This window comes from Pseudomonas laurentiana (assembly GCF_014648275.1).
Taxonomy (GTDB): domain Bacteria; phylum Pseudomonadota; class Gammaproteobacteria; order Pseudomonadales; family Pseudomonadaceae; genus Aquipseudomonas; species Aquipseudomonas laurentiana.
Map to the genome: position 1 here is coordinate 1 of NZ_BMQU01000020.1, position 57,065 is coordinate 57,065.

At 60.9% G+C, this 57,065-nt stretch carries 52 protein-coding genes and 3 pseudogenes (1 of these 55 running past the window's edge); 25 read left to right on the top strand and 30 right to left on the bottom strand.

The genetic code is table 11. The features are described from left to right. The 12 genes from IE038_RS24535 to IE038_RS18905 all read left to right on the top strand — a co-directional run. Window positions 1-100: hypothetical protein (locus tag IE038_RS24535; RefSeq protein ID WP_229775694.1), on the top strand; the 100-nt coding region annotated here is incomplete at its 5' end. Window positions 101-167: 67 nt separating this feature from the next. After that, window positions 168-1,700, top strand: a complete 1,533-nt coding sequence (hutH, locus tag IE038_RS18855; protein WP_163937646.1) for a histidine ammonia-lyase — start codon at window positions 168-170, stop codon at window positions 1,698-1,700. Window positions 1,701-1,785: 85 nt separating this feature from the next. Beyond that, entirely contained in the window at window positions 1,786-3,189 is a 1,404-nt protein-coding gene (locus IE038_RS18860) for an amino acid permease (RefSeq protein ID WP_189396105.1), read from the top strand. Window positions 3,190-3,204: 15 nt separating this feature from the next. Then, a complete protein-coding gene (gene hutI, locus IE038_RS18865) occupies window positions 3,205-4,410 on the top strand; it encodes an imidazolonepropionase (RefSeq protein WP_189396106.1) in 1,206 nt (401 codons plus the stop codon). A gap of 11 nt (window positions 4,411-4,421) precedes the next feature. After that, window positions 4,422-5,225, top strand: a complete 804-nt coding sequence (gene hutG / locus IE038_RS18870; protein ID WP_163937643.1) for an N-formylglutamate deformylase — start codon at window positions 4,422-4,424, stop codon at window positions 5,223-5,225. Between the two features lie 101 nt (window positions 5,226-5,326). After that, complete coding sequence (pip, locus tag IE038_RS18875) at window positions 5,327-6,298, top strand: prolyl aminopeptidase (protein WP_163937640.1); 972 nt, start codon at window positions 5,327-5,329, stop codon at window positions 6,296-6,298. Beyond that, window positions 6,295-6,732 carry a D-aminoacyl-tRNA deacylase gene (gene dtd / locus IE038_RS18880; protein WP_163937637.1) on the top strand — a complete coding sequence of 146 codons (438 nt, stop codon included), beginning with the start codon at window positions 6,295-6,297 and terminating at the stop codon, window positions 6,730-6,732. The genes pip and dtd overlap by 4 nt, the downstream gene beginning before the upstream one ends. A gap of 263 nt (window positions 6,733-6,995) precedes the next feature. Continuing rightward, on the top strand, window positions 6,996-8,708 hold the full coding sequence (locus tag IE038_RS18885; protein WP_308425300.1) for a glucan biosynthesis protein G: 1,713 nt from the start codon (window positions 6,996-6,998) through the stop codon (window positions 8,706-8,708). After that, window positions 8,701-11,274 (top strand): glucans biosynthesis glucosyltransferase MdoH, encoded by a 2,574-nt coding sequence (mdoH, locus tag IE038_RS18890; protein WP_189396107.1) that lies wholly within the window; start codon window positions 8,701-8,703, stop codon window positions 11,272-11,274. Before IE038_RS18885 ends, mdoH begins: the two co-directional genes overlap by 8 nt. Before the next feature lie 227 nt (window positions 11,275-11,501). Further along, a complete protein-coding gene (locus IE038_RS18895; RefSeq protein ID WP_163938456.1) occupies window positions 11,502-12,299 on the top strand; it encodes a transporter substrate-binding domain-containing protein in 798 nt (265 codons plus the stop codon). 74 nt (window positions 12,300-12,373) lie between these two features. After that, window positions 12,374-13,336, top strand: a complete 963-nt coding sequence (locus IE038_RS18900) for an amino acid ABC transporter permease (RefSeq protein WP_163938454.1) — start codon at window positions 12,374-12,376, stop codon at window positions 13,334-13,336. Further along, complete coding sequence (locus IE038_RS18905) at window positions 13,329-14,063, top strand: amino acid ABC transporter ATP-binding protein (RefSeq protein ID WP_163938451.1); 735 nt, start codon at window positions 13,329-13,331, stop codon at window positions 14,061-14,063. The genes IE038_RS18900 and IE038_RS18905 overlap by 8 nt, the downstream gene beginning before the upstream one ends. A 181-nt stretch (window positions 14,064-14,244) precedes the next feature. On the opposite strand, the pseudogene IE038_RS25375 reads toward IE038_RS18905, so the two are convergent. The 11 genes and pseudogenes from IE038_RS25375 to ubiE all read right to left on the bottom strand — a co-directional run. Continuing rightward, window positions 14,245-14,995, bottom strand: a pseudogene (locus IE038_RS25375) (methyl-accepting chemotaxis protein); the annotation flags it as partial. Further along, window positions 14,978-16,078: pseudogene (locus IE038_RS25380) on the bottom strand (methyl-accepting chemotaxis protein); the annotation flags it as partial. The pseudogenes IE038_RS25375 and IE038_RS25380, both read right to left, overlap by 18 nt. Before the next feature lie 251 nt (window positions 16,079-16,329). Beyond that, window positions 16,330-17,037, bottom strand: coding sequence for a 16S rRNA (uracil(1498)-N(3))-methyltransferase (locus IE038_RS18915; RefSeq protein WP_189396108.1), 708 nt, complete (start codon window positions 17,035-17,037; stop codon window positions 16,330-16,332). Continuing rightward, a complete protein-coding gene (gene tatC / locus IE038_RS18920) occupies window positions 17,034-17,825 on the bottom strand; it encodes a twin-arginine translocase subunit TatC (protein ID WP_163939623.1) in 792 nt (263 codons plus the stop codon). Before tatC ends, IE038_RS18915 begins: the two co-directional genes overlap by 4 nt. Beyond that, entirely contained in the window at window positions 17,822-18,208 is a 387-nt protein-coding gene (gene tatB, locus IE038_RS18925; RefSeq protein ID WP_163939622.1) for a Sec-independent protein translocase protein TatB, read from the bottom strand. Before tatB ends, tatC begins: the two co-directional genes overlap by 4 nt. A 3-nt stretch (window positions 18,209-18,211) precedes the next feature. Further along, complete coding sequence (locus IE038_RS18930) at window positions 18,212-18,469, bottom strand: twin-arginine translocase TatA/TatE family subunit (protein ID WP_163939620.1); 258 nt, start codon at window positions 18,467-18,469, stop codon at window positions 18,212-18,214. 17 nt (window positions 18,470-18,486) lie between these two features. Continuing rightward, the gene (locus IE038_RS18935) at window positions 18,487-18,828 is read right to left on the bottom strand and encodes a phosphoribosyl-ATP diphosphatase (protein ID WP_163939617.1); all 342 of its coding nucleotides are present in this window, start codon (window positions 18,826-18,828) and stop codon (window positions 18,487-18,489) included. Window position 18,829: 1 nt separating this feature from the next. Beyond that, window positions 18,830-19,222 (bottom strand): phosphoribosyl-AMP cyclohydrolase, encoded by a 393-nt coding sequence (gene hisI, locus IE038_RS18940; RefSeq protein ID WP_163939615.1) that lies wholly within the window; start codon window positions 19,220-19,222, stop codon window positions 18,830-18,832. Between the two features lie 72 nt (window positions 19,223-19,294). Further along, window positions 19,295-20,902: a ubiquinone biosynthesis regulatory protein kinase UbiB gene (ubiB, locus tag IE038_RS18945; protein ID WP_189396109.1), complete on the bottom strand. Its 1,608-nt coding sequence runs from the start codon at window positions 20,900-20,902 to the stop codon at window positions 19,295-19,297. Continuing rightward, window positions 20,899-21,522, bottom strand: coding sequence for a ubiquinone biosynthesis accessory factor UbiJ (locus tag IE038_RS18950; RefSeq protein ID WP_163939614.1), 624 nt, complete (start codon window positions 21,520-21,522; stop codon window positions 20,899-20,901). Before IE038_RS18950 ends, ubiB begins: the two co-directional genes overlap by 4 nt. Then, the gene (ubiE, locus tag IE038_RS18955) at window positions 21,522-22,292 is read right to left on the bottom strand and encodes a bifunctional demethylmenaquinone methyltransferase/2-methoxy-6-polyprenyl-1,4-benzoquinol methylase UbiE (RefSeq protein WP_163939612.1); all 771 of its coding nucleotides are present in this window, start codon (window positions 22,290-22,292) and stop codon (window positions 21,522-21,524) included. Before ubiE ends, IE038_RS18950 begins: the two co-directional genes overlap by 1 nt. Before the next feature lie 130 nt (window positions 22,293-22,422). On the opposite strand from ubiE, the gene IE038_RS18960 reads away from it, so the two are divergent. The 3 genes and pseudogenes from IE038_RS18960 to IE038_RS18970 form a co-directional block, all read left to right on the top strand. Further along, on the top strand, window positions 22,423-22,698 hold the full coding sequence (locus IE038_RS18960; protein WP_163939610.1) for a polyhydroxyalkanoic acid system family protein: 276 nt from the start codon (window positions 22,423-22,425) through the stop codon (window positions 22,696-22,698). Window positions 22,699-22,885: 187 nt separating this feature from the next. Then, entirely contained in the window at window positions 22,886-23,308 is a 423-nt protein-coding gene (locus tag IE038_RS18965; RefSeq protein WP_163939608.1) for a phasin family protein, read from the top strand. Window positions 23,309-23,318: 10 nt separating this feature from the next. Next, window positions 23,319-24,038: pseudogene (locus tag IE038_RS18970) on the top strand (phasin family protein); the annotation flags it as partial. An 85-nt stretch (window positions 24,039-24,123) separates the two neighbouring features. Here IE038_RS18970 and IE038_RS18975 read toward each other — a convergent pair. From IE038_RS18975 to gshB, 14 genes are all read right to left on the bottom strand, one after another. Next, window positions 24,124-24,738, bottom strand: coding sequence for a TetR/AcrR family transcriptional regulator (locus tag IE038_RS18975; protein ID WP_163939604.1), 615 nt, complete (start codon window positions 24,736-24,738; stop codon window positions 24,124-24,126). A 13-nt stretch (window positions 24,739-24,751) separates the two neighbouring features. Next, window positions 24,752-26,434 (bottom strand): class II poly(R)-hydroxyalkanoic acid synthase, encoded by a 1,683-nt coding sequence (gene phaC / locus IE038_RS18980; protein WP_163939602.1) that lies wholly within the window; start codon window positions 26,432-26,434, stop codon window positions 24,752-24,754. 121 nt (window positions 26,435-26,555) lie between these two features. Continuing rightward, window positions 26,556-27,407 (bottom strand): poly(3-hydroxyalkanoate) depolymerase, encoded by an 852-nt coding sequence (phaZ, locus tag IE038_RS18985; protein ID WP_163939600.1) that lies wholly within the window; start codon window positions 27,405-27,407, stop codon window positions 26,556-26,558. 61 nt (window positions 27,408-27,468) lie between these two features. Beyond that, window positions 27,469-29,148 carry a class II poly(R)-hydroxyalkanoic acid synthase gene (gene phaC / locus IE038_RS18990; RefSeq protein ID WP_189396110.1) on the bottom strand — a complete coding sequence of 560 codons (1,680 nt, stop codon included), beginning with the start codon at window positions 29,146-29,148 and terminating at the stop codon, window positions 27,469-27,471. A gap of 345 nt (window positions 29,149-29,493) precedes the next feature. Further along, window positions 29,494-29,871, bottom strand: coding sequence for a gamma-butyrobetaine hydroxylase family protein (locus tag IE038_RS18995; RefSeq protein ID WP_163939598.1), 378 nt, complete (start codon window positions 29,869-29,871; stop codon window positions 29,494-29,496). 45 nt (window positions 29,872-29,916) lie between these two features. Beyond that, entirely contained in the window at window positions 29,917-31,254 is a 1,338-nt protein-coding gene (hslU, locus tag IE038_RS19000) for an ATP-dependent protease ATPase subunit HslU (RefSeq protein WP_189396111.1), read from the bottom strand. 77 nt (window positions 31,255-31,331) lie between these two features. Beyond that, window positions 31,332-31,862, bottom strand: coding sequence for an ATP-dependent protease subunit HslV (gene hslV / locus IE038_RS19005; protein ID WP_065761255.1), 531 nt, complete (start codon window positions 31,860-31,862; stop codon window positions 31,332-31,334). 300 nt (window positions 31,863-32,162) lie between these two features. Beyond that, complete coding sequence (locus tag IE038_RS19010) at window positions 32,163-33,434, bottom strand: dihydroorotase (RefSeq protein WP_163935925.1); 1,272 nt, start codon at window positions 33,432-33,434, stop codon at window positions 32,163-32,165. Beyond that, window positions 33,431-34,435, bottom strand: coding sequence for an aspartate carbamoyltransferase catalytic subunit (locus IE038_RS19015; RefSeq protein WP_189396112.1), 1,005 nt, complete (start codon window positions 34,433-34,435; stop codon window positions 33,431-33,433). Before IE038_RS19015 ends, IE038_RS19010 begins: the two co-directional genes overlap by 4 nt. Window positions 34,436-34,447: 12 nt before the next feature. Continuing rightward, complete coding sequence (pyrR, locus tag IE038_RS19020) at window positions 34,448-34,969, bottom strand: bifunctional pyr operon transcriptional regulator/uracil phosphoribosyltransferase PyrR (RefSeq protein WP_065761897.1); 522 nt, start codon at window positions 34,967-34,969, stop codon at window positions 34,448-34,450. Window positions 34,970-35,020: 51 nt separating this feature from the next. Beyond that, complete coding sequence (gene ruvX / locus IE038_RS19025) at window positions 35,021-35,461, bottom strand: Holliday junction resolvase RuvX (protein ID WP_163935928.1); 441 nt, start codon at window positions 35,459-35,461, stop codon at window positions 35,021-35,023. After that, entirely contained in the window at window positions 35,461-36,030 is a 570-nt protein-coding gene (locus IE038_RS19030) for a YqgE/AlgH family protein (RefSeq protein WP_189396113.1), read from the bottom strand. The genes ruvX and IE038_RS19030 overlap by 1 nt, the downstream gene beginning before the upstream one ends. A gap of 52 nt (window positions 36,031-36,082) precedes the next feature. Next, a complete protein-coding gene (locus IE038_RS19035) occupies window positions 36,083-36,988 on the bottom strand; it encodes an energy transducer TonB (protein WP_163939455.1) in 906 nt (301 codons plus the stop codon). Window positions 36,989-37,088: 100 nt separating this feature from the next. Then, on the bottom strand, window positions 37,089-38,042 hold the full coding sequence (gene gshB / locus IE038_RS19040) for a glutathione synthase (RefSeq protein ID WP_163939456.1): 954 nt from the start codon (window positions 38,040-38,042) through the stop codon (window positions 37,089-37,091). 201 nt (window positions 38,043-38,243) lie between these two features. Here gshB and pilG point away from each other — a divergent pair, with 201 nt between their 5' ends. Genes pilG through trhA form a run of 7 tightly spaced genes read left to right on the top strand, consistent with a single transcriptional unit; the run spans window position 38,244 to window position 48,130 of the window. Then, on the top strand, window positions 38,244-38,654 hold the full coding sequence (pilG, locus tag IE038_RS19045) for a twitching motility response regulator PilG (protein WP_163939458.1): 411 nt from the start codon (window positions 38,244-38,246) through the stop codon (window positions 38,652-38,654). Window positions 38,655-38,699: 45 nt separating this feature from the next. Continuing rightward, entirely contained in the window at window positions 38,700-39,065 is a 366-nt protein-coding gene (gene pilH / locus IE038_RS19050; protein ID WP_065761330.1) for a twitching motility response regulator PilH, read from the top strand. After that, window positions 39,062-39,616 carry a chemotaxis protein CheW gene (locus IE038_RS19055; RefSeq protein ID WP_189396114.1) on the top strand — a complete coding sequence of 185 codons (555 nt, stop codon included), beginning with the start codon at window positions 39,062-39,064 and terminating at the stop codon, window positions 39,614-39,616. The genes pilH and IE038_RS19055 overlap by 4 nt, the downstream gene beginning before the upstream one ends. A 15-nt stretch (window positions 39,617-39,631) precedes the next feature. Continuing rightward, a complete protein-coding gene (locus IE038_RS19060; protein ID WP_189396115.1) occupies window positions 39,632-41,665 on the top strand; it encodes a methyl-accepting chemotaxis protein in 2,034 nt (677 codons plus the stop codon). A gap of 20 nt (window positions 41,666-41,685) precedes the next feature. Continuing rightward, complete coding sequence (locus IE038_RS19065) at window positions 41,686-46,998, top strand: hybrid sensor histidine kinase/response regulator (RefSeq protein WP_163939460.1); 5,313 nt, start codon at window positions 41,686-41,688, stop codon at window positions 46,996-46,998. Further along, window positions 46,991-47,458, top strand: coding sequence for a chemotaxis protein CheW (locus IE038_RS19070; RefSeq protein ID WP_163939462.1), 468 nt, complete (start codon window positions 46,991-46,993; stop codon window positions 47,456-47,458). Before IE038_RS19065 ends, IE038_RS19070 begins: the two co-directional genes overlap by 8 nt. Before the next feature lie 54 nt (window positions 47,459-47,512). Beyond that, a complete protein-coding gene (gene trhA, locus IE038_RS19075; protein ID WP_163939470.1) occupies window positions 47,513-48,130 on the top strand; it encodes a PAQR family membrane homeostasis protein TrhA in 618 nt (205 codons plus the stop codon). Here the strand turns inward: trhA and IE038_RS19080 are convergent. Together IE038_RS19080 and IE038_RS19085 are read right to left on the bottom strand one after the other, a co-directional pair. Further along, window positions 48,127-48,846, bottom strand: a complete 720-nt coding sequence (locus tag IE038_RS19080) for a 16S rRNA (uracil(1498)-N(3))-methyltransferase (protein ID WP_163939464.1) — start codon at window positions 48,844-48,846, stop codon at window positions 48,127-48,129. The genes trhA and IE038_RS19080 overlap by 4 nt on opposite strands. Window positions 48,847-48,925: 79 nt before the next feature. Next, window positions 48,926-50,332: an adenosylmethionine--8-amino-7-oxononanoate transaminase gene (locus IE038_RS19085; RefSeq protein ID WP_163939466.1), complete on the bottom strand. Its 1,407-nt coding sequence runs from the start codon at window positions 50,330-50,332 to the stop codon at window positions 48,926-48,928. Window positions 50,333-50,520: 188 nt separating this feature from the next. Here IE038_RS19085 and IE038_RS19090 point away from each other — a divergent pair, with 188 nt between their 5' ends. From IE038_RS19090 to IE038_RS19100, 3 genes are all read left to right on the top strand, one after another. Continuing rightward, window positions 50,521-52,287: a flavin monoamine oxidase family protein gene (locus IE038_RS19090; protein ID WP_189396116.1), complete on the top strand. Its 1,767-nt coding sequence runs from the start codon at window positions 50,521-50,523 to the stop codon at window positions 52,285-52,287. A gap of 261 nt (window positions 52,288-52,548) precedes the next feature. After that, complete coding sequence (locus IE038_RS19095) at window positions 52,549-53,100, top strand: cytochrome b (RefSeq protein ID WP_163939468.1); 552 nt, start codon at window positions 52,549-52,551, stop codon at window positions 53,098-53,100. 34 nt (window positions 53,101-53,134) lie between these two features. Then, window positions 53,135-53,713, top strand: coding sequence for a YceI family protein (locus IE038_RS19100; protein ID WP_099773375.1), 579 nt, complete (start codon window positions 53,135-53,137; stop codon window positions 53,711-53,713). A gap of 61 nt (window positions 53,714-53,774) precedes the next feature. Here the strand turns inward: IE038_RS19100 and rhlE2 are convergent, their stop codons facing one another. From rhlE2 to metF, 3 genes are all read right to left on the bottom strand, one after another. Continuing rightward, a complete protein-coding gene (gene rhlE2 / locus IE038_RS19105) occupies window positions 53,775-55,676 on the bottom strand; it encodes an RNA helicase RhlE2 (protein ID WP_189396117.1) in 1,902 nt (633 codons plus the stop codon). 222 nt (window positions 55,677-55,898) lie between these two features. Continuing rightward, the gene (locus tag IE038_RS19110; protein WP_163932367.1) at window positions 55,899-56,684 is read right to left on the bottom strand and encodes a substrate-binding periplasmic protein; all 786 of its coding nucleotides are present in this window, start codon (window positions 56,682-56,684) and stop codon (window positions 55,899-55,901) included. 90 nt (window positions 56,685-56,774) lie between these two features. Beyond that, window positions 56,775-57,065, bottom strand: the 3' end of a protein-coding gene (metF, locus tag IE038_RS19115; protein WP_163932364.1) for a methylenetetrahydrofolate reductase [NAD(P)H]. 555 nt of this gene lie beyond the right edge of the window; only the last 291 of its 846 coding nucleotides appear in the window; its start codon lies beyond the right edge, outside the window; it ends in the stop codon at window positions 56,775-56,777.

Consider the following 57,065-nt stretch of genomic DNA (forward strand, 5'->3'; position numbering starts at 1 on the left):
CCCGGCGACTGGCGTCATGCGTCATGCCGATGCCGGTTATCAGATCGCCATCGATTGCGCCAAAGAACAAGGCCTGAACCTGCCGATGATTACGCGCTGATTGGCGCGCAATGGTTGATACTGAATTAACGACAGGCGTAATCGCCTCTCTGTAGCGGAGCAACAACGTGACTGAATTGACCCTGAAGCCTGGCACCCTGACCTTGGCTCAGCTGCGTGCCATCTACAAGAACCCGCTGAAACTGAAGCTGGATGCCAGCGCCGACCAGCAGATCGACGACAGCGTTGCCTGCGTCGAGCAGATTCTTGCGGAGAACCGTACCGCCTACGGCATCAACACGGGTTTTGGCTTGTTGGCATCGACCCGTATCGCCAGCCATGACCTGGAAAACCTGCAGCGTTCGCTGGTGCTGTCTCACGCCGCAGGTGTCGGCGAGCCAATCTGCGATGAGCTGGTGCGCCTGATCATGGTGCTCAAGGTCAACAGCCTGAGCCGTGGTTTCTCTGGCATCCGCCGCAAGGTCATCGATGCGCTGATCGCACTGATCAACGCTGAGGTTTACCCGCACATCCCACTCAAGGGGTCGGTGGGTGCATCTGGTGACCTGGCGCCGTTGGCGCACATGTCGCTGGTCCTGCTGGGTGAAGGCAAGGCTCGCTACAAAGGCCAGTGGCTGTCGGCAACCGAGGCACTGGCAGTGGCAGGGCTTGAGCCGCTGACCCTGGCTGCCAAGGAGGGCCTGGCCCTGCTCAACGGCACCCAGGCGTCCACGGCCTACGCGCTGCGTGGCCTGTTCCAGGGTGAAGACTTGTTCGCTGCGGCCATGGCCTGCGGTGGCCTGACCGTCGAAGCTGTACTCGGTTCGCGTTCACCTTTCGATCCGCGGATTCACGCGGCCCGTGGTCAGCGTGGTCAAATCGACGCAGCGGCCTGCTACCGCGACCTGCTGGGTGACGGCAGTGAAGTCTCGGCGTCCCATGAAAATTGCGGCAAGGTCCAGGATCCATACTCGCTGCGTTGCCAGCCCCAGGTCATGGGCGCTTGCCTGACCCAGTTCCGTCAGGCGGCTGAAGTATTGGTGATCGAGGCCAACGCCGTATCGGACAACCCACTGGTATTTGCCAAAGAGGGCGATGTGATCTCCGGCGGCAACTTCCACGCCGAGCCGGTGGCCATGGCTGCCGACAACATGGCCTTGGCCATTGCCGAGATCGGCTCGCTGAGCGAGCGCCGTATCTCGCTGATGATGGACAAGCACATGTCGCAGTTGCCACCGTTCCTGGTGGCCAATGGCGGGGTCAACTCCGGCTTCATGATCGCGCAGGTCACCGCAGCAGCGCTGGCCAGCGAGAACAAGGCCCTGGCCCATCCGCACAGTGTCGACAGCCTGCCGACCTCCGCTAACCAGGAAGACCACGTGTCGATGGCGCCGGCTGCTGGCAAGCGTCTCTGGGAAATGGCCGACAACGTTCGCGGCATCCTTGCGGTGGAATGGCTGGCCGCTTGCCAGGGCCTGGACCTGCGTGAAGGGCTGAAAACCTCGCCGAAGCTGGAAACGGCCCGTCAGTTGTTGCGCAGCAAGGTTGCCTACTACGACAAGGACCGGTTCTTCGCGCCGGACATCGAAGCGGCCAGCGCCTTGCTGGCTGAAGGGCACTTGAACGGTCTGCTGCCTGCCGGCGTTCTGCCGAGCCTCTGACCGGTTCGACTGATCTCGCCTTTGCCGTACGGGCCCGAAAGGGCTCGTACCGCTTTTCGCCTACAAAAATAATCAGGACCGCGAAATGCAATCTCAATCGCAAGGACTCAAACGCGGGCTAACAGCTCGCCATATCCGTTTCATGGCCCTGGGATCGGCCATTGGTACGGGCCTGTTCTACGGCTCTGCTTCGGCGATCCAGATGGCGGGCCCGGCCGTACTGCTGGCGTACCTGATCGGCGGCGCCGCGGTGTTCATGGTCATGCGCGCTCTGGGGGAAATGGCCGTACACAACCCGGTTTCGGGTTCGTTCGGTCAATATGCCTCCACCTACCTGGGGCCGATGGCCGGGTTCGTGCTCGGCTGGACCTACGCCTTTGAAATGGTCATTGTCTGTTTGGCCGACGTAACGGCCTTCGGCATTTACATGGGCTTCTGGTTCCCCGAAGTCGCACGCTGGATCTGGGTGCTGGGTATTGTCTTCCTGATCGGTGGGCTGAACCTGTGCAACGTCAAGGTCTACGGTGAAATGGAGTTCTGGCTGTCGCTGCTCAAGGTCGTTGCGATTGTCGCGATGATCCTGGCCGGCTTCGGCATCATGCTCTTCGGGCTGGGCAGCGCCAACGGCGACACGGTCAGTGGTATCGCCAATCTGACGGCTCACGGCGGCTTCATGCCCAATGGTGTGAGCGGCCTGATTGCCTCGTTTGCCGTGGTGATGTTTGCCTTTGGCGGTATCGAGATCATCGGTATCACCGCAGGCGAAGCGAAAGACCCTCAGCATGTATTGCCTAAGGCGATCAACGCTGTTCCGCTGCGGATTCTGCTGTTCTATGTGCTGACCCTGTTCGTCCTGATGTGCCTCTACCCGTGGCCGCAGATCGGTACCCAAGGCAGCCCGTTCGTGCAGATTTTCAGTAATCTGGGGATCGGTTCGGCTGCGGCTGTGCTGAACATTGTGGTGATCTCGGCGGCGGTATCGGCGATCAACAGCGATATCTTTGCGGCAGGGCGCATGATGTATGGCCTGGCTCAGCAAGGGCAGGCGCCGAAGGGCTTCGCCAAGGTTTCCCGTCAAGGTGTGCCATGGATGACCGTGCTGGTCATGGGTGTGGCACTGCTGAGCGGCGTAGTGCTCAACTACCTGATTCCGGAAAACGTCTTCCTGCTGATTGCTTCCATTGCCACCTTTGCCACGGTATGGGTCTGGTTGATGATTCTGGTGACTCAAGTGGCCATGCGCCGCAGCATGAGCCGTGAGGAAGCCGCGCAATTGAAGTTCCCGGTACCGTTCTGGCCTTATGGCCCTGCGGCGGCGATTGCCTTCATGGTGTTCATTTTCGGCGTACTGGGTTATTTCCCGGATACACAGGCAGCGCTGATCGTCGGTGTGGTCTGGGTCGTGTTCCTGGTCGCCTCTTACCTGCTCTGGTGCAAGCCGCGCGCGGTTGCGGCGTCTGCCCAGGTAATGGCCAACACTCAACGATAGTCACGGAGACTGTGCATGAAAACCCTCTGGCAGCACTGCCATGTGGCAAGCATGGCGCAAGGCGCTTACTCGATTATCGAGGATGCGGCGATACTGACGTCCGGTGAGCGGATCGAGTGGATCGGTCCGCGCCAGTCCCTGCCGGCCACGGCAGATGCCAGGGTGGTCGAGCTAAACGGTGCCTGGGTGACTCCAGGCCTGATCGACTGCCACACCCACACCGTGTTCGGTGGTAACCGCAGTAACGAGTTCGAGCAACGCTTGCAAGGTGCCAGCTATGCCGATATCGCCGCTCAGGGCGGCGGTATCGCCAGCACTGTGCGGGCTACGCGCGCTGCCACGGAAGAGCAGTTGTACGCCAGCGCCCGGCAACGCCTGCAGGCCTTGCTGCGCGATGGCGTGACCACGGTTGAAATCAAGTCCGGGTATGGCCTGGACCTGGCCAGTGAGCGCAAGTTGCTCCGGGTCATTCGTCGGCTGGGCGCTGAATTGCCGGTGACGGTGCGCGGTACCTGCCTGGCGGCGCATGCCATGCCGCCGGAGTTCGCTGGTCGTGCAGACGACTACATCGAACACATCTGCACCGAAATGCTCCCGGCTCTGGCCGGTGAGGGGCTGGTCGACGCCGTGGATGCGTTCTGCGAATACCTGGCGTTTTCCCCGGCTCAGGTCGAGCGGGTGTTTATAAAAGCGCGTGAATTGGGCCTGCCGGTCAAGCTGCATGCCGAGCAACTGTCATCGTTGCACGGTTCCAGCCTGGCGGCGCGCTATCAGGCATTGTCAGCGGATCACCTGGAGTTCATGACCGAAGAGGACGCGATGGCCATGGCGGCTGCCGGTACTGTCGCGGTGTTGTTGCCAGGCGCCTTCTACTTCCTGCGTGAAACCCAGTTGCCACCGATGGACGCCTTGCGCAAGCACGGCGTGAAAATCGCCATTGCCACCGACCTCAACCCAGGCACCTCGCCGGGGCTGTCGTTGCGTTTGATGATGAACATGGCCTGCACGCTGTTCCGCATGACCCCGGAAGAAGCCTTGGCCGGGGTGACCCTGCATGCCGCCAATGCCCTTGGGCTGCAAGGCAGTCACGGGTCGCTGGAAGTGGGCAAAGTTGCCGATTTCATTGCCTGGGACATCGAGCGACCTGCCGACCTTTCTTACTGGTTGGGCGGCGACCTGCCCAAGCGGGTCATTCGCCACGGCCGTGAAACCCATTTTTGAAGAGTGTCTTTATGGATAAGGTTCTGAGCTTTCACCAAGGTACCTTGCCGCTGTTGATCAGCATGCCGCATGCCGGCGTGCGGTTGACGCCGGCAGTCGAAGCCGGCCTGATCGAACCGGCACGCAGTCTGCCGGATACCGATTGGCACATTCCACGGCTGTATGACTTCGCTGTGAGCATGGGTGCCAGCGTCGTTTCTGCCGAATACTCACGGTTTGTCATCGACCTCAATCGTCCAGACGATGACAAGCCGCTGTATGTCGGTGCTACCACCGGGCTGTACCCGGCCACCCTGTTCGACGGTACGCCGTTGTTCAAGGACGGGTTGGTGCCATCGGCACTCGAACGTACTGATTACCTTGAGCGTATCTGGCGGCCGTATCACGACACGTTGCGCCAGGAACTGGCCCGTCTGCGCGAGCAGTTCGGCTATGCACTACTGTGGGATGCTCACTCGATCCGTTCACACGTCCCCCACCTGTTCGACGGTACGCTGCCGGACTTCAATCTGGGTACGTTCAATGGGGCCAGCTGTCATCCGCAGCTCGCCGAGCAGTTGCAGGCAGTGTGCGCTTCAGCCAAGGGTTACAGCCATGTGCTGAACGGACGCTTCAAGGGCGGGCATATCACCCGTCATTATGGTGACCCGGCCAAGCACATTCATGCGGTACAACTGGAGTTGGCGCAGAGTACCTATATGGAAGAGGTCGAGCCGTTCCATTACCGCGAAGACCTGGCGGCGCCAACCCGGCAGGTGCTGGAAAACCTGCTCAACGCAGTAGTGGCCTGGGGCAAGGCGCACTACGCGGTCTAAACGGTTTTATGCGGTGCCAGATGCTGCGGGGGGCATGCTCAAAGCGCAATTCGGGTTTATGATGCCCAACGGCAGAATAATTCCCCCACACGGAGTGCGTAATGCAGACCTTGTACCCGCAGATCAAACCCTACGCCCGACACGATCTGGCCGTGGAGGCGCCGCATGTGCTGTATGTCGACGAGAGCGGTTCGCCCGAGGGGTTGCCGGTGGTGTTTATCCACGGTGGTCCGGGAGCAGGGTGTGATGCACAGAGTCGCTGCTATTTCGACCCTACCCTTTATCGCATCATTACCTTCGATCAGCGCGGCTGCGGGCGCTCGACCCCTCACGCAAGCCTTGAAAACAACACCACCTGGCATTTGGTCGAGGACCTTGAGCGCATTCGCAAGCACTTGGGTATCGACAAGTGGGTGGTCTTCGGGGGCTCCTGGGGATCGACCCTGGCCCTGGCCTACGCCCAGACTCACCCCGAGCGCGTTCACGGTTTGATCCTGCGCGGCATCTTTCTGTGTCGCCCACAGGAAATCGAGTGGTTCTACCAGGCCGGTGCCAGCCGTCTGTTCCCCGACTATTGGCAGGACTATATTGCGCCGATTCCCGTCGAGGAGCGCGGCAACCTGGTCCAGGCCTTCCACAAGCGCCTTACCGGCAACGATCAGATCGCACAGATGCATGCCGCCAAGGCCTGGTCGACCTGGGAAGGGCGTACCGCCACCCTGCGGCCCAACCCGCTGGTGGTCGACCGCTTCTCTGAGCCCCAGCGCGCGCTGTCCATTGCGCGGATCGAATGCCATTATTTTATGAACAATGCATTCCTTAAACCCGACCAACTGATTCGCGACATGCCGAAGATCGCCCACCTGCCAGCGGTGATCGTGCATGGTCGTTATGATGTCATCTGTCCACTGGATAATGCCTGGGAGCTTCATCAGGCCTGGCCAAACAGTGAGCTGAAGGTGATTCGCGATGCGGGACACGCGGCATCTGAGCCGGGCATTACCGATGCACTGGTACGTGCCGCCGACCAGATGGCCCGGCGTTTGCTGGACTTGCCACTGGAAGAAGCGTGAAGGGCTTGTTGCAGCGCGTGCGTAGCGCACGCGTTGAGGTTGGCGCAGAGATTGTCGGGGCGGTCGACCAGGGATTGCTGGTGCTGGTGGCGGTCGAGCCCGGCGATACCCGCGCCCACGCCGACAAGTTGCTGCACAAACTGCTCAATTACCGTGTGTTCAGCGATGAACAGGGCAAGATGAACCTGTCGCTCAAGGACATTCAGGGTGGCCTGCTGCTGGTCTCGCAGTTCACCCTGGCTGCCGACACCCAGAGCGGATTGCGCCCGAGCTTCTCCAGCGCAGCCCCGCCGGCGTTGGGGGCTGAGCTTTTCGAGTACTTGCTGGGACAGGCGAGGGCGTTGCACGCTACAGTTGAAAGCGGGCGTTTCGGTGCTGATATGCAGGTGCACCTGGTCAATGATGGCCCCGTAACATTTATGTTACAAATATAAGGCTGAAAACCTCCTTTTTTGCAGGAAAAAAGGAGGGTTCTAGCATAAATAGTTGTGTTGCCCTGATGCGTTGTAGCGCGGCCTGCTAGATAATCGCGCGCTACCAAGATCGGCGTTCGCCGATTAGTTTTACTTTAACTTGAGAACTGTCTGACGCCGCTTAGGGAATCATTACGCCCTTTCGGAGTCCGAACAGTGCTCGCCAACCCGGCAAACGATGGCTGGCCGTTGGTTCTTTGATCTGTTTTCGGCGAGGGTTGCTCGTGATTGTAAGTCCCTGTAATGCACCAAGAACTCCTGGCAATCGGCTGCGCAAGGCTCTGGCAGCCGGCTCGGCACTCGTCTGCCTGCTCGGCGCAGGCCAGCTCTGGGCGTTCAACCTTGACGATGTAGCGGCCAAGGCGAAGGATCTTGCCGGGCAGAAGTACGAAGCGCCGAAAAGCAACCTGCCAGCGGTGTTCCGCGACATGAAGTTCGCGGACTATCAGAAAATCCGCTTCCGTGAAGACAAGGCCGAATGGGCCAAGGCCAAGACGCCTTTCAAGCTGTCCTTCTATCACCAGGGCATGCACTTCGACACGCCTGTGACGATCAACGAAGTCGTTGGCAGCAAAGTCCACGAGATCAAGTACGACGCCAGTCGCTTTGACTTCGGTGACCTGAGCTTTGACAGCAAGGCCACTGAGAAGCTCGGCTACGCCGGTTTCCGCGTGTTGTACCCGATCAACAAGGCGGATAAGCAAGACGAGATCATGACCTTGCTGGGCGCCAGCTATTTCCGCGTCGTCGGCAAGGGCCAATCCTATGGCCTGTCTGCCCGTGGCCTGGCTATCGACACCGCGCTGCCGTCCGGTGAAGAGTTCCCGCGGTTTACCGAGTTCTGGGTCGAGCGTCCAAAGGCGACCGACAAGCAGTTGGTCATCTATGCGTTGCTCGACTCGCCGCGTTCCACCGGTGCCTACCGTCTGACCCTGCGTCCGGGCAGCGACACCATTGTCGACGTCAAGTCCAAGGTGTTCTTGCGTGACCATGTCAGCCGTCTGGGCATTGCCCCGCTGACCAGCATGTTCCTGTTCGGTGGCAACCAGCCATCGAAGGTGCTCAATTACCGTCCGGCCCTGCACGACTCTGAAGGCCTGTCGATTCATGCCGGCAACGGTGAGTGGCTGTGGCGCCCACTGAACAACCCGAAACACCTGGCCGTCAGCAACTTCAGCGTGGAGAACCCACGTGGTTTCGGCCTGCTGCAGCGCCAGCGTGAGTTCAGTCAGTTCGAGGACCTGGACGACAACTACCAGAAGCGTCCAAGCGCCTGGATCGAGCCTGTTGGCGATTGGGGCAAGGGCACTGTCGACCTGGTGGAGATTCCTACCGCCGACGAAACCAACGACAACATTGTTGCGTTCTGGAGTCCGGAAAAATTGCCTGAGCCTGGCACTGCTGCCGAGTTCGAGTATCGCCTGCATTGGACTATAGATGAGTCTGAACTGCATTCGCCGAAGCTGGGTTGGGTCAAGCAGACCCTGCGTTCGACCGGTGACGTCAAGCAATCCAACCTGATTCGTCAGCCTGATGGTAGCGTGGCCTTCCTGGTCGATTTCGAAGGCCCGGTGCTCAAGGCACTGCCGGCAGACACCGCTGTACGTAGCCAGGTCAGCCTTGGCGACAACGGTGAGCTGGTTGAGAACAACCTGCGCTACAACCCGGAAATCCAGGGCTGGCGCCTGACCTTGCGGTTCAAGGTCAAGGACCCGAACAAGTCCACCGAAATGCGTGCTGCGCTGGTACGTGACGTTCCTGTAGAGCCGGCCAAGCCGACCAAGCAGGAAAAAGCCGCTGCCAAGCAGGCCAAAGACAAGGCCGAGAAAGCGGCCGCACAGCCAGCCGCCGACGCGGCATCCACCACCACGGCGCCGGCCACGACCGAACAAGTCCTGACCGAAACCTGGAGCTATCAGTTGCCTGCCGATGAGTAAACACTCTGCACAACCAGGGTCGCTGAGCGAATACCTGGAACACCTGCCACTGAGCGACGAGCAGCGGGCCGAACTGGCCAGCTGCACCTCGTTCAGCGAGCTGCATCAACGCTTGTCCGCACAACCGTCTGCCGGGGAGGCCGAGGCCGCCCAGGCGTCGGTTGCCGGTCGCTTGACCCTGGGTACGGCTGAGGAACTGGAAGAGGCCGAAATGCTCGGCCTCGATGCCAGCGGTCGGTTGTGCCTGAAAGCTACTCCACCGATTCGCCGCACACGGGTGGTTCCTGAGCCGTGGCGGACTAACATCCTGATCCGCGCCTGGCGCCGTTTGACCGGCCGGACAAACGCCCCCGCACCTGAAAAACGCGATCTACCGGCAGCGCGCTGGCGGTGGGTCGGTTCGTTGCGCCGCTATATCCTGCTAACGCTGATGCTGGGGCAGACCATCGTCGCCGGTTGGTACATGAAGGGCATCCTGCCTTACCAGGGCTGGTCGTTCGTCGAACTGGACGAGGTCTTGAACCAGCCGCTGCTGACCACTGTCCAGCAGGTTTGGCCGTATGCGCTGCAGACCAGCATCCTGATTTTGTTCGGTATCCTCTTCTGCTGGGTATCCGCGGGTTTCTGGACCGCCTTGATGGGCTTCCTGGAACTGCTGACCGGGCGCGACAAGTACCGTATCTCCGGCAGCAGTGCCGGTAACGAGCCGATTGCGCCCCAGGCGCGTACGGCGATCGTCATGCCGATCTGTAACGAAGACGTTCCGCGTGTGTTTGCCGGGCTGCGGGCGACCTTCGAGTCGGTGGCCGCGACGGGCGATCTCGACCGTTTCGATTTCTTTGTGCTCAGTGATACCAACGACACCGACATTGCCGTGGCCGAGCAACAGGCCTGGCTGGAGGTTTGCCGCGAGGCCAAAGGCTTTGGGCGAATCTTCTACCGCCGTCGCCGTCGCCGAGTGAAGCGCAAGAGCGGCAACCTTGACGACTTCTGCCGTCGTTGGGGTGGGGACTACCGTTACATGGTCGTACTCGATGCCGACAGCGTAATGAGTGGCGAATGCCTCACCAGCCTGGTGCGGTTGATGGAAGCCAATCCGGACGCCGGTATCATCCAGACTGCGCCAAAAGCCTCGGGCATGGACACTCTGTATGCGCGCATGCAGCAGTTCGCTACCCGCGTCTATGGCCCGCTGTTCACTGCCGGCCTGCACTTCTGGCAGCTCGGTGAGTCGCATTACTGGGGACACAACGCAATCATCCGGATGAAGCCATTCATCGAGCACTGCGCCCTGGCGCCGTTGCCGGGTAAAGGTGCCTTCGCCGGTGCGATCCTCTCCCACGACTTCGTTGAAGCGGCGTTGATGCGCCGTGCGGGTTGGGGCGTGTGGATCGCCTACGATCTGCCGGGCAGCTACGAAGAATTGCCGCCAAACCTGCTCGACGAGCTCAAGCGCGACCGGCGCTGGTGCCACGGCAACCTGATGAACTTCCGCCTGTTCCTGGTCAAGGGTATGCACCCTGTGCACCGTGCCGTGTTCCTCACAGGGGTGATGTCCTACCTGTCGGCACCGCTGTGGTTCTTCTTCCTGGTGCTGTCGACTGCGCTGTTGGCGACCAACACCTTGATGGAGCCGCAGTACTTCCTGGAGCCGCGTCAGCTCTATCCGCTCTGGCCTCAATGGCACCCGGAAAAAGCCATTGCGCTGTTCTCGACGACCATTGTGCTGTTGTTCCTGCCCAAGCTGCTCAGCATCATTCTGATCTGGGCCAAGGGTGCCAAGGAGTTCGGTGGTCGTTTCAAGGTGACGCTGTCGATGCTGCTGGAGATGCTGTTCTCCATGCTGCTGGCGCCTGTGCGGATGATCTTCCACACCCGTTTCGTGCTGGCTGCGTTCCTGGGCTGGGCGGCAACCTGGAATTCACCGCAGCGTGACGACGACTCCACGCCTTGGAGCGAGGCCGTTCGTCGGCATGGTCCTCAAACCTTGCTGGGCGTTGCCTGGGCACTGTTGGTGGCGTGGCTTAACCCGAGCTTCCTCTGGTGGCTGGTGCCGATTGTCGGTTCGCTGATGCTGTCGATCCCGGTTTCAGTGATCTCCAGCCGGGTCAACCTGGGCCTGCGCGCCAAGGATGAAAGCCTGTTCCTGATTCCCGAGGAATACGCTACGCCGCATGAGTTGCTGGCGACCGATCAGTACACCCACGAAAACCGTTGGCATGCACTGAATGACGGGTTTGTCCGGGCAGTGGTTGATCCACAGCAGAATGCCCTGGCGTGTGCGTTGGCGACGGCGCGTCACGGTGTTGCCGCACCGATCGAGGCCCTGCGTGCCGAGCGAGTGGCCAAGGCGCTGGAGGCCGGCCCTGACGCACTCGACGGCTCGACCCGATTGGCATTGCTCAGTGACCCTGTTGCGCTGTCACGCCTGCATGAGCGTGTCTGGGTCGAGCAGAGTGCTGCGTGGCTGGACGTTTGGCGGCAGTCGATTGCCAATGACCCGCACTCGCCACTGTTGCCCTTGCACCCTCAGTCGCAGGAGCCTTCACCGCTGGCCAATGCCTGATCGTTGAGCTGCGCTGAAACCATCGCCGGCACGTCCAGCTCCCACCACGGGAGTTGGGTCTGCCGGCGATGTCGTTTCTGCCGGCAACACGTCACAAAGTGCTGATCGCCTATATGTGCCTTGCGGCGCATGGGGTAGGATCGCGCCTTCGATACAGAGCGTCGTCCATGTGGGCGACCTGCGATCACAATAAAATTCGAGCTTTTCTGTTGGGGGATCTGGTGATGATGAAAAAGTACCTGTCGATGCTGCTGGCTGGCGTCGCGGCACTGGCTGCAGTGGCAACCGCCCAGGCCGGCGCAATCGATGACGCGGTCAAGCGCGGTACGCTGCGCGTGGGTATGGACCCCACCTACATGCCGTTCGAGATGACCAACAAGCGTGGTGAAATCATCGGCTTCGAAGTCGACCTGCTCAAAGCCATGGCCAAGGCCATGGGCGTCAAGCTGGAGCTGGTGTCTACCAGCTACGACGGTATCATCCCGGCGCTTCTGACTGACAAATTCGACATGATCGGCAGTGGCATGACCCTGACTCAGGAGCGCAACCTGCGTCTGAACTTCAGCGAACCCTTCATCGTGGTCGGCCAGACCCTGCTGATCCGCAAGGAACTCGCAGACAAGGTCAAATCCTATAAAGACCTGAACACCGACGAATACCGCATCACCTCCAAGGTGGGCACCACCGGTGAGATGGTTGCCAAGAAGCTGATCGGTAAAGCCAAGTACCACGGCTACGACAACGAGCAGGAAGCCGTAATGGACGTGGTCAACGGCAAAGCTGATGCGTTCATCTACGATGCACCCTACAACGTGGTCGCTGTGAACAAGGCCGGTGCTGGCAAGCTGCTGTTCCTGGATGAACCGTTCACCTATGAGCCGCTGGCCTTTGGCCTGAAGAAGGGCGACTACGACAGCATCAACTGGATCAACAACTACCTGCACCAGATCCACAACGACGGCACCTACAAACGTATCCATGACAAGTGGTTCAAAGACACCGCTTGGCTCAAGGACATGGAATAAGGCTGTCGTTCGACTGGCTTGAAACCTGACGCGCAGGCTTGTCCTGCGCGTTCGCTTTTACGGAACTACCTTTCGTGATTAAACACAAGAAAGCTCAGTGGCCATGGCACGGGCTGACCGCATTGGTGCTGGTCGGCCTGGCCGTCAGCCTGTATTACGCGACCTCGGTGATTTCCTACGAGTGGCGCTGGAGTCGGGTGCCACAATATTTTGCTTACCAGGCTGAAGAGGCGCAACGCGCGGCAGGCTATGGCAAGGTCGAAGCCATCGTGCAGCAGGGCAGCATGGCCAAGGTCATCCTGCGTGACGAAGACGGCGGCGAGCAGGTTCTGGATGTTGAGCAGAGCAGCCTGCAACTGTCCAAGGGCGACGATGTCGCCGAAGGCGACCTGATCGGTGTCACCCGACACTGGACCGCCGGGCCGTTGGCCTGGGGGCTGTGGACCACCGTCTGGATTTCGCTGGCCTCCGGTGTGCTGGGCCTGTTGGTTGGCCTGGTTGCCGGTTTGTGCCGACTCTCGAACAACCCGACCCTGCGCGATCTCTCAACGGTGTATGTCGAGTTGGTGCGTGGAACGCCGTTGTTGGTGCAGATATTCATTTTCTACTTCTTCATCGGCACAGTGCTCAACCTGTCTCGGGAGTTTGCCGGGGTAGCCGCTCTGGCGCTGTTCACGGGTGCTTACGTGGCCGAGATCGTGCGTGCCGGGGTTCAGTCGATTGCCCGTGGTCAGAGCGAAGCTGCCCGTTCGCTGGGGCTGAGTGCCAGCCAGTCGATGCGCCATGTGGTGCTGCCGCAGGCATTCAAGCGTGTCCTGCCGCCGCTGGCAGGGCAATTTATCAGCCTGGTCAAAGACACCTCGCTGGTTTCGGTCATTGCGATTACCGAGCTGACCAAGAGTGGCCGCGAGGCAATTACGACCTCGTTCTCGACCTTCGAGATCTGGTTCTGTGTTGCCGGCCTGTACCTGCTGATCAACCTGCCGCTGTCGCATTTCGCCAGCCGGCTTGAACGGAGGCTCGCGCAAAGTGATTGAAGTTCGCGATCTGGTAAAAGTCTTCGATACCCGCGGTCAGGTGGTGCGGGCTGTCGATCATGTCAGCACCAACGTAGCCAAAGGCGAAGTGTTGGTGGTACTCGGTCCTTCGGGTTCGGGTAAATCGACCTTTCTGCGTTGCCTCAACGGCCTGGAAAGCTTTGACGAAGGTTCTGTGGCCATTGACGGTCTGCAGTTGAACGACCCGAAAACCGACATCAACGCTTACCGCCGTGAAGTCGGCATGGTGTTCCAGCACTTCAACCTGTTCCCGCACATGACCGTGCTGGAGAACCTGTGCCTGGCACAGAAGGTCGTGCGCAAGCGCAGCAAGCAAGAGCGTGAAGCCAAGGCAAGGGCGTTGCTGGAGAAGGTCGGTATTGGCCAGAAGGCCAACGAGTATCCCTCCAGGCTCTCGGGTGGTCAGCAACAGCGTGTGGCGATTGCCCGAGCGCTCTCGATGGACCCCAAAGTGATGCTGTTCGACGAACCGACCTCGGCCCTCGACCCGGAAATGGTCGGAGAAGTACTCGACGTGATGAAGACCCTGGCCCTGGAAGGCATGACCATGGTCTGCGTTACTCACGAAATGGGCTTTGCCCGTGAGGTGGCGGATCGGGTGCTGTTCTTCGATCATGGCAAGCTACTGGAGGATTCGCCGCCCGAGTCGTTCTTTACCTCGCCAAAGGACCTGCGCGCCCAGGCGTTCCTGCGTCAGGTGTTGTAGTGCTTGCGTCATGAGGGCTGGTTCCAGCCCTCATACACCGATGTTGTTCCCCGTCAGGGTCACACGCCGAATCGGCCGACCATTGTGGTCAGTTGATTGCCCAGTTTCTGTAGTTCCGTGCTCGATTGGGTGATCAGTGTGCTGGCTGAGGCTGTTTCCTCGGCAACATCGCGAACATTGATCACATTGCGGTTGATCTCCTCGGCGACTGCGCTTTGCTCTTCGCTGGCCGTAGCAATCTGCTGGTTCATGCCCTGGATGTTCGAGATGCTGTGAGCGATCTGGGTCAGGGCCGCGCCGGCTTTTCTGCTGAGGGCAACGCTGTCCTGGGTCAGGTTCCTGCTGCTGTCGAGCAGTTCAACAACCTGAGCGGTACCGTTGTGAAGGTTGGCGATCAGTTCCTCGATTTCCTCGGTGGATTGCTGCGTGCGTTGCGCAAGCCCTCGGACTTCATCGGCAACCACGGCGAAGCCGCGTCCAGCCTCACCTGCCCGGGCAGCCTCGATGGCGGCATTCAATGCCAGCAGGTTGGTCTGCTCCGAGACCGACTTGATCACATCCAGAATGCTGCCAATACGCTCGCTTTCCTGCGCTAACTGGCCCATCGCCTGGATGGAGCGGTTGACTTGATCAGCCAGCTGTTCGATTTGAGCGACCGCTTCAGCCACGACCTGATCGCCCAGTTGGGCCTGATGGTCGGCATTCCCGGCCGCTGCCGAGGCCTGCTCGGCATTGCGGGCTACTTCTTGCACCGTTGCTGCCATCTGGTTCATGGCGGTCGCTACCTGATCGGTTTCTTCCTTTTGGCTGCTGACGCCACCGTGTGTCTGTGCGGCCACGGCGGACAGCGTTTGAACGGCATCTGACAATTGAGAGGCGCTATGACCGATACCGCCGATCAACTCGCGCAGGCTCAAGGTCATGCGGTGCATGCTACGTTGCAGTTGGCCCATTTCGTCCTGGCGCGTCACTTCACTGTTGCTGCTCAGGTCCCCCTGGGCAATTCGCTCAGCCAGCTCAAGGGTGTGCCTGAGCGGGGTGGTGATCTGCAGGGTGATGAGCCATGCGGCCAGTACACCGACCACGAGTGCCAGCCCGGAGACGCTGCTGAGGGTTGCTTGTGCGGCATGTGCTTCTTCGTTCTGCACGCTGACTTCATGGTCTGTCAGGCGTTGGCCAACTTCACGCATCTGCTTGCCAAGGGTATCCAGGTCACCCTGTACATTTTCAACCGCAATGGCTGCATTGCGGTACTGATCCAGTACCTGGCCATATCGACTGACTGCAGTTCGGCTTGCCTGTAGCGCCGAGGTGTCGGTCAGCCCAAGTTGTGCCAGTGCCGGGCCTAGCTGGCCAAGGACTGACTCGGCAGTTGCCAGCGCCTGATTGCCGACGCTGGCAAAGGCGCTGAGAGGGTTGGACATGTAGGCGGGCACCTGGCTTTGTTGGCTGATGCTGTCGATCTGTCGGCTCAGGTTCTCCAGCAGTGCCAGTGCTCTGGAGCGAGCTGTCTGGTTATGTTCCGAATCTTGACGGAGCATGACTTGCTTCTCCATGGCGTCAATGGTCGCAAGGACTTGATGCTCTTGGGCTGCCAGTGCTTGGAAGTTCGACGTGCGGTCGGTGGCGGCCTTTTGCAGCGTGTCGAAGTTGCGCTGGTAGGTGTGCACGAGCTGCTGCTCGTCGTTCACCATTTTCAGCTCTTCGGGTTCATCAAACTGCTCCAGCATGAGCGCCAGCAAGCGCTGCATGTCGCTCAGCGCCTTGAGCGCCTGACCTTTGCTTTCATCGTCAGCCAATACCCGGAAGGTGATGCGCTCGGCGCGCAGGTCCTTGTTGAGTTCGTTGAGCAGGGCAATGCTGGACAGTCGCTTAGAGCTCTCAATGGCATCGCTCAGCGCGGTCCAGCCGCATAGCGTAATGGCCAGTGTCAGCGACAGAACCAAGGCAAAACCGACGGCGAGTTTGAGCTTGACGCTCAGGTTGCTAAGCAGGCGGGACAAGGGTCCGAACATGGCGGTTCTCCTGAATGATGAGGGGCTTCGCGCCTTGAGGGGGAGACGCGGCCATTGTGCTCATCGGCCGGAAAACGCAGACCTGTACCTGTGAGTGGCGTAGGAAATTTCGCCTAAATTTGAATGAATTTGGTGATTTTCACGCCATTTGTAAGATTTTTCTTGCTCATTTAAATGCATGCGCCGCCCAGGGGCAGAGAGCCCGGGGCGGCGTGACGTAACACGGTGTTTAAGGGGGGCGAAACCTGCCGTCAGAACAGCCTGGCAAGTAATGCGGTGACGGCCGTTTCCACGCGCAGTATGCGTTCGCCAAGCTGTACCGGCGTCAGCCCGGCCTTGCTCAGCAGATCGACCTCATAGGGGATCCAGCCGCCTTCCGGACCAATGGCCAGGGTTACAGGCTCGTTCAGGCCGCGTGGGCAGGGCGGGTGATTGCCGGGGTGACCAACCAGCCCAAGGGTGTTGGCACTGATGGCTGGCAGGCGGTCTTCGACAAACGGCTTGAAGCGCTTCTCGATGATCACTTCGGGCAGTACGGTGTCGCGTGCCTGTTCGAGGCCGAGAATCAACTGCTCCTGAATGGCGTCGGCCTCAAGGAACGGCGTTTGCCAGAAACTTTTCTCGACCCGGTAGCTGTTGACCAGGATCAGCTTCGGTACGCCCATGGTCGCGACGGTCTGGAACACCCGGCGTAGCATCTTGGGACGAGGCAATGCCAGCACCAGGGTCAGCGGCAGTTTGGCGGGTGGCGGCTGGTCGAAGGTAACCTGCAACTCCGCCTCATGGCCCTCCAGGCGCAGCACCTGAGCCTGGCCCATCTGGCCACCCAGGCGACCGACTCGCAGGGTATCGCCCACCGCAACCCGGTGAATCTCCTGCATGTGGGTAAAGCGGCGGTCGCCCAGCACCACCCGGTCAGCCGCTGTGAAGTCGGCCTCCTCAAGTAACAGCAGGTTCACGCTTGAGTCGCTGGCGGCTGGTCGTTGTGGTCTTGCTCAGGTGCCTCAGGGTGTTCGCTGCGCTTGCGGATCAGGCTGCCGAACAGCACGCCAATCTCGAACAGCAGCCACATAGGCACGGCCAGCAGGGTTTGCGAGAAGATGTCTGGCGGGGTCAGGATCATGCCGACGATGAAACAACCGATGATCACGTAAGGACGAATCTTCTTCAGGTACTTGACGTCGACGATACCAATCCAGACCAGCAGCACCACCGCCACTGGAATTTCAAAGGCTACGCCGAAGGCGAAGAACAGGGTCATGACGAAGTCCAGGTAACTGGCGATGTCCGTCATCATCGAGACGCCTTCCGGTGTTGCACTGGCAAAGAAGCCGAAAATCAGTGGGAACACCAGAAAGTAGGCGAAGGCCATGCCTGCATAGAACAGCAGGATGCTCGATATCAGCAGGGGCACGGCGATACGTTTTTCGTGGCGATACAGGCCGGGCGCGATAAACCCCCAGATCTGATGCAGGATCAGCGGGATCGCCAGAAACAGCGAGACGATCATGGTCAGCTTGAACGGCGTCAGGAACGGGGAGGCCACATCGGTGGCGATCATCGTCGCGTTGGCCGGAAGGTGTGCGCGCAACGGCGCCGACACCAGGGTGTAGATCTGCTGCGCGAAGGAGAACAGCCCGGCGAAGATCAGGAAGATGGCAGCAACACAACGCAACAGGCGTGTGCGCAGTTCGGTGAGGTGTGAAACCAGCGGCATTGGCTGGTCGTTTTCCGGGATATCGCTCATGGGGCTCGCGGCGGTTGTGGCGAATCGTTAAGAGGCGCAGGCGCAGCAGGTGCGTCTGGTGCAGCAGGCGTCTGGCTCGGCGCTGGCTGTGCGGCGCTGTTTTCAGCCGGCGGCTGGAAAGGCTGTGGCGCTACGCTCTGTGGATTGAGGATCTTGCGCGCTTCCTGCTCCATCGAGAGGATGTGCTCGTTGTGCAACTGGCGACGAATTTCATCGGCACCGATTTCACGTTCCACTTCCTGCTTGATGGAATTGAAGCTGCGCTTGAGCCGACCAATCCACAAGCCGGCGGTACGCGCTGCGCCGGGCAGGCGTTCTGGGCCAAGTACCAGCAAGGCTACCAGGCCGACGAGCAGCAGCTCAGAGAAGCTGATCCCGAACATGGGTTAGTCCTTCCGGACCGGTTCTTGCCGGACGCTTTCTTCGACCTTGTGTGCCTGGCCGTCGATGGTTTGCGATGAGTGTGCCTGGGTAGGTTGGACAGGCGCTGCGTCGGCCGGCTTGTCTTCCTCGTTCATGGCCTTGCGAAAGCCCTTGATCGATTCGCCCAGGTCGCTGCCGAAGTTCTTCAGCTTCTTGGTGCCGAACACCAGCACCACGACGACCAACAGTACGATCCAGTGTTTCCAGTCAAAAATACCCATGGTGCACTCCTTCGGATTTATTCAGTCAGGTCTGGCTTGCGCGCAGCTTTTTCGGCGTGCCCGGACAGGCCAAAGCGACGGTCCAGTTCGTCCAGTACCGCTTGGGGGTGTTGTCCCAACGAAGCCAGCATTACCAGGCTATGGAACCACAGATCGGCGGTTTCGTAGATGACATCGCTGTAATCGCCACTGACGGCGGCATCCTTGGCAGCAATGATAGTCTCGATCGATTCTTCGCCGACCTTTTCCAGGATTTTGTTCAGGCCCTTGTGGTACAGGCTGGCGACGTAGGAACTGTCGGGTGCCGCGCCTTTGCGCGCTTCCAGCACTTCGGCCAGACGGGTCAGGGTGTCGCTCATGTCAGTGTCCTGCGCTGTAGATGGCTTGTGGATCCTTCAGAACCGGGTCGACGGTTTTCCATTCGCCGTTCTCGAAGACACGATAGAAGCAGCTTTCACGGCCTGTATGGCAGGCGATATGACCCAACTGCTCGACCATCAGGATGATCACGTCGGCGTCGCAGTCCAGGCGCATTTCGTGCAGTTTTTGCACGTGCCCCGACTCCTCGCCCTTACGCCACAGTTTGCCACGTGAACGCGACCAGTAGATGGCACGCTGCTCAGCGGCAGTCAGGGTCAGTGCTTCGCGGTTCATCCAGGCCATCATCAGTACGCGCCCGGTCTTGTAGTCCTGGGCGATCGCCGGCACCAAACCGTCGCTGTTCCAGTTGATCTCGTCCAGCCAGTCTTTCATGAAAAACTCCAAAACCACACTCGATCTTATGTCGAATGTTTTCGCTAGTTTGCCAGCCAGGTGCCTGGCTGGCTATCGACGCACGATCAGGTAGAGCCCTGCGGCAAGCATCAGCCAGGCCGGCCAGGCTGCGGGAGCACTGAGGCTGATGGCGCCAGCGGCGAGGGTTGCGCCACCGGCGAGCAGGCCAGCACCCAACAGACGCAGGGCCCAGCCGTCGGTGTTCTGGCGCCGGGCCGGTGATTGCTCGTTGGCATGGGGTTGCGACAGGCGCTCGAGCAGGTCGCGGGCCATACCGGCCAGATGGGGTACCTGTTCAACCTGATTGTGCAGGTTCTGCAGTAACGATTTCGGGCTGACGCGATCGCGCATCCAGCGCTCAAGAAACGGCTGGGCGGTGCTCCACAGGTCGAGCTCGGGGTAGAGCTGACGGCCCAGGCCCTCGATGTTCAGCAGGGTTTTTTGCAGCAGCACAAGCTGAGGCTGGACTTCCATGTTGAAGCGCCGGGCCGTCTGGAACAAGCGCATCAGTACCTGGCCGAAGGAGATGTCTTTCAGCGGTTTCTCGAAAATCGGTTCGCATACGGTGCGGATCGCCGCCTCGAATTCGTTCAGCTTGGTGTGTGCCGGCACCCAGCCCGAGTCGATATGCAACTGCGCGACGCGACGGTAATCACGCTTGAAGAACGCGAACAGGTTGCGCGCCAGGTAGTCCTGGTCCTCGGGGGTCAGGCTGCCGACGATGCCACAGTCGATGGCGATGTACTTCGGGCTCCACGGCTTCACGGTGCTGACGAAGATGTTGCCGGGGTGCATGTCTGCGTGGAAGAAACTGTCGCGGAATACCTGGGTAAAGAAAATCTCGACGCCGCGCTCGGCGAGCATTTTCATGTCGGTACGCTGATCGGCCAGGGTCGCCAGGTCGGTGACCTGAATACCGTAGATGCGCTCCATGACCAGCACTTTTGGCCGGCACCAGTCCCAGTACACCTGCGGTACGTACATCATCTCCGAGCCTTCGAAGTTGCGCTTGAGCTGGCTGGCGTTAGCGGCCTCGCGCAACAGGTCGAGTTCGTCGTAGATGGTCTTCTCGTAGTCGCTGACCACCTCTACCGGGTGCAGCAGGCGTGCGTCGGATGAGAGCCGCTCGGCCGCGCGGGCAATCAGGAACAGCCAGGCCAGGTCCTGGGCAATGATGGGCTTGAGGCCAGGGCGCACAACCTTGACCACCACTTCTTCGCCAGTTTTCAGCTGTGCCGCATGGACCTGGGCCACAGAGGCTGAAGCCAAGGGCTCGACGTCGAAGCGCCTGAACACTTCGCTGATTTTCGCCCCGAGTTGCTCCTCGATCATGGCGATGGCTTTTTGCGGATCGAACGGCGGTACGCGGTCCTGAAGCAGCATCAGCTCATCGGCAATGTCTTCGGGCAGCAGGTCGCGGCGGGTCGACAATAACTGACCGAACTTGATGAAGATCGGCCCCAGGTCCTGCAATGCCAGGCGCAGGCGGGCGCCACGGCTCAGCGCCACGGGCTTGCGAGGCAGCCAGCGCCAAGGCATGACGAAGCGCAGCGCCATCAGCCACCAGGGCAGTGGCAGGGCGAACAGCAGGTCATCGAGGCGGTAGCGGATTACGACGCGCTGGATGCGCAACAGACGGCGGACGGCAAGCAGCTTCATGCGTTATCGCTGGAATCAAGGGATCGGGCAAGGCGCTCAATACGCGCCTCGAGGCGTTCAATATCGACTTTGAGTGTGTCTAGCTCGCTGAAACGAACTTCCGCTTCGCGCAATCCAACCAGTGTCCGGGCTTCTTCGGCCAGGTACTCGGCAATGTTCTGGTTGAGGCTGGAGAGGCCTTGGCGGGTCCACTGGGCGCGGCTGCGCAGGTGACCGCTGATCAATTGCGTGGCCACCGGACCGAGCCAGTGGGAGACTTCATACTCCCAGTCCAGCTCCAGGTCCTGTAACACCGCGACCAGGTCCAGCAGTGCTCCACTGTCACCGTCGAGCTCGACCTCGGGACTGTGCAGCACGGCGGTCTTGTCCTGGCTCAAGGCCAGGCGCAGCAGGCTCGAGGCCGGCGCACGCAGGGTGCAGTCGGCGTCATTGGCCCAGTGCGCAGCGAACAGCAGGCCTTCATCGCTGGGCAGGATGAACAGTTGCAACGCCGGTTGGCGGCAGTCGATGGCAATCACCTTGCCCTCAAGCCGTGCCAGGCGCGGCAGCGCAGTGCTGTCCAGGCGTAGAACACGGTTGACCCCGTGTTCTACGCTGGCGAGAAGGCCAGTCAGCAGCATCAGGGTTTGATGCCGCGGTGCAGGGCAACGATGCCGCTGGTCATGTTGTGATAGGTCACGCGGTCGAAACCGGCTTCAACCATCATCGCCTTGAGGGTTTCCTGATCCGGGTGCATACGGATCGATTCGGCCAGGTAGCGGTAGCTCTCGGAGTCGTTGGTGATCAACTTGCCCATCAATGGCATGAAGGCGAACGAATAGGCATCGTAGACCTTGGACATCACTTTGTTGGTCGGCTTGGAGAACTCCAGCACCAACAGACGGCCACCAGGCTTGAGTACACGCAGCATGGAGCGCAGGGCGTCTTCCTTGTGGGTGACGTTGCGCAGGCCGAAGGCGATGGTGACGCAGTCGAAGTGGTTGTCCGGGAAAGGCAGTTTCTCGGCATCGGCCTGGACGAACTCGACGTTGCCAGCCACACCAAGGTCGAGCAGACGATCACGCCCGACCTTGAGCATCGAGGCGTTGATGTCGGCCAGCACGACCTGACCGGTCGGGCCGACCAGATGAGAAAACTTGCGTGTCAGGTCGCCAGTACCGCCGGCGATGTCGAGGACGCGGTTACCGCTGCGCACGCCCGACAGTTCGATGGTGAAGCGCTTCCACAGGCGGTGCATGCCGCCGGAAAGCACATCGTTCATCAAGTCATACTTGCCCGCCACCGAGTGGAAAACCTCAGCGACCTTTTCCGCCTTCTGGCTTTCCGGCACGCTCTGGTAGCCGAAGTGAGTGGTGGTTTCGGCGTTTTCGCCTTTGCGCTGATCGTTCATATCGCTGTCACCGGAAAAAATTACGGCCATTCTAGGGCGTGCGGCGTGATTTGTCTTGGCGGGCTGTGTCGCAGGGAGGGTGCGGGCTAATATAGGCCACCAGTATGCCTTCTTAGCCAGGATTGTTTGAATGACCCAGATCAGCGTTGAACGTAAACACAGCCTAGGCCGCGAGGCGGCCCGGCAGAAGGCCGAAGCGCTTGTGGAACGCCTGGCCCGCGAGTATGACCTCAAGGCCCAATGGGAGGGCGACACTGTCCAGGTCAAGCGCAGTGGCGCCAATGGCAGCATCCGGATCGGCGACGACAGCATTCGCGTCGAATTGAAACTGGGAATGATGCTGTCGATGATGGGTGGGACCATCAAGGCTGAAATCGAGCGCGCACTGGACAAGGCCCTGGCCTGACGTCTTCGTGCTCATCGTCCGCAAGACCGGTGTTTGCCATCTATGGATACACCGGCTTTGCGGTGCTGAGCATGGCGTGGTTGTCTCGCCTTAGGGTGAGCATTCTAATTTTTCCCCCTACCTTGTGCACAAGCCCCGACCTCGTGGGCAGTTTCTCCATTTCCGCGATCAACGTGAGGTGCAGAGCATGGCCAAGGTTTCCCTGAAGCGAAAAGAGCACGCCCAGAGCAGTACGCTGGGTGAGGTGCGCGGCTACGCGCGCAAGATCTGGTTGGCAGGTCTGGGTGCCTATGCCCGGGTCGGGCAAGAAGGCGCCGACTATTTGAAAGAGCTGGTCAAGGCTGGCGAAGGCATCGAAAAACGCGGCAAAAAGCGTATCGACCATGAGCTCGATGCAGCCAACAGCCAGATCGATTCGGTCAAGGATGAGATCAGTGGCGTGAAGGGCAAAGTCGAAGTGCAGCTCGATAAAATCGAAAAGGCATTCGACACGCGGGTCGCCAGCGCCTTGAATCGTATCGGCATTCCGTCTAAACATGACGTGGAGACACTTTCTGCCAAGCTCAATGAGCTGACAGCATTGCTCGAACACGTTGCACGTAAACACTAAGGAGAGCGGGATGGCTGGCAAGAAGAAAGTAGAAAAAGAAGGCAGCTCCTGGGTCGGTGAGGTCGAGAAGTACTCCCGTCAAATCTGGCTGGCTGGCTTGGGCGCTTACTCAAAAATCAGCAACGATGGCAGTAAGTTGTTCGAAACCCTGGTCAAGGATGGCGAGAAAGCCGAGAAGCAGGCCAAGACCCGGGTCGATGAGCAGGTCGATGCAGCGAAGAGCTCGGCAAAGTCTGCCAAATCGCGGGTTGGCGATGTGAAGGAGCGTGCACTGGGCAAGTGGAGCGAACTCGAAGAAGCCTTCGACAAGCGCCTGAACAGCGCTATTTCACGCCTGGGCGTGCCAAGCCGCAACGAGGTCAAGGCCCTGCATCAGCAGGTCGATACCCTCACCAAGCAGATCGAGAAGCTCACCGGCGCCTCGGTTAAATCGGTGTCGGCCAAGCCAGCGGCGGCCAAACCTGCTGCCAAGCCACTGGCCAAAGCCGCACCGAAAGCTGCCGCCAAACCTGCGGCCAAGACTGCAGCGGCTAAACCGGCTGCCAAGCCTGCTGCTGCGAAAGCTGCGGCCAAGCCCGCTGCCGCCAAGCCGCCCGTGGCAAGAAAACCTGCCGTGAAAAAGGCACCGGCAGCCAAGCCTGCTGCAACCGTGAACGCCTCACCGGCCGCCACGCCGGCAGCGAGCACGGCGCCAAGCCCGGTCAGCAGTACGCCGTCGGCAACCCCGGCACCTACCAGTCAGGCCTGATCGAGGCCGCTGTCGACAAGCGCCCGGCCAGTGTGCCGGGCGTTTTCAATTCCGGCTGGTGATGCGGTCAGTCTTCCAGATAACGCATGGCGAGCTGTTCGGCTGCATGCCGGGGCACCGGCTCCAGGTGCGGCGCGACCAGCATCATCACCTGATAGACGACAATACCCACCTGGCTGTCGCGGGCCAGAATGCGCTGGTAGTCCATGGAGAACAGCAGGGTCAGGGTGATCTGTTCGACCAACTGACCGAGGGTGCGGGTGTCGCCCTGGATCTGGCCTTGTGACTTGAGGCTGGACAGCAAGGCGGCGAGGGTGCGCTTGAGTGCATTGAGCAGGTTGCGGATACCGCGCGCCAGGCGTGGCAGGCGTCCGGCCAGGTTCGACAAGTCCTGGAACAGGAAACGGTACTGGGCCATACGCTCAACGATCAGATGCAGAAACAACCAGTAATCCTCTGCATCCAGACGCAGGTCGACCGGCGGATCGAGCAGCGGCGTCAGTTCCTCTTCGAAGCGCTCGAACAACCCCAGCACCAAGGGTTCCTTGCCATGGAAGTGGTAGTAGAGGTTGCCTGGGCTGATGCCCATTTCATTGGCAATCTCCAGAGTCGAGACATTGGGTTCGCCCTGTTGGTTAAACAGTTGCAGGGCACACTCAAGGATACGGTCGCGGGTTTTCATCCGTTCTTCTTGTTCAGCGCACCAGCACGTAGGTACCGGGTGCAGGGTCCATGGGGGGGTAGTTTGGCGTGCCGAGTGTGCTCAGGGTTTCGCGCTGAGCCCCCGAGCGTTTCTGTATCCACTCCAGCCATGTCGGCCACCAGCTGCCGTCGACCTGCTGGGCGTCATAGAACCAGGCACGTGGGTCACTGCTCAGTTTCGGGTTTTCCATGAACCAGGCTTTTGGGTTGCCCGGCGGGTTGATGATGCTCTGAATGTGTCCGCTGTTGGCCAGCAGGAAGCGCCGCTCGCCCCCGAGCAGCAGGGTTGAACGGTATACGGCATCCCATGGGGTGATATGGTCGTTTTCACCGCCTACGGTGAAGCTGTCGAGCGTAACCTTCTGCAGGTCTATGGGGGTGCCGCAGACTTCCAGGCCTGCAGCGTGAGCCAGTGGGTTGTGTTTGTAGAAGTCCAGGAGATCGCCATGAAGTGCCGCGGGCAGGCGGGTGCTGTCATTGTTCCAGTAGAGGATGTCGAACGCCGGTGGCGATTTGCCTAGCAGGTAATTGTTGATCCAGTAGTTCCAGACCAGATCGTTGGGGCGCATCCAGGCAAACACACGGGCCATTTCGCGCCCGTCGAGCACGCCGTGCTGGTAGGAACGTCGTTTGGCGGCTTCCAGGGTCTGCTCGTCGATGAACAGGCTGGCCGGGCTGTCGAACTGGCTGTCGAGCAGGCTCACCAGGTAGGTGGCGCAATGCACGCGACGCAGTTGACGCTTGGCGTGTAAATGCCCCTGTAGCGCCGCCATGGTCAGGCCGCCTGCACAGGCCCCCATGAGGTTCACATCGCGGCTGCCGCTGATGGCCCGGCAGGCATTGGTGGCCTCTTCCAGGGCTTGTACGTAGCTGGACAGGCCCCACTCCCGGTGGCGCGGGTCCGGGTTGCGCCAACTGATCATGAACACCTGCAAACCGTTCTTGAGCATGTACTGGACGAAGCTGTTGTGCGGGCTGAGGTCGAAGATGTAGAACTTGTTGATCTGTGGTGGCACCACCAGCAGAGGGCGGGCGTACTGTTTCTCGCTCATCGGCTTGTACTGGATCAATTCCAGCAATTCGTTGCGAAACACCACTGCGCCAGGGGTGGTGGCCAGTGTCTTGCCGACTTCAAAGGCCTCCCGGTTGACCTGCCGCGGCATCCCATCATTGTGCCGAAGGTCGTCAAGCAGGTGGTTCAGGCCACGCAGCAGGCTCAGGCCTCCGGTGTTGAACAGTTCCTTCACCGCGAGCGGGTTGAGCAGTGAGTTGCTCGGGGCCAGGGCATCGTTGATCAGTGAGAACAGGAAGTGCGCACGGGCACGGTCGTCATGGCTCAGTTGGCTGCCGTCGATCCACTGGCGGGTTTGCTTCTGCCAGCTCAGGTAGGCCTGCAGACCACGCCGATAAAAAGGGTTCTGGCTCCAGGTCGGGTCGTTGAAGCGCTCGTCGCGAGGGCCGGGGTGGTGAGGTGTGTCGCCCAGCAGCACCCGACCCAACTGTCCGCCCAGCGCCAGCATGTGTTTGGCGGTGTACAGCGGGTGACGCAAGCCATGGCGACTGACACTGCGCAAGGTCGAAATCAGGTCGCGGCCGCGCAATCCGGTGATCGCGTTCTGCGCGTTGATATAGGTGGCGGGGGGCGGTGGCACGCCCTTCGCGGGTCTGTCTTTCATCAGGCAACACTCCGTCGTCAAGCCATCAACACACCCATCCATGCAAGTGCGGCACCAACCCTGCTCCGCTGTTTTTGCGTAGCGTTCTGCTGCGTGCACAAGCGACAGGCCAAGGCACCACTCAACCACCAGGTGCAGGCCGTGGATGCATTACGGCCCGCTGACGTTCCTGCTGGAGGAAATTCATGATGATCGGTGCGACGGCCTCGGCTCGGGTGACAAGGAACAGATGGCCGTCGTCGATTATGTGTAGCTGGGCATTGGGAATCCGCCAGGCCAGCAGGCGCATATTGATCAGTGGGATCAAGGGGTCATCGTCACCGGCCAGTACCAAGGTTGGCTGCTGGATCTTGTGCAGCCAGTGGATGCTGGTCCAGCCAAGGCCGGCGAACAGTTGCCAGTAGTAGCCCAGCTTGCCCGAGGAGCGCACCTTGGCCGCGTGTGACAAGGCCAGGTCCGGATCGCGACGAAACGCACCACCATAAATGTCCGGGGCAATGCGGATGACATGGGAGGGCTGTATATAGCGCCTCGGACTGGCCATCAACCAGAGTACCTTGGGCTTGCCCGGAACCATGACCGCACCTGCAGCGGTCGCAGCCAGTACCAGTTTCTTGCAGCGCTCCGGGTAGTCATGGGCGAACTGTTGCGCCAAGGCACCGCCCCAGGAAACCCCGATGACATTGACCTGGCCATAGTCCAGGTAATCGAGCATGCGCGCGGTGAGTTTGGCCAGCCCGGGGAAACGGTACGGGCGGCGTGGCGTGGAGGAACCGCCAACGCCCGGCACGTCGAAGGCGATCACTTCCAGGTCCGGGTCCAGCGCCTGGATGAACGGAAACACCAATTCCAGGTTGGCGCCAATGCCGTTGAAAATCAGCAAGGGTGTCAGGTGCGGCTTGCCGGGGCGAACTGCCGTCCGGATGGATTGGCCATCCAGGTCGACAGTTCTGAAAATGTACGGTTGCGGCATGCGCGAGCCCCTGTGATGGATGAAGCGCCGTGTCCCTCGGCAGGCCACGGCGGTTGGTGTATCAACGCTCGTGAACGTAGGTCCCCGGTGCGGCCTCGCCTGCGCTGTAGGCCTTGTTGCCAAGGCGCGTCGGTGCTTTTTTCAGCTCCCCCGAGCGCTCTGTCAGCCAGTTTTGCCAATGCAGCCACCAGGAGTCTGGGTGCTTGATGGCGTTTTCTTGCCACTCGCTGGCCTGCTCCAGCAGTTCACCACCGGTCATGTAGCGTGCCTTGGGGTTGCCCGGTGGGTTGAGGATGCTCTGGATATGGCCGCTATTGGACAGCACGAACTCAACGTTGCCGCCGAACAGCTGTGCGGATTTGTAGCAGGACTGCCATGGCGTGATGTGGTCGGAAGTGCCGGCGACGTTGTAGATGTCACTGGTGACTTTCTTCAGATCGATGGGGGTGCCGCACACTTCCAGTGCATCGGCACGGGTCAATGGGTTGTTCTTGAACATTTCGATCAGGTCGCCGTGAAAGGCGGCCGGCAGGCGGGTGGTGTCGTTGTTCCAGAACAGGATGTCGAACACGGGAGGCTCATTGCCCAGCAGGTAGTTGTTGACCCAGTAGTTCCAGATCAGATCGTTGGGCCGCATCCAGGCAAACACCTTGGCCATGTCGCGGCCTTCCAGCACACCGGCCTGGTAGGAGTGGCGCTTGGCAGCCTCCAGGGTCTGCTCGTCGACGAACAGCGCGACCTGGTTATCGAGGGTGGTATCGAGCACGCTGACCAGCAGGGTCAGGGCGTTGACCTTGTTCTCGCCCAGTGCGGCGTAATGGCCGAGCAGCGCCGTGCAGGTGATCCCGCCGGAGCAGGCACCGAGTATGTTCAAGTCTTTGCTGCCGGTAATCGCCAGTACCGCATCGACGGCTTCTTTCAGCGCATCAATGTAGGTCGAAAGGCCCCATTCACGTTGAGTCTTGGTCGGGTTGCGCCAGCTGACAATAAAGGTCTGCACGTTGGAGCGCAGGCAGAAACGCGCCAGGCTTTTTTCCGGGCTCAGGTCAAAGATGTAGAACTTGTTGATCTGTGGCGGTACCACCAGCAGCGGGCGTTCAAGCACCTGTTCGGTGGTTGGCTGGTACTGGATCAGTTCGAGCACTTCGTTGCGGAACACCACGGCGCCTTCAGTGGTGCCCAGGTTCTTGCCGACTTCGAAGGCATCCATGTTGACCTGGCTGGGCATGCCGCCGTTGTTCACCAGGTCCTTGGCCAGGTGGGACAAGCCATCCAGCAGGCTTTTGCCGCCGGTCTCGAAGAAACGCTTCACCGCAGCCGGGTTGGCAGCAGTATTGGTCGGCGCCATGGCTTCGGTCATCAGGTTTATGACGAAGTGGCCGCGGCTGATGTCCTGGTCCGACAGATTGCTGTCACCGATCCAGTCGTGCAGTTCCTTGCGCCAGGCCAGGTAGGTCTGCAGGTAGCGGCGATACAGCGGGTTCTGGCTCCAGGCCGGGTCGTTGAAGCGACGATCATCGCTCTCCGGTTGCAAGCTGGATTTACCGAAGATGACATCCTTGAGTTCCATGCCGAAGTGCGCGACATGCTTGGCACTGTGCAGTGGCTGGCGGATGGCCTGGCGCAGCACCATGCGTGCAGACGTCAGCAAATCCTTACGGCGCAAGCCCACTACAGGGTTCAGCCCCAGGGTGTTTTCCGAGGCTTGGCGCTGCAGGTCATCGTTGTTCTTGTTGCTCATCTACGACGCTCCGTTGTCCTGAGACGAGTACCGGTTTTGGCTGTGGCGGTGGCACAGGAGAGGCCGGTACTACTGCTCGGGTGACCAGTGATAACGAACTGCGTACAGCGTGTCCGGATGAAAACGAAGGTGCGTCGTGCGGGCAGTCTTTGCGTTGGAAGACAGCCTGCCGCTCGCGACCTTGGCATCCCGACCTGAGCCTGCATGAAACCGATGCAGGGAACTTGCCAGATCCATTGGTAACCCGATGTTAAGGTGTTGCGCAAGCCAGCCATCCATTGGCTGTGCAGAGGCATTCAAGCAGATCAAATTAGAAAATGCGCTCTAAAACACAAGAGTGCCTGATTAGAGCATCAGTTTGATGACAGACTCGGACGGGTCGCGGGATTTGCCGGCTTTTGCCAGTTCTTCCAGGTAGTCGGCCCAGAGTTGTTCCTGACGCAGGCACAGCTGCTCCAGGTATTCCCAGGTGAACAGACCGCTGTCATGGCCATCATCGAAGGTCAGTTTCAGTGCGTACTGGCCAGCCGGTTCGATTGCGCTCAGGCCGACACCAAGCTTGCCGAACTGCAGGATGGGGGTGCCGTGGCCCTGGACCTCGGCGGAGGGGGAGTGCACGCGCAAGAACTCGGCGGGCAGGTGGTAGACCTCGTCGGGGCCATAGCTGAGGCTGAGGGTCTTGGAGGCTTTGTGCAGGTTGATTGCGGTGGGGAGTCGAGTCATAAGCGATCAGGGCCGCGAACGGCCCTGCCTGTAAGAGGGTGAGGCTTACAGAATATAACGAGACAGGTCTTCGTTCTGCGCCAATTCGCCCAAGTGGCTGTTGACGTAGTCGGCGTCGATCTGGATTGGCGCTTCGCTGTGGGCACTGGCCAAGTCGCCAGCGCTGAACGATACCTCTTCCAGCAGGCGCTCAAGCAGCGTGTGCAGGCGACGGGCACCGATGTTCTCGGTCTTCTCGTTGACCTGCCAGGCGATCTCGGCCAGGCGCTTGATACCTTCCGGGGTGAACTCGATGTTCAGGCCTTCGGTTTTCAGCAGCTCGCGGTACTGCTCGGTCAGCGATGCGTGCGGCTCACTGAGGATACGCTCGAAGTCTTGCGGGCTCAGGGCCTTGAGCTCGACGCGGATCGGCAGGCGGCCTTGCAGTTCAGGGACCAGGTCGCTTGGCTTGCTCAGGTGGAACGCACCCGAGGCGATGAACAGGATGTGGTCAGTCTTGACCATGCCCAGCTTGGTGTTCACCGTGCAGCCTTCGATCAGTGGCAGCAGGTCACGCTGTACGCCTTCACGGGATACATCGGCACCGCCGACGTTGCCACGCTTGGCGACTTTGTCGATTTCGTCGATGAACACGATGCCGTGCTGCTCAACGGCTTCCAGGGCCTTGGCCTTGAGTTCCTCTTCGTTGACCAGACGCCCGGCCTCTTCGTCGCGCACCAGCTTCAGTGCTTCCTTGACCTTGAGCTTGCGGCTCTTGCGCTTGCCCTTGCCCATGTTGGCGAACAGGTTCTGCAACTGGTTGGTCATCTCTTCCATGCCCGGTGGCGCGGAAATGTCGACACCCATCGCTTCGGCGACTTCGATCTCGATTTCCTTGTCGTCCAGTTGGCCTTCACGCAGGCGCTTGCGGAACAGCTGACGGGTGTTGGAGTCCTGGCTCGGGGCGGAGTCTTCGTTGAAACCCGTACGGGCCGGTGGCAGCAGGGCGTCGAGGATACGTTCTTCGGCGGCGTCCTCGGCACGGTGGCGCACGCGCACCATTTCCTGTTCGCGCAGCAGCTTGATGGCGGCATCCGCCAGGTCGCGGATGATCGACTCGACGTCACGGCCAACGTAGCCGACTTCAGTGAACTTGGTTGCTTCGACCTTGATGAACGGTGCATTGGCCAGCTTGGCCAGGCGCCGGGCGATTTCGGTTTTACCGACGCCGGTCGGGCCGATCATCAGGATGTTTTTCGGGGTGACTTCGACGCGCAGCTCTGCTGGCAGCTGCATCCGGCGCCAGCGGTTGCGCAGGGCAATGGCGACGGCGCGCTTGGCATCGTCCTGGCCGATGATATGGCGGTTGAGTTCGTGGACGATTTCGCGGGGGGTCATGGACATGGTGATAGGTGGTCCTTTAACGATGAGTTCAGCGTGGAAAAGCCCGGCGATGCAATGCCGGGCGCCAGAACAGCTGGTTACTCCGCCAGGTCCTCTTCCTCGATGGTCAGGTTGTGGTTGGTGAATACGCAGATATCGCCGGCGATACCCAGGGCCGTCTCGGTGATTTCCCGGGCCGAGAGGTCGGTCTTCATCAGCAGTGCGCGGGCAGCAGCCTGGGCAAAGTTGCCGCCGGAGCCCATGGCGATCAGGCCATCTTCCGGCTCCACCACGTCACCGTTGCCGGTGATGATCAGCGAGGCATCTTTGTTGGCGACTGCGAGCATGGCTTCCAGGCGGCTCAGGGAGCGGTCGGTACGCCACTCCTTGGCCAGTTCGACGGCAGCGCGGATCAAGTGGCCCTGGTGCTTTTCCAGCTGGCCTTCAAAACGTTCGAACAGGGTGAACGCATCGGCGGTGGCACCGGCGAAGCCAGCGAGCACCTGGCCGTGGTACAGGCGACGGACTTTCTTCGCGTTGCCTTTCATCACGGTATTGCCGAGGGAAACCTGGCCGTCGCCGCCCATGACGACTTTGCCGTGGCGACGTACTGAAACGATGGTGGTCAAGGGGAGAGTCTCCACGCAGCGGGGCGAAAATGCCTGATGCAGACTCATATGGGGGTGATGACGGGTATTTCAACTGCTACGGATGAGCGGTTGTTTTGGTGGTGGGGCTGGCCCGTTTCTCATGCGTCCTTTCCGATGAGTCGCTCAGGTGAGTAGGCGGCGCTGTTATCGCGGGTAATCCCGCTTCCCAGCGTGTCCCTCTGAACCTTGTGAGAGCGACGGCCTTTCACTGACGTTGGCTTTAAAAAACGCCCCCCGCTAAAAAGCGGGGGGCGTTAGCAGCCTGAGACATCGGCAGGATCAGGCTTCGTGGCTGATATGCCCGTCGACCAAGGTGTACCGTACGGCGCCTGGCAGGCAATGGCCGATGAACGGGCAGTTTTCGCCCTTGGAGCGCCATTGCTCGCCCGCCACGGTCGAGGCCTGTGGATCGAACACCACCAGGTCGGCGGCAGCGCCCACCTTCAGTTCGCCAACCGGCAGGCGCAGGGCATGTGCCGGGCCGCTGGACAGGCGCTTGAGCAGGGTTGGCAGGTCAAGCAGGCCGTCGTCGACCAGCGTCAGGGCCAGCGGCAGCAGCAGTTCGACACTGCTGATACCCGGCTCGGTGGCGCCGAATGGTGCCAGCTTGGCGTCACGCTCGTGAGGCTGGTGATGGCTGGAAATGGCCTGGATCACACCCGCCTTCACCGCCTCACGCAGGCCGTCACGGTCTGTACGGGTGCGCAGTGGTGGTTGGACGTGGTACAGGCTGGAAAAGTCCACCAGTGCTTCATCGGTGAGGATCAACTGGTACAGGGCGACATCGGCGGTCACGGGCAGGCCGCGTGCCTGGGCCTGGGCAATCAGTTCGACACCACGGGCGCTGGTGAGTTGGCTGAAGTGCGCACGCACGCCGGTTTGTTCAACCAGCAGCAGATCACGGGCCAGCGCCACGGTCTCGGCGGTTTCTGGAATGCCCGGCAGGCCCAGGAAACTGGCCATTGCGCCTTCATGGGCAAGGCCGCCGTGGGCCAGGTCGCGGTCCTGCGAGTGGAACATTACCGTCAGGTCGAAGGTGGCGGCGTACTCCAGTGCGCGGCACAGGGTGCGTGTGTTGGAGAAACCGCTCAGGCCATTGCCGAAGGCCACACAGCCAGCGTCTCGCAGGGCAATCAGTTCGGCCAGTTGCTCGCCTTCCAGGCCTTTGCTCAGCGCGCCGATCGGGAACACTTTGGCATGCCCGGCTTCACGGGCGCGGTCGAGGATCAGTTCGGCAACCGCCGAGGTATCCAGTATCGGCTTGGTCCGTGGCGGGCAGCACAGGCTGGTGACGCCACCGGCTGCGGCGGCACGGGTTTCACTGGCGATGGTGCCTTTTCGGCTGTAACCCGGTTCGCGCAGGGCGACGCTAAGGTCAACCAGGCCCGGAGCGGCTACCAGGCCTTCGGCGTTCAGGCTGCGCGCAGCGTGAAAGCCGGCTGGGGCTGCGCCGATGGCGACGATCTTGCCGGCGTCGATGTGCAGGTCGCTGACCTGATCCAGGCCACTGGCCGGGTCGATGATCCGGGCGCCGAGAATGCTGAGGGTCACTGGGCGTTCTCCTGCTCGAATTGACGTTGTGCGGTCTGGCCGCTCATGGCCATGGACAGTACGGCCATGCGCACGGCAATGCCGTAGGTGACCTGATTGAGAATGACCGAGTGGGCACCGTCGGCCACTGCCGATTCGATCTCGACCCCACGGTTGATCGGCCCCGGGTGCATGACGATAGCGTCTGGCTTGGCGCCGGCCAGGCGCGCGGTGGTCAGGCCGAACAGGCGGTAGAACTCGCCCTCGCTCGGCAACAGGCCACCCTGCATGCGCTCACGTTGCAGGCGCAGCATGATCACCACGTCGACGTCTTTCAGGCCTTGTTCCAGGTCGGTGTAGACCTTCACGCCGTACTGCTCGATACCGACTGGCAGGAGGGTTTTCGGGCCGATTACACGGATGTCCGGGCAGCCGAGGGTTTTCAGCGCGAGCATGTTCGAGCGGGCGACCCGCGAGTGCAGGATGTCGCCAACAATTGCCACCGAGAGGTTCTCGAAGCTGCCCTTGTGCCGCCGGATGGTCAGCATGTCGAGCATACCCTGGGTCGGGTGCGCATGACGGCCATCGCCGCCGTTGATGATCGCTACTTCCGGGCATACGTGCTCGGCAATGAAGTGCGCAGCACCGGAGTCGGCATGGCGAACCACGAACATGTCGGCGGCCATGGCTTCGAGATTGCGCAAGGTGTCGAACAGCGTCTCGCCCTTGCTGGTCGAGGACGTCGACACGTTCAGGGTGATCACGTCGGCCGAGAGTCGTTGTGCGGCCAGCTCAAAGGTGGTGCGGGTACGGGTGGAGTTCTCGAAGAACACGTTGCACACGGTTTTGCCGCGCAGCAACGGGACCTTTTTCACGGCCCGGGCACCGACTTCCAGGAAGGAGTCGGCGGTATCGAGGATTTCGGTCAGCAGTTCGCGGGGCAAACCGTCGAGCGAGAGAAAGTGGCGCAGCTGGCCCTGATCATTGAGCTGCAGCGGGCGCTTGGCGTCGATTGGCGTCATCGCGGGGGACTCTTAAAGTGCGGAAACGGTGGCGAGGTCCTGGCGCTCTAGGGCGAGCGGTGCGGGGCCGAGCAATTTTACCCGTTCATGGGCAGCCAGGGACAGGGTTGCACCGACCACATTCGGACGGATCGGCAGTTCGCCAGCGTCCAGGTCGAGCAGGCAGACCAGCGTGACACTGGCTGGACGGCCGTAGTCGAACAGTTCGTTGAGGGCGGCACGAATGGTGCGACCGCTCATCAGCACGTCGTCCACCAGCACCAAGTGCTGGCCTTCAATCTCGAAAGGCAGCTCCGAAGGGCGCACTTGCGGGTGCAGGCCGTTCTGGCTGAAGTCGTCACGGTAGAACGATACATCCAGTGTGCCGAGCGCGGCGTCCTGTTGGCCAAGGGCTTCAAGCAGGGCCTGGGCAACCCATACACCGCCCGTACGGATGCCGATGTAGCGCGGCTCGGTGATGTTACGGCGGGCCAGGTGCGCCTGCAGGTCGCTGGCCATCTGCCGAATCAGTTCGGCGGGATTGGGTAGGCTCATGCTTGCTCCTCAAGAGGCCGGACGCGAATACGGTCCGGCTTGAATCTGTGATCAGGGTTGCATCAGCCCGGCGTTTGCTTCCAGCCAGCCTTGCAGCAGCAGGGCGGCGGCGATGGCGTCGACCGGGTTGTCGCGGTAGCTGCCGCGCTGACCACCGCGGGCCATGCGCTCGCCCTTGGCTTCGAAGGTGGTCAGGCGTTCATCGTGGGTGTGTACGGGCAGGTTGAAGCGGCCATTCAGGCGACGGGCGAATTTCTCGGCGCGGGCGCTCATTTCGCTGGGGGTGCCGTCCATGTTCAACGGCAAGCCGACGACTATTGCATCGGGCTGCCATTCCTTGATCAGTTTTTCGACCTGAGCCCAGTCCGGCACACCGTTCTGCGCTTTAAGCGTGCAGAGTTCGCGGGCTTGCCCGGTGATCATCTGGCCGACGGCCACACCAATCTGTTTGCTGCCATAGTCAAAACCCAGCAGGAGCCTTGGTGCACTCATCAGGCGTGCCCCGCCTGGCTGGTCAACAGGCTGAGGTTGATCCCCAGGCTGGCTGCTGCCGCTTCAAGGCGCAGGTCGCTGGTCAGGCCAAAGATGATCTCGGGGTCGAACGGGCAGTTGAGCCAGGCGTTATCCGCGAGTTCGGCTTCAAGCTGCCCGGCTTCCCAGCCAGCATAGCCAAGGGTAATCAGGCTGTTTTCCGGGCCCGTGCCATCGGCGATGGCGAACAATACGTCCTGCGACGTGGACAGCGACAAGCCTTCAAGCTCGATGGTTGCCTGATAGGTCGGGCCACGGCTGTGGAGTACGAAACCACGGTCGGTCTGTACCGGGCCGCCCATGTAGATCGGTATCTGCAAACAGCGCGCATGCGGCTCGGCGTCCGGTCGCAGTTGCTCGAGGATATCGGCCAGGTTCAGCTCTTGTGGCCGGTTGACCACCAGTCCCATGGCGCCGCTCTCGTTGTGTTCGACGATGTAGGTCAAGGTCTGGGCAAAGTTCGGATCGGCCATGTGTGGCATGGCGATCAGAAACTGGTGCTTGAGGTAGCTCGGGGCGATGTTCTTCATGACCCTTAGTGTGGCGTTGAGGCGCCCTACTGACAAGCCTGAGGCACGCCCTTTAATTGCTCGAAAGTCGGTCGCCGCGAGCGAAGCGCCAGGTGCGGATGATCTCCAGCCGGTCGATGTCGGCAAGATCCCCGGTGAAAGGCGCAAATGGCGCCGCCAGGCGCACGATACGCTGTGCCGCCTGATCGAGCAGCGGTTGCCCGGACGACTCCAGCACCAACACCTCATAGAGCGAGCCGTCGCGGTTTATCGATACCATCAGGCGCAGGTTGCCGTAGATCTGCTGGCGGCGCGCTTCGTCGGGGTAATTGAGGTTACCGATACGTTCGACCTTCTTGCGCCATTCCTCTTTGTACCAGGCACCCTTGTCACGCATGGTCGAGGCCGCGTTGAGCCGATGGATGCGTGGGCGTTTGGCGTAGGCCTGCTGTTCATGGGCCAGTTCGGCCTCAAGGCTGGCGATCTGGCTGGACAGTTCCGAACTGTCGAATTCCGGAGCCGCGACCTTCGGTTTTGGTTGCGGTTTGACTTCCTTGGGCCGGGTTTCGACTTTGTGCGGTTTGGCGGCCTGGGTGGTCAGCACGGCCTTGGGCGGAGTCGGCTGCGCTGGCACTTCCTGTCGTGCGGCAGGCGGTGGCGTTACCTTGTTTATCTTGCTGTCCTGGAAGGGCGCCAGTTCAGTGGTCTTGGGCACCGCTTTCTTGTCCAGGGTGCCGCTGCCTTTCTGGTTATCCTGAGCCAGGAAGTCCGCTTTCTTCGGCGGTGCTTCGCTCTTGAATGTGGCGAGGGTAATTTCCAGGGTCCGACGAATTTCCTCAGGCTTGGCAAAGGTAAAACTCAGGCCCAGGATCAGCGCCAAGTGCAGCAGCGCCGCCAGAAACAGGGTAAAGCCAAGCCGGTCCGCCGGGCGAACGCGGGGCGGGGCAAGGTCGGCGGGAATGTCGGCGGGAAGCGTCATGGGTTATCCAGCAGCCGGGGTGAAACCGGCACAGCGGGCGGCCAGGTCAAAAAAGGACCGGCATCATAACCCACTCTGCGCAGTTTCCCTGCCTCGACTGTCAGCGTGCCTTGAGCTTGCGATCAATGGCGTCCATCAACTGCACAGCAATACGGGTACCGAAGGCGTTGTCGATTTCACGGATGCAGGTCGGGCTGGTCACGTTGATTTCGGTCAGGTGCTCACCGATCACGTCCAGGCCGACGAACAGCAGGCCCTTTTCCCGCAGGGTTGGGCCGACCTGTTCGGCGATCCAGCGGTCACGCTCGGTCAACTCACGGGCTTCGCCACGTCCGCCGGCAGCCAGGTTGCCACGGGTTTCACCGCTGGCCGGGATCCGGGCCAGGCAGTAGGGCACAGGCTCGCCGTCGATCATCAGGATACGTTTGTCGCCATCCTTGATGGCCGGCAGGTAGGCTTGTGCCATGATCTGCTGGGTGCCATGGGCCGTCAGCGTTTCAAGGATCACCGACAGGTTGGGGTCGCCTACGCGGTGGCGGAAGATTGATGCGCCGCCCATGCCGTCCAGCGGCTTGAGGATGACATCGCCGTGCTCGGTGGCGAACTCGCGCAGGATATCCGGACGACGGCTGACCACGGTCGCAGGCGTGCAGTGCGGGAACAGGGTGGCGAACAGCTTTTCATTGCAGTCACGCAGGCTCTGCGGACGGTTGACCACCAGTACGCCAGCGGCTTCGGCCTGTTCCAGCAGGTAGGTGCTGTAGACGAACTCCATGTCGAAGGGCGGATCCTTGCGCATCAGGATGACGTCCAGGTCGCTCAGGGCGCCGTCGGTTTCCGCCTCCAGGTCGAACCAATGCTCGGGGTCGGCAACTACGCGCAGCGGCCGCATCCGGGCCCGGGCCTGGCCCTCGCGTTGATAAAGATCCTGCTGCTCCATGTAGAACAGCGACCAGCCGCGTTCCTGAGCGGCCAGCAGCATGGCCAGCGAGCTGTCCTTCTTGTAGGAGATGCGCGCAATGGGGTCCATGACAATCCCGAGGCGAACGCTCATGGGGTATATCCTCTCGGCGGCAAGAGGCCGCAGTGGCTCAAATGAAAAGTGGCGTCAGGGTGGCGCCGGCGGCGCTGGCGGTCAAGCAGAAAACGCAACGCGGGCGGCCCCGGCGCAGGCTGATGGAATGCACCTTGAGAGTGTGCTAAAAAGGCCTGGCATGTGGCCTGCACGGCCCTTCCAGGCGATGGTAGAGCAATTATGGGACAGCCCGAAGCGGCATTGAAGGTGATGGTCATCGACGACTCGAAGACGATTCGTCGTACCGCGCAGATGCTGCTCGGCGAAGCCGGTTGCACCGTTATTACCGCCACAGACGGTTTTGATGCCTTGGCCAAGATCGTCGACCACCGTCCCGACATCATTTTTGTCGATGTGTTGATGCCGCGCCTGGACGGTTACCAGACCTGCGCAGTGATCAAGCACAACAGTATCTTCAAGGACACGCCGGTGGTCATGCTGTCATCCCGTGACGGGCTGTTCGACAAGGCCCGTGGCCGGGCTGTCGGGTCTGATCAATTTTTGACCAAGCCTTTCAGCAAGGAAGAACTGCTGGAGGCGATCAAGGCGCATGTGCCGGGTTTCGCCGCAGAAGCACAACACGCACCCTGATGCTGCGCGCGTGGCGCGGCATCCTTTCCTTCGATGGGGAATAGCATGGCCCGAGTTCTGATCGTCGATGATTCGCCGACTGAAATGTACAAACTGACCGGAATGCTCGAAAAACACGGGCATCAGGTGCTCAAGGCTGAAAACGGCGCCGATGGTGTGGCACTGGCGCGCCAGGAAAAACCCGATGCGGTATTGATGGACATCGTCATGCCTGGCATGAACGGCTTCCAGGCCACCCGCCAACTGAGCAAGGACCCTGAGACCAGTGGTATCCCGGTGATCATCGTCACCACCAAGGATCAGGAAACCGACAAGGTCTGGGGCACGCGTCAGGGCGCCCGCGATTACCTGACCAAGCCGGTTGATGAGCAAACCCTGATCAAGACCCTCGACGGCGTACTCAAGGGTTGACCACCAGGCCCATGGGCGAGTCGCTGACAGCATTTGAACTGCTGTTGGATATCGACCGTCGTTGCCGCCTGTTGGCGGCGGACCTGCCGTTGCAGGAAACTCGCCTGCAGAGCTGGAGCGGTATCGGCTTTCGCATTGCTGAGCAGTGGTTTGTCGCACCGATGCAGGAAGTCGCCGAGGTGCTTCAGGAACCTCGACTCAGCCGTATCCCCGGGGTCAAGCCATGGGTGCTTGGTGTAGCCAACCTGCGCGGTCGGCTGTTGCCGGTGATGGACCTGTGTGGGTACTTCGGCCTTGCCCAGAGCGGTTTGCGCAAACAGCGTCGGGTACTGGTGCTGGATCACCAGGAGGTGTTCGCCGGACTGCTGGTCGACGAAGTCGCCGGTCTGCAGCATTTTCCCCTGCGCAGCCTGGACCTCTCGGTGCCATCGCCCCTGCTTGCCGGGGCCGGGCCCTTTGTTCAGGGGCACTTTCAACGTGAGCGTTGCTGGGGAATCTTCAGTCCGTTTGCCCTGGCGCAGGCTGCGGGCTTTCTCGATGTGGCGCTGTAAAGGAATGCCGAACCCGTGACCAAGACCTTTCCCTCGGTACAAGGCTCTCGCAGCAGCGCGCAGATTGCCGTGCTGTTCATCGTGCTGATCCTGTCGATCATCCTGTTGTTCGCCAATTTCGCCTACCTCAATACCCAGGCCAATTACGACAAGCAGTACATCGGGCATGCCGGCGAGTTGCGTGTGCTCTCCCAGCGCATTGCCAAAAACGCTACCGAAGCTGCTGCGGGCAAGGCCCGGGCCTTCAAGTTATTGAGTGATGCGCGCAATGACTTTGAGCAGCGTTGGGGCTACTTGAAGAAAGGCGACCGCTCCACGGGGCTGCCCTCGGCTCCACCTGCCGTGCGCAGCGAAATGGACGCGGTGTTGAGCGATTGGGAAAACCTGCGCAAGAGCACCGACACGATCCTGGCCAGCGAGCAGACCGTATTGTCGCTGCATCAGGTGGCGGCGACCCTGTCCGAGACCGTGCCGCAGTTGCAGGTCGAATACGAGAAGGTGGTGGAGATCCTTCTCAAGAATGGCGCACCGGCCAGCCAGGTTGCGGTGGCCCAGCGCCAGGCGCTGTTGGCTGAGCGTATTCTGGGCTCGGTCAACACAGTGCTGGCAGGCGATGACACCTCCGTGCAGGCGGCCGATGCCTTTGGACGTGATGCAACGCGTTTTGGCCAGGTGCTGGAGGGCATGCTGGCGGGCAATCCGTCGATCCAACTGACTCGCGTTCAGGACCCCGATGCCCGCGCTCGCTTGAGTGAAATCGCCGAACTGTTCCAGTTTGTCGCCGGGTCCGTGGACGAAATTCTCGAAACCTCGCCGGAACTGTTCCGGGTGCGTGAAGCGGCCAGCAATATTTTCAACCTGTCGCAGACGTTGCTTGATGAAGCATCGCGTCTGGCCAATGGCTTTGAAAATCTGGCGGCTGGGCGCACCCTGGATACGGTTGGTGGTTATGCCCTGGGGCTGTTGGCACTGGCGTCGATCATCTTGATCGGCCTGGTGATGGTGCGTGAAACCCACCGCCAACTGCATGAGACGGCGGAAAAAAATGAACGCAACCAGCAGGCGATCATGCGCCTGCTGGATGAAATCGAGGACCTCGCCGATGGCGATCTGACTGTCACGGCGTCGGTCACCGAGGACTTTACCGGCGCGATTGCCGACTCGATCAATTACTCGATCGATCAGCTTCGCGACCTGGTCGCGACCATTAACCAAAGTGCCGAGGAAGTTGCCAGCGCCGTGCAGGATACCCAGACCACGGCCCGTCAGTTGGCCAAGGCCTCCGAGCATCAGGCTCAGCAGATCAGTGATGCGTCGATGGCGGTCGGTGACATGGCCGAATCGATCGACCGGGTTTCGACCCATGCCTATGAGTCGGCCAAAGTGGCTGAGCGGGCGGTGGCGATTGCCAACAAGGGCAACGAGGTGGTTCACAACACCATCCACGGCATGGACAACATTCGCGAGCAGATTCAGGACACCGCCAAGCGCATCAAGCGTCTTGGTGAGTCCTCTCAGGAAATCGGCGACATTGTCAGCCTGATCGATGACATTGCCGATCAGACCAACATTCTCGCGCTCAATGCTGCCATTCAGGCGTCGATGGCCGGTGAGGCGGGACGTGGCTTTGCAGTGGTCGCCGATGAAGTACAACGTTTGGCCGAGCGCTCGTCTTCGGCAACGCGGCAAATCGAGGCGCTGGTGCGAGCGATTCAGGCCGATACCAACGAAGCCGTGATCTCCATGGAACAGACCACCGCCGAAGTCGTCCGTGGTGCACACCTGGCTCAGGATGCCGGGGTAGCGCTGGCGGAAATCGAAGGTGTGTCGCAGACCCTGGCCGAACTGATCCACAGCATCTCGGATGCCGCTCAGCTGCAGACTTCATCGGCGGGCCAGATCTCTCATACCATGGCGGTGATCCAACAGATTACCTCGCAAACCTCGTCCGGCTCGACTGCGACTGCCGACAGCATTGGCAATCTGGCCCGTATGGCCAGTGAAATGCGTCGTTCGGTGTCGGGCTTCACCTTGCCGCCGGCGCGCTGACCCTGGCTACTGGAGGGCTTATGGCTGATCGTCACGCTACTGTCGCCCTGGTCTGGGTCAATGCCGCCATTGCCGAGTGTCTGGGTTCTGCACGCAAGGCGTTGGAGCATTTCGCCGCGGAACCGGGGGATATCGAGGTTCTGGCCGATGTCATTGAGCCGCTGCATCAGGTCGTCGGTTGTTTGCAGATGCTTGAGCTGCAGGGTGCTGTGCTGTTGGCCGAGGAAGTGGAACAACTGGCCCTGGCGTTGCAGCAGCGACGTGTGGCCGCGCGTGGTGAAGCGCTCGGAGCGTTGTTTCGGGGCCTGGACCAGCTTCCGCTGTATCTGGAACGCTTGCGCAATGCCCGGCGGGACCTTCCGCTGGTACTCCTGCCGCTGCTCAACCCCTTGCGTACGGTTCGCGGTGCCGAGCCGTTGGTGCAAACCCCGTTGATCGATGTGTCGCCTGGCGAGCCTGAAGCCTCGGAGGGGCGCGGCAATCTGGAGTTGTCCCTGAGCGGGTTGCGCGACCGCTTGCAGGTCGGTTCGGACCGTGATGCCTTGCGCTCGGTGGTCGCCGCCGTCTGTGAGGACCTGCGATGGGCCAAGGAGCGCCTGGACCTTTTCGTGCGGGGCGACCGTCAACAGGTCGAAGAGCTAGAGGCGTTGCTGGCGCCCTTGCGGCAGACCGCCGATACCCTCGCGGTGCTCGGTTTTGGTCAGCCGCGGCGGGTCATCATCGATCAGGTGTCGGTCTTGCAGGGGCTGGCACGCGGGCAGCGCGCCCCGGACGATGCCGTGTTGATGGACGTGGCAGGTGCATTGCTCTATGTCGAGGCAACGCTGGCCGGCATGGTCGGCTCGGTCGATTCGCCCGGCCAGGCCCAACCGCCGGGTGCTGATCTGGCCGAGGTGCATCAAGTCGTCTTCGATCAGTCGCATGGGGTGTTGCAGCAGGCCAAGGAGCTGATCGCCGATGCCCTGGAGGGCGGTTGGGAGCGTCAGCGACTGGAACCACTGCCGGCGTTGTTCACGCAGATTCGTGGCGCCCTGGCGATGCTTATGCTGCCACGTGCCGCGCGCTTGTTGCGCTACTGCAGCGACTATGTCGAAACGCATCTGCTCGGTAGCGAACAGGTGCCGGCTGCCAGTGCCCTGGAGCCCTTTGCCGATGCGATCTGCAACCTTGAATGCTACCTGCAGTACCTGAGCGCCGATCCTCAGGCGCAGGTGGAAACTTTTCTTGAACAGGCCGAGCGCAGCTTTGCAGCGCTGGGGTATGCGGCTGAGGCGTTGCGTGTTGAGGCTTCGGCGCCTGTCGAACCGGACGTCGTGGCGGTCGATGCCGAACTTCGCGAGGTGTTTCTCGAGGAGGCTGAGGAGGTTCTTCAGCAATTGCACGAACATTGGGCTCAATGGCGCAGTGATACTCGCTTGCGCCCGGTGTTGGTCGAACTGCGGCGAGGCTTTCATACCCTCAAGGGCAGTGGGCGGATGGTGCATGCCCTGGTCGTGGCTGAACTGGCGTGGTCGGCAGAGCACCTGCTTAACCGCATGCTGGAAGGCCGGGTGGTTCCAAGCGAGCCTCTATTGGCCAGCCTGGAGCAGGCGCTGGCTTTGTTTCCAGCGTTGCTGGCCGAGTATGCGGAAGGCCGGCCACGGATGAACGAGGCGGTGGAGCAGTTGTCGCTGCGTTTGCATGCCTTGGCCATGAACGATGTACCGCAGGCCGAGAGTGCCGAAGTTATTGACCCGCAGTTGCTGGAGATTTTCCGCAATGAAGCGCAGGCCCATTTGGCCAGCCTTGATGCTTTTTTGCACAGCGCGGATGAGCAACTGCCGTTGTTGGTCAGCGACGACCTGCAGCGGGCCCTGCATACCCTCAAGGGCAGTGCGGCGATGGCGGGTGTTGTGCCAATCGCTGAGTTGGCGGCGGCCCTCGACCTGCTCGCTCGGGAGTACAAGGCCCATCAATTGGGCTTCGACCTGGACGAAATCTACCTGCTGCAAACCGCTGAACCCTTGTTGCACCGTGGCCTGGAACAGCTCGACAGCACGCCGTTGGCACCGATCACGGGAGCTGAATTGCTGATTGAACAGATCGATCAGGTCGTGAAGGCCCGTCTGCATGCCTTGCTGGAAGCGCCCGATGCAGGCCAGCGAATCAAGCGTGCCCCGCAATTGATTGCCAGCTTCCTGGCGCAGGGCATGGACATATTGCTCGACGCTGAGTCGTTATTGCTGCGCTGGCGGGAACACCCCGAGCAGCGCCAGGAGCTGAGTGCCCTGCTCGATGAGTTGACGACGCTGGGGCAGAGCGCACATCTGGCGGACCTGTGGCAGGTGGATGAACTCTGCGAAGCCTTGCTTGATCTCTACGGAGCTGTTGAGGAAAGCAGTGTTGTTGTCAGTCCACGCTTTTTCGAAGAGGCCCAGCATGCCCACGAGGCGTTGATTGGCATGCTCGACCAGATCGCGGCTGGCCAGGAAGTCCAGGCCAGCCCCGAGCGTCTGCACGCCCTGCGCGAACTGTTGGAAGATGGCCTGGATCCCGCCGCCATGGGCTTGGTTCGTACGAGCGGTGGGCAGTTGCAGGTACACGAGCTGGGCGAGGCTACTGCTGCGTTGGCCGAGCAATTGCCCGACGAAACGCTGGCGCAACTGTTCCTTGAAGAAGCCGAGGATATTCTGGAAGGGGCTGATAAGACCCTCGCACGATGGACCCACGAGCCAGAGAACGGCGCCGCGTTGTCATCGCTGCAGCGCGACTTGCATACCCTTAAGGGCGGCGCCCAAATGGCAGCTGTCCCGGCGGTAGAGGAACTGGCCCAGGCCCTCGAAAGCTTCTATGAAGGGCTGGTGGATCGCCGCGTCAATGCATCGCCAGCGCTGTTTGAACTGCTGCGCAGCAGTCACACCGTACTGGCGCGGATGCTCGACCAGTTGCGACAGGGCAGGATGCCGGTATCGGTGGCCACAGCGCTCAGCGCGTTGCGCGAGTTCCGCCAAGAGGATGCCGGGCCTGTGCCGGCCCAGCCCGTGACCCAAAAGCCAGCAGAGGAGGGTGACAAGGAGCTGCTGGACATTTTTCTGGAAGAAGGTTTCGACATTGTCGAAAGCTCCGGGGCAGCCTTGCTGCGTTGGCAGGCTGACCCGCGCAATACGTTGGAAGTGGAAAACCTGTTACGCGATCTGCATACCCTGAAAGGGGGCGCGCGGATGGTCGAGATCGCGCCGATTGGCGACCTCGCCCATGAACTGGAGTTTCTTTTTGAGCATTTGGCTGCCGGGCAGCTACAGCCCAGCGCAGCGCTGTTCAGCCTGCTGCAAAACTGCCACGACCGCCTGGCGCACATGCTTGATGCTGTGCGTCTGCAGCAACCGCTGCCTGCACCCACTGCACTGATCGATTACATCCGCAATTTCACCAATGCAGCCGTCAGTGAAAGCCAGCCACAGGGCGACAGCGTGGCGGCCGAAACACCGGCCCCGACACCGGAGCGACCGGCGGCCGATCAGGTGAAGGTGGCCGCTGAATTGCTCGACGATCTGGGCAACCTCGCGGGTGAAAACTCGATCATTCGTGGGCGCATCGAGCAGCAAGTGAATGATGCGCAAACGGCCTTGAGCGAAATGGAAACCACGCTGGAGCGGATGCGTGACCTGTTGCGTCGGCTCGACAGTGAAACCCAAGGGCGAGTGCTTGGCGCCCAACCGAGCGAAGGTGAGCCGCTGGGCTATGAAGAGTTCGATCCACTGGAAATGGACCGTCACTCACAATTGCAGCAGTTGTCTCGCGCCTTGTTTGAGTCGGCCTCGGACCTGCTCGATCTGAAGGAAACCCTCAGCGTACGCGCGCACGAAGCGCAAGCCCTGTTGCAGCAGCAGGCACGGGTAAATACCGACCTGCAGGAAGGCCTGATGAGTACTCGCATGGTGCCTTTCGAGCGCATGGTGCCGCGCTTGCAGCGGGTGGTTCGCCAGGTTGCCAGTGAATTGGGTAAGCAGGTCGAACTGGTGGTTGGCAATGCCGAAGGCGAGCTGGACCGCAGTGTTCTTGAACGCATGGTCGCCCCGCTGGAGCACATGCTGCGCAATGCGGTCGACCATGGCCTTGAGCCCCGAGAAGTACGCCTCGCCGCCGGCAAGCCGGAGCAGGGGCTGATTGCCCTGAACTTGTTGCATGAAGGGGCCGATATCGTCATTGAAATGTCGGATGACGGTGCTGGCGTCTCCTTGGAGGCCGTGCGCCGCAAAGCCATCAAGCGCGGGCTCCTGGACCCGGCTGCCGAAATCAGTGATCACGAGGTCATGCAGTTCATTTTGCAGCCAGGGTTCTCCACCGCTGAAAAAATCACCCAGATTTCTGGTCGCGGCCTGGGGATGGACGTGGTGCATGAGGAGGTCAAGCAACTGGGCGGCTCGATGATCATTGACTCGATACCGGGCAAAGGCGCGCGCTTTCTGATTCGCCTGCCGTTCACCGTGTCGGTCAATCGGGCCTTGATGGTGCACAGTAGCGATGAGCAGTACGCGATTCCGCTGAATACCATCGAAGGCATCGTGCGGGTGCCGCCTGCCGAGCTTGAGGCCTGTTACCAACTGGACCCGCCACGCTATGAGTATGCGGGCCACCGTTATGAGCTGCATTACCTGGGCGGCCTCCTGCAGGACCTGCCGCAACCGCGCCTGCTGGGCCAGACCCTGCCGTTGCCGGTGCTGCTGGTGCATTCTCAAGAGCAGCAGTTTGCGGTTCAGGTCGATGCCCTGTCGGCCAGCCGCGAGATTGTGGTCAAGAGCCTGGGGCCGCAGTTCGCTTCGGTTCAGGGGCTATCCGGGGCAACCATACTGGGAGATGGGCGGGTGGTGTTGATTCTCGACCTGTTGGCCCAACTGCGCGCCCAGCAACTACGGTTCGCCCAGCACTCGGGTGCCGAGCGGGGCCCGCAGCATACGCTGGTTGAGCGCAGCCTCATGCGTCCACCACTGGTGCTGGTGGTGGATGATTCGGTGACGGTGCGCAAGGTTACTGGGCGCCTGCTTGAGCGCCACGGCATGAACGTGTTGACCGCCAAGGACGGTGTCGACGCCATGGCCTTGTTGCAGGAGCATCGCCCGGACGTGGTCCTGCTCGATATTGAAATGCCGCGTATGGATGGTTTCGAGGTTGCGACCCGGGTTCGTCAGGATCCGCGGCTCAAGGACTTGCCGATCATCATGATCACGTCGCGTACCGGGCAGAAGCACCGTGACCGGGCAATGGCCATCGGCGTGAATGAATACATGGGCAAGCCGTATCAAGAGTCGGCGCTGTTGCAGAGTATTGCCCAGTGGAGTGCGCACGATGCTTGAACAACCCGTCCGCAATAGTGGACGCAGCAGCCTGACAGGCCTGCTATTGCCACTGTGCGATCGCAGCCTGGTGTTGCCGAATGTCGCGGTGGCCGAGCTGATTGGCTATCGGCCAGGCATGCAGGCGTTGGAGGGCTTCGACTGGCACCTGGGCTGGATAGACTGGCGCAATCAGCGCTTGCCCCTGATCAGTTTCGAGGCCGCGTGTGGCGGGCCAACACAGGTGGGTGAGCGGGCACGGATCGTCGTGCTCAACTCACTGGGCGAGAGCCGCCTGCGATTCATGGCGCTACTGGTGCAGGGGATCCCACGCTCCTGCAAGCTGGACAGCCAGCTCAACTACGTTGACGTGCCCTTGGCCCCATTAGAACTGGCGGCCGTCCAGGTGGGTGAGTTGGTGGCACGAGTGCCGGATCTGGTGGCCTTGGAGCGTCTACTACTAGAGGCGGGGGTGGTTTGAGGCGAATGCCTGTGTAGCATGGGACTGCACGAGGACCTTGGAGGGCCGCACCACATGTACCACGGTGAACGCTTCAATGCATGGACCCATCTCGTCGGCGCGCTACTGGCTGCTGTCGGCGCTACGTGGCTGATAGGGGTTGCCGTACTGCAAGGCGACCCCTGGAAGATTGTCAGCCTGACGATCTACGGCTTCACCTTGCTGTTGCTGTACAGCATCTCCACGCTCTATCACAGTGTGCGCGGCAAGGCCAAAACGGTCATGCGCAAGCTTGATCATTTATCGATCTATCTGCTGATCGCCGGCAGCTACACGCCGTTTTGCCTGGTCAGTTTGCGTGGCCCCTGGGGGTGGAGCCTGTTTGGCATCGTCTGGGGGTTGGCAGTGATCGGTATGCTGCAGGAAATCAAACCGCGCTCCGAGGCGCGGGTAATGTCGATCGTAATCTACGCGGTGATGGGGTGGATCGTGCTGGTTGCGGTCAAGCCGCTGCTGGCCAGCCTGGGCACTGCGGGGTTTGCCTGGCTGGCCGGTGGTGGGGCGTTCTACACCATCGGGATCATCTTCTTTGCCTATGACAGTCGCTTTCGTCACTGGCACGGGATTTGGCATCTGTTCGTGATCGCCGGCAGCCTGATGCACTTCATTGCCGTGTTTTTCTACGTGCTTTAGAAATCGCCCCACAGTTGCTGGGCTACTGCCAGTGCTACCACGGGTGCGGTTTCTGTGCGCAGTACCCGTGGGCCCAGGCGTGCGGCGTGGAAGCCGGTGCCCTTGGCCTGCTCCACTTCTGCTTCCGAGAGACCGCCTTCTGGGCCAATAAGGAAGGCCAGGCGCTCAGGTTTGGCGTGGCTGACCATCGGCTCGGCGACCGGGTGCAGTACCAGCTTTAGCGCTTCGTCGCGCTGCTTGAGCCAGTCGGCCAGCAGCATGGGGGCATGAATGACCGGCAGGCGCGAGCGACCACACTGTTCGCAGGCGCTGATCGCTACCTGGCGCCAATGGGCCAGGCGCTTGTCCGCACGCTCGTCCTTGAGGCGTACCTCGCAGCGCTCGCTGACAATCGGGGTGATTTCGTTGGCACCCAGCTCGGTGGCTTTCTGGATTGCCCAGTCCATGCGTTCACCGCGTGACAGGCCTTGACCCAGATGGACATGCAGCAGCGACTCAGCTTGGCCCGGCAGGGTTTCGCTGAGCGTTACGCGCACGTTTTTCTTGCCGACTTCCAGCAGCGCTCCGAGGTACTCCTGGCCGCTGCCGTCAAACAGCTGCACCGCGTCGCCAGCGGACATGCGCAGTACACGGCCGATGTAATGGGCCTGGGCTTCAGGCAGATCATGCTCGCCAAGGCTCAGCGGGGCATCAATGAAAAAACGGGACAGTCTCATGTGGTTCTCTGAATCAAAGCGGGCGATTGGTGCATTGCTCATCCCTGGACGCCGGTAGGGCCGGCCCCCAGGGTATGGACTAGCCCGGATCGCGGAAGTCAGGGTGGAAGTTACTGGGCACTGCAACGCTCAGGCTGTCACGCGTGGCGAGGTCGATCCCTTCACTGGCGACCTCGGCAAGGAAGTCGATCTGCTCCGGCGTAATGACATACGGCGGCAGGAAGTACACCACACTGCCCAGAGGGCGCAGCAGTGCGCCGCGGCTCAGTGCGTGCTCGAAGACTTTCAGGCCGCGCCGCTCCTGCCAGGGATAGGCGGTCTTGCTGGCCTTGTCCTGGACCATCTCGATCGCCAGGGTCATGCCTGTCTGACGCACTTCGGCCACATGCGGGTGGTCGGCCAGGTGCGCTGTCGCGCTGGCCATGCGCTGGGCCAGGGCCTTGTTGTTTTCGATGACGTTGTCCTGCTCGAAGATGTCCAGGGTCGCCAACGCCGCCGCGCATGCCAGCGGGTTACCGGTGTAGCTGTGCGAATGCAGAAATGCGCGCAGGGTTGGGTAGTCGTCGTAGAACGCGTTGTACACCTGGTCGGTGGTCAGGCAGGCAGCCAGTGGCAGGTAACCGCCGGTCAGCGCCTTGGACAGGCAGAGGAAATCCGGTCGAATGCCGGCCTGCTCGCAGGCGAACATCGTCCCGGTGCGGCCAAAGCCAACAGCAATCTCGTCATGGATCAGGTGAACCCCATAGCGGTCACAGGCTTCGCGTAACAGCTTGAGGTACACCGGGTGGTACATGCGCATGCCACCAGCACCCTGAATCAGGGGTTCGACGATGACCGCCGCGAGGGTCGCATGGTGCTCGGCCAGGGTCTGCTCCATGGCCGCGAACATCGTGCGCGAATGCGCCTCCCAACTGACCCCTTCAGGGCGCAGGTAGCAGTCGGGGCTGGGCACCTTGATGGTGTCGAGCAGCAGCGCCTTGTAGGTCTCAGTGAACAGCGGCACATCACCGACCGACATCGCGGCGATGGTTTCGCCGTGGTAGCTGTTGCTCAGGGTGACAAAACGCTTTTTCTCCGGCTGACCCTGGTTGAGCCAGTAGTGGAAGCTCATTTTCAGTGCAACTTCGATGCAAGATGAACCATTATCGGCGTAGAAACACCGATTAAGCCCTTCAGGCGTGAGCTTGACCAAGCGTTCCGAGAGTTCGATGACCGGCTGGTGGCTGAAGCCGGCCAGGATCACGTGCTCCAGTTGATCGACCTGATCCTTGATGCGCTGGTTGATGCGTGGGTTGGCATGACCGAACACGTTCACCCACCAGGAGCTGACCGCATCCAGATAACGCTTGCCCTCAAAATCCTCAAGCCAGACGCCTTCGCCGCGCTTGATCGGGATCAGCGGCAGTTGCTCGTGGTCTTTCATCTGGGTGCAGGGGTGCCACAGGACCTTGAGGTCACGTTGCATCCACTGTTGATTCAGGCCCATCGGCTCTCTCCTGGCGACGCGGATTCGGGTATCCGCGCAAGCCTATGCAAAGCGTCGAAGGAGAACAACCCATAGTGTGTGATCCTGCCCGGCTCGCTGGCGAGGCTGACAATGCTGGCGTATCCTTCACGCAGCTTTCTTGGGGTGTTCGCCCCACTTTTATCTGCCTTTGATCCGGAGTTCGCCAAATGTCTGCTGGTTGGCTGCGCGCGTGCGCGTTAGTAATGATTGGACTGTTCAGTGCGGGGGCGCTGGCGGCCGCCAAGCAGCCGACGGCGATTGTCGTCGGCGGTGGTCTGGCGGGCCTGACCGCTGCCTATGAATTGCAAAGCAAGGGGTGGCAGGTGACCTTGCTGGAAGCCAAGCCCAGCATGGGTGGGCGTTCGGGCCTGGCCACCAGCGAGTGGATCGGCAACAGCAAGGCACAGCCGATCCTCAACAAGTACCTGGAGACCTTCAAGCTCAGCACCCTGCCGGCGCCTGAGTTTGTTCGTACGCCAGGCTACCTGATCGATGGCGAGTATTTCAGTGCTGCCGACCTTGCGACCAAGCAGCCGGCGACCGCCGAGGCGATCAAGCGTTACGAGAAAACCCTCGACGACCTGGCCCGTTCGATCAACGACCCGGAAAATCCGGCAGGCAACAGCACCCTGTTCGCCCTGGATCAGATGAACGTCGCCACTTGGCTGGACAAGCTGCAACTGCCTGCCACCGCTCGGCAGCTGGTCAACCAGCAGATCCGTACCCGTTATGACGAGCCATCGCGGCTGTCGCTGTTGTACTTCGCTCAGCAGAGTCGCGTGTACCGTGGCGTCAACGACCGTGACCTGCGTGCCGCTCGCCTGCCTGGCGGTAGCCCGGTACTGGCCCAGGCATTCGTCAAACAGCTGAAAACCATCAAGACCAGCTCGCCGGTCACGGCCATCAACCAAGACAAGGACGGTGTCACCGTCAAGGTTGGCAGTGTCGGTTACCAGGCCGATTACGTGGTCTTGGCTGTACCATTGCGGGCGTTGGCCAAGATCCAGTTGACGCCGGGCCTGGACAACCTGCACCTGGCCGCGATCAAGGGCACCAACTACGGCTGGCGCGATCAACTGATGCTGAAGTTCAAGACCCCGGTCTGGGAAAGCCGCGCGCGGATGTCGGGCGAAATCTACAGCAACACCGGCCTCGGCATGCTCTGGATCGAGCCTGCACTGAAGGGCGGTGCCAACGTGGTGATCAACCTGTCCGGTGACAATGCCCGCTTGTTGCAGGCATTCGGTGACAAGCAGATGGTCGATCAGGTATTGATCCGCCTGCACGCTTTTTATCCACAGGCGCGAGGTGCGTTTACCGGCTATGAGGTGCGTCGTTACAGCACCGATGCTGGCACTGGTGGTTCCTACCTGGCATTTGGCCCTGGGCAGATCAGCAAGTTCTGGCGCCTGTGGGAGCGTCCGATGCAGCGTATAGCCTTTGCGGGCGAGCACACCGACGCCTTGTATCCAGGTACCTTGGAGGGTGCCCTGCGCAGCGGTCAGCGTGCGGCCAACCAGGTGCAGGACCTGGCTGCCGGTAAAACCGTCGATCCGCTCAAGGCCGCCGCCGTTGGCGCTGCAGCTGCAACGGCTGGCGCGGTTGCCGCCAAAGAGAGCAAGCCAGGTTTCTTCTCGCGCCTGTTCGGTGGTGCTGATAAACCGGCAGCGCAACCGGTGAAGGCTGTGGAAGCCGCGCCGGCACCAGCTCCAGTGGCTGCACCTGCCCCAGTGGCGCCACCTGTAGCACCTGCTGTGGCGAAAGAGGAGCCGGTCAAGGCTGCTCCGGCCAAGGTTGCCCCAGCCAAGGCTTCGCCGGCGAAGAAACCGGTAGCCAAGAAGACCGCAGCCAAACCCGCAGCAGTGAAAAAGGCGGCTGCCAAGGCTGAGCCCGTCAAGAAGAAGGTTGCCAACAGTCAGGCCAGCGCCCAGTAGCCTGTTACCGATACAGCAGCCGGCTCGTTCAAGAGCCGGCTTTGCTGGCAAGTCCTATGCTGGCAACCACGATGCCGGTCATGCCGAAATGCCCCTCCAGAACCGCCGCCATTAACGCTAGCGCCTAGCGTTAATCTTTCCTTAATACCACCGTTCCAGTCTAACAATCGTTTTTCTCGATATTTCAAAGCGAAATTTTCGGCTTTAATTCGATAGATAACTCGTTAGTCTTGGCAACAGTTCTTACAGGGAAATTCGGCAATGCAGTTGCGAAACTCATCTTCTCGCTATGGCTGGGTCAGTATTGTCATGCACTGGGGCGTGGCATTGGCGGTGTTCAGCCTGTTCGGGTTGGGCCTGTGGATGGTTGACCTTGATTACTACAGTGCCTGGCGTCATACCGCCCCCGATCTGCACAAGAGCATCGGTCTGACCGTGTTCGCAATCATGCTGCTGCGGGTGATCTGGCGCTTTGTCAGTCCGCCCCCGCCAACGTTGGACAGCTACAGCACCCTGACCCGGGTTGCTGCCACGGCGGGCCACAGCCTGCTCTATCTGGGCTTGTTCGCGGTGCTGATCAGTGGCTACCTGATTTCCACCGCCGATGGTGTCGGCATTCCGGTGTTTGGCCTGTTTGAGGTCCCGGCATTGCTCAGCAATTTGCCTGATCAGGCCGATCTTGCTGGCGAAATCCACTTTTACCTGGCGTGGGGCGTGGTGATCTTTGCCGGCCTGCATGCCCTGGCAGCCCTGAAACACCACTTTATAGACCGTGACGCGACCCTTGCCCGCATGCTGGGTCGCAAAGCTTGATGTTCAACCTAACCTGCAAAAAGGATACAGACGCATGTTGAAAAAGACTTTTGCCGCGCTGGCGCTTGGTACTGCACTGCTGTCGGCTGGTCAGGCCATGGCTGCTGATTACAAAATCGACAAGGAAGGCCAGCACGCTTTCGTCGATTGGAAAATCAGCCACCTTGGCTACAGTTTCATCCATGGCACCTTCAAGGACTTTGACGGTACCTTCAGCTGGGATAGCGCCAAGCCAGAAGCCAGCAAAATTGCTGTTGACCTGAAGACCGCCAGCCTCGACAGCAACCATGCCGAGCGTGACAAACACATCCGCAGCAAGGACTTCCTCGACGTCAGCAAATTCCCTGATGCCAAGTTCGTCTCCACCAGCGTCAAGTCGACCGGTGAGAAAACGGCTGATGTGGCGGGTGACCTGACCCTGCACGGTGTTACCAAACCGGTCGTGTTCAAGGCGACTTTCAACGGTGAAGGCAAAGACCCATGGGGCGGCGAGCGTGCTGGCTTCAATGCCACCACTACGCTGAACCTGAACGATTTCGGCATCAAGGGCCCGGGCCCAGCTTCGCAGACCCTGGACCTGGACATCTCGCTGGAAGGCGTGAAACAGAAGTAATCCAGCGGCTGCACCAACAAAAACGCCGCCCCATGGGGCGGCGTTTTTGTTGGCGTCTGAATCAGCGATTACGCGTCAGCAGCGCCGGTTTCTCGCCACGTGGACGGCTTGGCAGTTGTTCCAGCTGCTCGGCGGTCGGGAAGCGATCCACTTTGGATTCCTTGTGGATGATCTTCGGTTGTGGCTGGCCTTCGCGAGGGTTGCGTACGGCCGGTTCCTGACGCGAAGACTCCTCGCGTGCAGGACGACGGTTGCGGTTCGCCCCTTCGCGGCGCTGTTGGCCATCACGACCACCGGTGCCTGAGCCTGAACCATTACGTGCACCGCCGCGCTTTTCGCCGCTGGCGCCTGCGTTGGCTGCACCACCGCTGCGAGGGTTGTTGCTACGACCCTGGCCACCGCGTGGCTGGGCAGCCCCGCCGTTGCTGCTGGCCGGCGCGCCTGGACGGCGATTGCGGCCCTGGCCACCCTTGTTCTGGTACGGGCTGACATAGTCGGCACGGTTGCCAAAATTGTCGACTTCGTCGTCCAGGAACTCTTCGGGGTCACGATTGGCCGGCACCGGAGGGATAGCCGATTGGCCGCCTGCTGGCGCTGGACGGGGTTTCTTGTCACGCGGCTTGCGTTCCTGGCGTCCACCAGCGGCCTTTTCAGCGGACTTCTCGCCGGCCTTGTCCTTTTCCTTGCCTTTATCCTTGCCCTTGTCCTTGCGGCCACCGCTGCCGGTGTTGGTGCCGTCGGCGCGCTGGCCACGGCCTGTGCGCGGAGGGTTTTGGGGACGCTCGCGTGTCTCGGGTTTCTCGGCTTCAATGGCCGAAGCATCGAAGCCCATCAGGTCGCCGTCGGCGATTTTCTGGCGGGTGACGCGTTCGATGCTCTTGAGCAGCTTCTCTTCGTCTGGCGCGACCAGCGAGATGGCTTCGCCTGAGCGGCCGGCACGGCCGGTACGACCAATGCGGTGGACGTAGTCCTCTTCAACGTTCGGCAGTTCGAAGTTGACCACATGAGGCAGTTGATCGATATCCAGACCGCGTGCAGCGATGTCGGTGGCGACCATGACCCGTACGGTGCCGGCCTTGAAGTCGGCCAAGGCTTTGGTGCGGGCATTCTGGCTCTTGTTGCCATGGATGGCTGCGGCGGTCAGGCCGTGCTTTTCCAGGTATTCGGCCAGGCGGTTGGCGCCATGCTTGGTACGGGTGAAAACCAGTACCTGTTCCCAGGCACCGACCGTAATCAAGTGGGCCAGCAGTGCACGTTTATGGCCCGCAGGCAGGCGATAGACACGCTGCTCGATCCGCTCGACGGTGGTGTTCGGCGGGGTGACCTCGATACGCTCCGGGTTGTGCAGGAGCTTATCGGCGAGGTCAGTGATGTCTTTGGAGAAGGTGGCCGAGAACAGCAGGTTCTGGCGCTTGGCTGGCAAACGGGCCAGGACCTTCTTCACATCGTGGATGAAACCCATGTCGAGCATGCGGTCGGCTTCGTCCAGCACCAGGGTCTCGACGTGCGACAGGTCGACGCTGCCTTGACCGGCGAGGTCCAGCAGGCGGCCAGGGCAGGCCACCAGCACATCGACACCGCGTGCCATGGCTTGCACCTGCGGGTTCATGCCAACGCCGCCAAAGATGCATGCGCTGACGAAGTTCAGGTCGCGGGCATAGGTTTTGAAGCTGTCATGCACCTGAGCAGCCAGCTCACGAGTGGGTGTCAGTACCAGGACACGTGGTTGGCGCGGGCCGTGACGCTGAGATTTGTCGGGGTGGCCGCCGGGAAACAGGCGTTCGAGGATGGGCAGCGCAAAACCGCCGGTTTTGCCAGTACCTGTCTGCGCCGCCACCATCAGGTCGCGACCTTGCAACACGGCGGGAATCGCCCGCTGTTGCACCGGGGTGGGCTGGGTATAGCCCGCAGCCTCGATAGCGCGGACTAGAGCCTCGGAGAGACCGAGGGAAGCAAAGGACATGAGAAATCCTGTTCTAGTGGGGGCTGAGCCCATTGGGATGATCTTGCCTGGCGCGACGGGCATCTGCAGATGCTATCGCGTCCGGTCCTGCTGGGCTTTCAATGTGCATCCGGGAGCGGCGGGCGGGTGTCTAAACTCGCGGTTTTGCCGGTCAGGATGTCTGTTTCAAAGCCGAGCGTCCGGGCGTAAGCCTGGCGGGAATGCCCGAGTATAACAGAGCATTCAGCGTGTGCTGTGTTCCTGCTGCTCAACGGCGGGCTGATTTTTTGTCGTGGCACTCTCATAACGGGCTTCTAGTGCCGCATAGGCGGGCTCCTGCTTGAAGCGTCGCAGTTCAGCGGCAAAGCGTTGTGCCAACAGGTCCATGCCGACATTGCGGCGTACGGCGAGGTACTGATGCTGCTGGCTGACGATCAGTGGCAGCTCACCGATCTCCTGCGCCAGGCCCAGGGTGGCAATCAGATAGCGACCGACCCGACGATCAGTGATCAGCAGGTCAATACGGCCATGTTGCAGCTTGCCGAAGTTGGCTTCGTGGCTGGGGGCGGGTTCGCGGTTGAACGCGGTCGATTCACTGAAGGCAGGGTCGTAGGTGTAGCCGGGTGAAGTGCCGACGGTTAGCCCCTTGAGGTCATCCAGGCTGTTCACCGTGTGCGGGCGGGCCTTGGCATAGAACAGCGCGAATTCGACCGTCGACAGGGGTTCGCTGGGGTAAAACAACAGGCTGTCACGCTGACTGGTCTGGAAAATATCCAGCACGCCGTCCGCCTGCCCTTGTTCCAGCATGTTCAGGCAGCGCTTCCACGGCAGGAACTGCCAGTCCACCTCAACGCCCAGGCGCCTGAAGACTTCGGCTGTCACCTCGTAGTCGATACCTTTGACCACGTCGCCCTCCTGGTAGGCGTAGGGTGGCCAAGGGTCAGTGACAATACGAAGCCGTTCGCCCAGGGCAAAGCTGCTCAGGCAAGCAAGAAACAGCGCTGTCAGTAGACGGGCGAAATCGAACATGAGGGGGAGAGTACGACGCCCATCGTGAGATGGCTAGGGGGGCGCTGATAGTGGCGGCGCTCTATGTGGGGCAGAGCACCGCCGTTTTCATCAGCGTGGCAGCTTGAGGTTGTTCCAGATTGCCAGGCTTGGTTCGGCTTGGTTCAGGGTGTAGAAGTGCAGTCCCGGTGCGCCGCCTTGCAGCAGTTGTTCGCACATGCGGGTAATCACGTCCTCGCCGAAGGCCTGGATGCTTTTCGCATCGTCGCCATAGGCTTCCAGTTGCTTGCGGATCCAGCGTGGAATCTCTGCGCCGCAGGCATCGGAGAAACGTGCCAGTTTGCTGTAGTTGGTGATAGGCATGATGCCCGGCACTACAGGGATATCGACGCCCAGTTGCTG

Excerpts from the sequence above, each read along its gene's own strand:
- IE038_RS18860 (WP_189396105.1), top strand. The coding sequence starts at position 1,786 with ATGCAATCTCAATCGCAAGGACTCAAACGCGGGCTAACAGCTCGCCAT.
- hutI (WP_189396106.1), top strand. The coding sequence starts at position 3,205 with ATGAAAACCCTCTGGCAGCACTGCCATGTGGCAAGCATGGCGCAAGGC.
- hutG (WP_163937643.1), top strand. The coding sequence starts at position 4,422 with ATGGATAAGGTTCTGAGCTTTCACCAAGGTACCTTGCCGCTGTTGATC.
- pip (WP_163937640.1), top strand. The coding sequence starts at position 5,327 with ATGCAGACCTTGTACCCGCAGATCAAACCCTACGCCCGACACGATCTG.
- mdoH (WP_189396107.1), top strand. The coding sequence starts at position 8,701 with ATGAGTAAACACTCTGCACAACCAGGGTCGCTGAGCGAATACCTGGAA.
- IE038_RS18895 (WP_163938456.1), top strand. The coding sequence starts at position 11,502 with ATGAAAAAGTACCTGTCGATGCTGCTGGCTGGCGTCGCGGCACTGGCT.
- tatC (WP_163939623.1), bottom strand. The coding sequence starts at position 17,825 with ATGAGCGATATCCCGGAAAACGACCAGCCAATGCCGCTGGTTTCACAC.
- tatB (WP_163939622.1), bottom strand. The coding sequence starts at position 18,208 with ATGTTCGGGATCAGCTTCTCTGAGCTGCTGCTCGTCGGCCTGGTAGCC.
- IE038_RS18930 (WP_163939620.1), bottom strand. The coding sequence starts at position 18,469 with ATGGGTATTTTTGACTGGAAACACTGGATCGTACTGTTGGTCGTCGTG.
- IE038_RS18935 (WP_163939617.1), bottom strand. The coding sequence starts at position 18,828 with ATGAGCGACACCCTGACCCGTCTGGCCGAAGTGCTGGAAGCGCGCAAA.
- hisI (WP_163939615.1), bottom strand. The coding sequence starts at position 19,222 with ATGAAAGACTGGCTGGACGAGATCAACTGGAACAGCGACGGTTTGGTG.
- ubiB (WP_189396109.1), bottom strand. The coding sequence starts at position 20,902 with ATGAAGCTGCTTGCCGTCCGCCGTCTGTTGCGCATCCAGCGCGTCGTA.
- IE038_RS18950 (WP_163939614.1), bottom strand. The coding sequence starts at position 21,522 with ATGCTGCTGACTGGCCTTCTCGCCAGCGTAGAACACGGGGTCAACCGT.
- ubiE (WP_163939612.1), bottom strand. The coding sequence starts at position 22,292 with ATGAACGATCAGCGCAAAGGCGAAAACGCCGAAACCACCACTCACTTC.
- IE038_RS18960 (WP_163939610.1), top strand. The coding sequence starts at position 22,423 with ATGACCCAGATCAGCGTTGAACGTAAACACAGCCTAGGCCGCGAGGCG.
- IE038_RS18965 (WP_163939608.1), top strand. The coding sequence starts at position 22,886 with ATGGCCAAGGTTTCCCTGAAGCGAAAAGAGCACGCCCAGAGCAGTACG.
- IE038_RS18975 (WP_163939604.1), bottom strand. The coding sequence starts at position 24,738 with ATGAAAACCCGCGACCGTATCCTTGAGTGTGCCCTGCAACTGTTTAAC.
- phaC (WP_163939602.1), bottom strand. The coding sequence starts at position 26,434 with ATGAAAGACAGACCCGCGAAGGGCGTGCCACCGCCCCCCGCCACCTAT.
- phaZ (WP_163939600.1), bottom strand. The coding sequence starts at position 27,407 with ATGCCGCAACCGTACATTTTCAGAACTGTCGACCTGGATGGCCAATCC.
- phaC (WP_189396110.1), bottom strand. The coding sequence starts at position 29,148 with ATGAGCAACAAGAACAACGATGACCTGCAGCGCCAAGCCTCGGAAAAC.
- IE038_RS18995 (WP_163939598.1), bottom strand. The coding sequence starts at position 29,871 with ATGACTCGACTCCCCACCGCAATCAACCTGCACAAAGCCTCCAAGACC.
- hslU (WP_189396111.1), bottom strand. The coding sequence starts at position 31,254 with ATGTCCATGACCCCCCGCGAAATCGTCCACGAACTCAACCGCCATATC.
- IE038_RS19015 (WP_189396112.1), bottom strand. The coding sequence starts at position 34,435 with ATGACGCCAATCGACGCCAAGCGCCCGCTGCAGCTCAATGATCAGGGC.
- pyrR (WP_065761897.1), bottom strand. The coding sequence starts at position 34,969 with ATGAGCCTACCCAATCCCGCCGAACTGATTCGGCAGATGGCCAGCGAC.
- ruvX (WP_163935928.1), bottom strand. The coding sequence starts at position 35,461 with ATGAGTGCACCAAGGCTCCTGCTGGGTTTTGACTATGGCAGCAAACAG.
- IE038_RS19030 (WP_189396113.1), bottom strand. The coding sequence starts at position 36,030 with ATGAAGAACATCGCCCCGAGCTACCTCAAGCACCAGTTTCTGATCGCC.
- IE038_RS19035 (WP_163939455.1), bottom strand. The coding sequence starts at position 36,988 with ATGACGCTTCCCGCCGACATTCCCGCCGACCTTGCCCCGCCCCGCGTT.
- gshB (WP_163939456.1), bottom strand. The coding sequence starts at position 38,042 with ATGAGCGTTCGCCTCGGGATTGTCATGGACCCCATTGCGCGCATCTCC.
- pilG (WP_163939458.1), top strand. The coding sequence starts at position 38,244 with ATGGGACAGCCCGAAGCGGCATTGAAGGTGATGGTCATCGACGACTCG.
- pilH (WP_065761330.1), top strand. The coding sequence starts at position 38,700 with ATGGCCCGAGTTCTGATCGTCGATGATTCGCCGACTGAAATGTACAAA.
- IE038_RS19065 (WP_163939460.1), top strand. The coding sequence starts at position 41,686 with ATGGCTGATCGTCACGCTACTGTCGCCCTGGTCTGGGTCAATGCCGCC.
- IE038_RS19070 (WP_163939462.1), top strand. The coding sequence starts at position 46,991 with ATGCTTGAACAACCCGTCCGCAATAGTGGACGCAGCAGCCTGACAGGC.
- trhA (WP_163939470.1), top strand. The coding sequence starts at position 47,513 with ATGTACCACGGTGAACGCTTCAATGCATGGACCCATCTCGTCGGCGCG.
- IE038_RS19080 (WP_163939464.1), bottom strand. The coding sequence starts at position 48,846 with ATGAGACTGTCCCGTTTTTTCATTGATGCCCCGCTGAGCCTTGGCGAG.
- IE038_RS19085 (WP_163939466.1), bottom strand. The coding sequence starts at position 50,332 with ATGGGCCTGAATCAACAGTGGATGCAACGTGACCTCAAGGTCCTGTGG.
- IE038_RS19090 (WP_189396116.1), top strand. The coding sequence starts at position 50,521 with ATGTCTGCTGGTTGGCTGCGCGCGTGCGCGTTAGTAATGATTGGACTG.
- IE038_RS19095 (WP_163939468.1), top strand. The coding sequence starts at position 52,549 with ATGCAGTTGCGAAACTCATCTTCTCGCTATGGCTGGGTCAGTATTGTC.
- IE038_RS19100 (WP_099773375.1), top strand. The coding sequence starts at position 53,135 with ATGTTGAAAAAGACTTTTGCCGCGCTGGCGCTTGGTACTGCACTGCTG.
- rhlE2 (WP_189396117.1), bottom strand. The coding sequence starts at position 55,676 with ATGTCCTTTGCTTCCCTCGGTCTCTCCGAGGCTCTAGTCCGCGCTATC.
- IE038_RS19110 (WP_163932367.1), bottom strand. The coding sequence starts at position 56,684 with ATGTTCGATTTCGCCCGTCTACTGACAGCGCTGTTTCTTGCTTGCCTG.